Origin of the sequence: Polaromonas sp. (genome assembly GCF_039930745.1) — a bacterium.
Taxonomy (GTDB): Bacteria; Pseudomonadota; Gammaproteobacteria; order Burkholderiales; family Burkholderiaceae_C; genus Polaromonas.
The window spans coordinates 1-56,422 of record NZ_JBDTTH010000021.1; the positions used below are offsets into that span (position 1 = coordinate 1).

Annotated in this window: 46 protein-coding genes and 1 tRNA gene; 11 read left to right on the forward strand and 36 right to left on the reverse strand. The window is 61.5% G+C overall.

The features are described from left to right. On the reverse strand, positions 1 to 1,305 hold a 1,305-nt coding region (gene xylA, locus ABI660_RS09205), incomplete at its 3' end, for a xylose isomerase (RefSeq protein ID WP_348067142.1). Positions 1,306 to 1,807: 502 nt separating this feature from the next. On the opposite strand from xylA, the gene ABI660_RS09210 reads away from it, so the two are divergent. From ABI660_RS09210 to ABI660_RS09245, 8 genes are all read left to right on the forward strand, one after another. Further along, positions 1,808 to 2,518: a FadR/GntR family transcriptional regulator gene (locus tag ABI660_RS09210; RefSeq protein WP_348067144.1), complete on the forward strand. Its 711-nt coding sequence runs from the start codon at positions 1,808 to 1,810 to the stop codon at positions 2,516 to 2,518. 240 nt (positions 2,519 to 2,758) lie between these two features. Continuing rightward, entirely contained in the window at positions 2,759 to 4,309 is a 1,551-nt protein-coding gene (locus ABI660_RS09215) for a sugar ABC transporter ATP-binding protein (RefSeq protein ID WP_348067147.1), read from the forward strand. Positions 4,310 to 4,326: 17 nt separating this feature from the next. Further along, positions 4,327 to 5,310: an ABC transporter permease gene (locus ABI660_RS09220; protein ID WP_348067149.1), complete on the forward strand. Its 984-nt coding sequence runs from the start codon at positions 4,327 to 4,329 to the stop codon at positions 5,308 to 5,310. Between the two features lie 65 nt (positions 5,311 to 5,375). Beyond that, positions 5,376 to 6,326, forward strand: a complete 951-nt coding sequence (locus ABI660_RS09225) for an ABC transporter substrate-binding protein (protein WP_348067152.1) — start codon at positions 5,376 to 5,378, stop codon at positions 6,324 to 6,326. A 56-nt stretch (positions 6,327 to 6,382) separates the two neighbouring features. Then, positions 6,383 to 7,390, forward strand: coding sequence for an aldo/keto reductase (locus ABI660_RS09230; RefSeq protein WP_348067154.1), 1,008 nt, complete (start codon positions 6,383 to 6,385; stop codon positions 7,388 to 7,390). Positions 7,391 to 7,397: 7 nt separating this feature from the next. Continuing rightward, entirely contained in the window at positions 7,398 to 8,234 is an 837-nt protein-coding gene (locus tag ABI660_RS09235; RefSeq protein WP_348067156.1) for an amidohydrolase family protein, read from the forward strand. A 39-nt stretch (positions 8,235 to 8,273) separates the two neighbouring features. Next, complete coding sequence (locus tag ABI660_RS09240) at positions 8,274 to 9,284, forward strand: zinc-binding alcohol dehydrogenase family protein (protein WP_348067158.1); 1,011 nt, start codon at positions 8,274 to 8,276, stop codon at positions 9,282 to 9,284. Positions 9,285 to 9,297: 13 nt separating this feature from the next. Continuing rightward, entirely contained in the window at positions 9,298 to 10,425 is a 1,128-nt protein-coding gene (locus tag ABI660_RS09245; RefSeq protein ID WP_348067232.1) for a mannitol dehydrogenase family protein, read from the forward strand. Positions 10,426 to 10,607: 182 nt separating this feature from the next. On the opposite strand, the gene ABI660_RS09250 is transcribed toward ABI660_RS09245, so the two are convergent. The 8 genes from ABI660_RS09250 to ABI660_RS09285 all read right to left on the reverse strand — a co-directional run bounded on the left by ABI660_RS09250 (position 10,608) and on the right by ABI660_RS09285 (position 19,275). Further along, on the reverse strand, positions 10,608 to 11,558 hold the full coding sequence (locus ABI660_RS09250; protein ID WP_348067160.1) for an SMP-30/gluconolactonase/LRE family protein: 951 nt from the start codon (positions 11,556 to 11,558) through the stop codon (positions 10,608 to 10,610). Positions 11,559 to 11,560: 2 nt separating this feature from the next. Further along, the gene (locus tag ABI660_RS09255) at positions 11,561 to 12,550 is read right to left on the reverse strand and encodes an ABC transporter permease (RefSeq protein WP_348067162.1); all 990 of its coding nucleotides are present in this window, start codon (positions 12,548 to 12,550) and stop codon (positions 11,561 to 11,563) included. After that, entirely contained in the window at positions 12,550 to 13,536 is a 987-nt protein-coding gene (locus ABI660_RS09260) for an ABC transporter permease (RefSeq protein ID WP_348067164.1), read from the reverse strand. The genes ABI660_RS09255 and ABI660_RS09260 overlap by 1 nt, the downstream gene beginning before the upstream one ends. Next, positions 13,533 to 15,131: a sugar ABC transporter ATP-binding protein gene (locus ABI660_RS09265; RefSeq protein WP_348067166.1), complete on the reverse strand. Its 1,599-nt coding sequence runs from the start codon at positions 15,129 to 15,131 to the stop codon at positions 13,533 to 13,535. Before ABI660_RS09265 ends, ABI660_RS09260 begins: the two co-directional genes overlap by 4 nt. Next, a complete protein-coding gene (locus ABI660_RS09270) occupies positions 15,074 to 16,177 on the reverse strand; it encodes a sugar ABC transporter substrate-binding protein (RefSeq protein ID WP_348067168.1) in 1,104 nt (367 codons plus the stop codon). Before ABI660_RS09270 ends, ABI660_RS09265 begins: the two co-directional genes overlap by 58 nt. Before the next feature lie 132 nt (positions 16,178 to 16,309). Next, a complete protein-coding gene (locus ABI660_RS09275; RefSeq protein WP_348067170.1) occupies positions 16,310 to 17,287 on the reverse strand; it encodes an ABC transporter substrate-binding protein in 978 nt (325 codons plus the stop codon). Positions 17,288 to 17,378: 91 nt separating this feature from the next. Beyond that, the gene (locus ABI660_RS09280; RefSeq protein ID WP_348067172.1) at positions 17,379 to 18,380 is read right to left on the reverse strand and encodes an NAD(P)-dependent oxidoreductase; all 1,002 of its coding nucleotides are present in this window, start codon (positions 18,378 to 18,380) and stop codon (positions 17,379 to 17,381) included. A gap of 127 nt (positions 18,381 to 18,507) precedes the next feature. Further along, positions 18,508 to 19,275 (reverse strand): SDR family oxidoreductase, encoded by a 768-nt coding sequence (locus ABI660_RS09285; RefSeq protein ID WP_348067174.1) that lies wholly within the window; start codon positions 19,273 to 19,275, stop codon positions 18,508 to 18,510. Positions 19,276 to 19,530: 255 nt separating this feature from the next. On the opposite strand from ABI660_RS09285, the gene ABI660_RS09290 reads away from it, so the two are divergent. Beyond that, positions 19,531 to 20,772 (forward strand): DNA-binding transcriptional regulator, encoded by a 1,242-nt coding sequence (locus ABI660_RS09290; protein ID WP_348067176.1) that lies wholly within the window; start codon positions 19,531 to 19,533, stop codon positions 20,770 to 20,772. Between the two features lie 263 nt (positions 20,773 to 21,035). Here ABI660_RS09290 and ABI660_RS09295 read toward each other — a convergent pair whose 3' ends face one another. From ABI660_RS09295 to tssB, 21 genes are all read right to left on the reverse strand, one after another. After that, complete coding sequence (locus ABI660_RS09295) at positions 21,036 to 22,631, reverse strand: hypothetical protein (RefSeq protein ID WP_348067178.1); 1,596 nt, start codon at positions 22,629 to 22,631, stop codon at positions 21,036 to 21,038. A 167-nt stretch (positions 22,632 to 22,798) separates the two neighbouring features. Beyond that, complete coding sequence (tssA, locus tag ABI660_RS09300) at positions 22,799 to 23,935, reverse strand: type VI secretion system protein TssA (protein ID WP_348067180.1); 1,137 nt, start codon at positions 23,933 to 23,935, stop codon at positions 22,799 to 22,801. A 5-nt stretch (positions 23,936 to 23,940) separates the two neighbouring features. Beyond that, a complete protein-coding gene (locus tag ABI660_RS09305; protein ID WP_348067182.1) occupies positions 23,941 to 28,005 on the reverse strand; it encodes a type VI secretion system protein in 4,065 nt (1,354 codons plus the stop codon). Positions 28,006 to 28,039: 34 nt separating this feature from the next. Next, on the reverse strand, positions 28,040 to 28,798 hold the full coding sequence (locus tag ABI660_RS09310; RefSeq protein ID WP_348067184.1) for a DotU family type IV/VI secretion system protein: 759 nt from the start codon (positions 28,796 to 28,798) through the stop codon (positions 28,040 to 28,042). Positions 28,799 to 28,822: 24 nt separating this feature from the next. Further along, positions 28,823 to 30,151 (reverse strand): type VI secretion system baseplate subunit TssK, encoded by a 1,329-nt coding sequence (gene tssK, locus ABI660_RS09315; protein ID WP_348067186.1) that lies wholly within the window; start codon positions 30,149 to 30,151, stop codon positions 28,823 to 28,825. Between the two features lie 78 nt (positions 30,152 to 30,229). Further along, positions 30,230 to 30,718, reverse strand: coding sequence for a hypothetical protein (locus ABI660_RS09320; RefSeq protein ID WP_348067188.1), 489 nt, complete (start codon positions 30,716 to 30,718; stop codon positions 30,230 to 30,232). A 7-nt stretch (positions 30,719 to 30,725) separates the two neighbouring features. Continuing rightward, positions 30,726 to 32,210 (reverse strand): cation:dicarboxylase symporter family transporter, encoded by a 1,485-nt coding sequence (locus ABI660_RS09325; RefSeq protein WP_348067190.1) that lies wholly within the window; start codon positions 32,208 to 32,210, stop codon positions 30,726 to 30,728. Next, positions 32,198 to 32,914, reverse strand: a complete 717-nt coding sequence (locus tag ABI660_RS09330; RefSeq protein ID WP_348067192.1) for an amino acid racemase — start codon at positions 32,912 to 32,914, stop codon at positions 32,198 to 32,200. The genes ABI660_RS09325 and ABI660_RS09330 overlap by 13 nt, the downstream gene beginning before the upstream one ends. Before the next feature lie 9 nt (positions 32,915 to 32,923). Beyond that, on the reverse strand, positions 32,924 to 34,198 hold the full coding sequence (locus tag ABI660_RS09335; RefSeq protein WP_348067194.1) for a cation:dicarboxylase symporter family transporter: 1,275 nt from the start codon (positions 34,196 to 34,198) through the stop codon (positions 32,924 to 32,926). 20 nt (positions 34,199 to 34,218) lie between these two features. Further along, entirely contained in the window at positions 34,219 to 35,169 is a 951-nt protein-coding gene (locus ABI660_RS09340; RefSeq protein ID WP_348067196.1) for an ABC transporter substrate-binding protein, read from the reverse strand. Positions 35,170 to 35,183: 14 nt separating this feature from the next. Beyond that, a complete protein-coding gene (locus ABI660_RS09345; protein ID WP_348067198.1) occupies positions 35,184 to 35,399 on the reverse strand; it encodes a hypothetical protein in 216 nt (71 codons plus the stop codon). A gap of 19 nt (positions 35,400 to 35,418) precedes the next feature. Continuing rightward, a complete protein-coding gene (locus ABI660_RS09350; RefSeq protein WP_348067200.1) occupies positions 35,419 to 35,805 on the reverse strand; it encodes a DUF4280 domain-containing protein in 387 nt (128 codons plus the stop codon). Between the two features lie 2 nt (positions 35,806 to 35,807). After that, a complete protein-coding gene (locus ABI660_RS09355) occupies positions 35,808 to 36,548 on the reverse strand; it encodes a toxin-antitoxin system YwqK family antitoxin (protein ID WP_348067202.1) in 741 nt (246 codons plus the stop codon). 1 nt (position 36,549) lies between these two features. After that, on the reverse strand, positions 36,550 to 38,541 hold the full coding sequence (gene tssI / locus ABI660_RS09360) for a type VI secretion system tip protein TssI/VgrG (protein ID WP_348067204.1): 1,992 nt from the start codon (positions 38,539 to 38,541) through the stop codon (positions 36,550 to 36,552). A 6-nt stretch (positions 38,542 to 38,547) separates the two neighbouring features. After that, a complete protein-coding gene (gene tssH / locus ABI660_RS09365) occupies positions 38,548 to 41,268 on the reverse strand; it encodes a type VI secretion system ATPase TssH (RefSeq protein ID WP_348067206.1) in 2,721 nt (906 codons plus the stop codon). A 17-nt stretch (positions 41,269 to 41,285) separates the two neighbouring features. Next, positions 41,286 to 42,341, reverse strand: a complete 1,056-nt coding sequence (gene tssG / locus ABI660_RS09370; RefSeq protein ID WP_348067208.1) for a type VI secretion system baseplate subunit TssG — start codon at positions 42,339 to 42,341, stop codon at positions 41,286 to 41,288. Continuing rightward, entirely contained in the window at positions 42,296 to 44,053 is a 1,758-nt protein-coding gene (tssF, locus tag ABI660_RS09375) for a type VI secretion system baseplate subunit TssF (RefSeq protein ID WP_348067234.1), read from the reverse strand. Before tssF ends, tssG begins: the two co-directional genes overlap by 46 nt. An 11-nt stretch (positions 44,054 to 44,064) precedes the next feature. After that, positions 44,065 to 44,526, reverse strand: a complete 462-nt coding sequence (tssE, locus tag ABI660_RS09380; RefSeq protein WP_348067210.1) for a type VI secretion system baseplate subunit TssE — start codon at positions 44,524 to 44,526, stop codon at positions 44,065 to 44,067. A gap of 54 nt (positions 44,527 to 44,580) precedes the next feature. After that, a complete protein-coding gene (locus ABI660_RS09385) occupies positions 44,581 to 45,072 on the reverse strand; it encodes a type VI secretion system tube protein Hcp (RefSeq protein ID WP_348067212.1) in 492 nt (163 codons plus the stop codon). A gap of 83 nt (positions 45,073 to 45,155) precedes the next feature. Further along, a complete protein-coding gene (gene tssC, locus ABI660_RS09390) occupies positions 45,156 to 46,655 on the reverse strand; it encodes a type VI secretion system contractile sheath large subunit (protein WP_348067214.1) in 1,500 nt (499 codons plus the stop codon). A gap of 58 nt (positions 46,656 to 46,713) precedes the next feature. Continuing rightward, positions 46,714 to 47,253, reverse strand: coding sequence for a type VI secretion system contractile sheath small subunit (gene tssB, locus ABI660_RS09395; protein ID WP_348067216.1), 540 nt, complete (start codon positions 47,251 to 47,253; stop codon positions 46,714 to 46,716). Between the two features lie 472 nt (positions 47,254 to 47,725). Between tssB and ABI660_RS09400 the strand changes: the two genes are divergently transcribed. Together ABI660_RS09400 and ABI660_RS09405 are read left to right on the forward strand one after the other, a co-directional pair. Next, entirely contained in the window at positions 47,726 to 48,028 is a 303-nt protein-coding gene (locus ABI660_RS09400) for a hypothetical protein (protein WP_348067218.1), read from the forward strand. 89 nt (positions 48,029 to 48,117) lie between these two features. Continuing rightward, the gene (locus tag ABI660_RS09405) at positions 48,118 to 49,821 is read left to right on the forward strand and encodes a tetratricopeptide repeat protein (RefSeq protein ID WP_348067220.1); all 1,704 of its coding nucleotides are present in this window, start codon (positions 48,118 to 48,120) and stop codon (positions 49,819 to 49,821) included. Between the two features lie 158 nt (positions 49,822 to 49,979). Here the strand turns inward: ABI660_RS09405 and ABI660_RS09410 are convergent. The 6 genes from ABI660_RS09410 to ABI660_RS09435 form a co-directional block, all read right to left on the reverse strand. After that, positions 49,980 to 50,055 (reverse strand) — tRNA-Phe (locus tag ABI660_RS09410). Between the two features lie 17 nt (positions 50,056 to 50,072). Next, positions 50,073 to 50,750 (reverse strand): response regulator, encoded by a 678-nt coding sequence (locus ABI660_RS09415; protein ID WP_348067222.1) that lies wholly within the window; start codon positions 50,748 to 50,750, stop codon positions 50,073 to 50,075. A gap of 65 nt (positions 50,751 to 50,815) precedes the next feature. Further along, positions 50,816 to 53,089, reverse strand: coding sequence for an ATP-binding protein (locus ABI660_RS09420; protein ID WP_348067224.1), 2,274 nt, complete (start codon positions 53,087 to 53,089; stop codon positions 50,816 to 50,818). Then, positions 53,086 to 53,769, reverse strand: a complete 684-nt coding sequence (locus ABI660_RS09425) for a DUF4390 domain-containing protein (protein ID WP_348067226.1) — start codon at positions 53,767 to 53,769, stop codon at positions 53,086 to 53,088. Before ABI660_RS09425 ends, ABI660_RS09420 begins: the two co-directional genes overlap by 4 nt. Beyond that, the gene (rsmB, locus tag ABI660_RS09430) at positions 53,750 to 55,126 is read right to left on the reverse strand and encodes a 16S rRNA (cytosine(967)-C(5))-methyltransferase RsmB (protein WP_348067229.1); all 1,377 of its coding nucleotides are present in this window, start codon (positions 55,124 to 55,126) and stop codon (positions 53,750 to 53,752) included. Before rsmB ends, ABI660_RS09425 begins: the two co-directional genes overlap by 20 nt. A gap of 259 nt (positions 55,127 to 55,385) precedes the next feature. Beyond that, positions 55,386 to 56,422, reverse strand: a 1,037-nt coding sequence (locus ABI660_RS09435) for an NAD(P)/FAD-dependent oxidoreductase (RefSeq protein ID WP_348067231.1), incomplete at its 5' end; no start/stop codon positions are given.

Consider the following 56,422-nt stretch of genomic DNA (forward strand, 5'->3'; position numbering starts at 1 on the left):
CGCGGCGTTCACGCGGTTTTCCAGCCACTCCTGCCGGCCGCTCACCGGCCGGGGCTGGAGATCCTGCACGAACGCGTATTCCGCCACTTCGCTGAGCTTCATGTCCCCGCCAAGAATGCCACGGCCCAGGTCGCCCTCCCAGTTGGCATAACGCTCGGCGCGGAAGCGCTCGAGCTCCCCGGCCTCGACGAGCCGGGCCGCGCTCTTGAGCGCCAGGGCGAGCACGTCGATGGCGCCCACGTGACCATGCAGGATGTCAACCGGATCCATGCTCTGGCGACGCACTTTGGCATCGAAGTTGAAGCCGCCGCTACCGACGCCGCCCGCGCGCAGGATCTCGTACATCGCCAGTGTGAGGTCTTCCACGCTGTTGGGAAACTGATCAGTGTCCCAACCGTTCTGCGGGTCGCCGCGGTTGGCATCGATGCTGCCGAAAATGCCCAGCGAGGCGGCCGTGGCAATTTCGTGCTGGAAGCTGTGACCGGCCAGCGTGGCGTGGTTGGCCTCGATGTTCAACTTGATCTCGCGCTCCAGGCCGAAGTCCTTGAGGAAACCGTAGACCGTCGCGCTGTCGTAGTCATACTGGTGCTTGGTCGGCTCGAGCGGTTTGGGCTCGATCAGCAATTGCCCCCCGAAGCCGATCTTGTGCTTGTGTTCCACCACCATCTGCATGAACCGACCAAGCTGGCGCCGCTCGCGTCGCAGGTCGGTGTTCAGCAGGGTGTCATAGCCTTCGCGGCCGCCCCACATCACGTAGTTGACCCCGCCCAGGCGGTGGGTCGCATTGAGCGCGCTGAAGACCTGCGTCGCGGCGTAGGCGAAGACTTCCGGGTCGGGGTTGCTCGCGGCCCCGGCGGCGTAGCGCGGATGGCTGAACAGGTTGGCCGTGCCCCAGAGCAGTTCGATGCCCGTTTCCTGCTGTTTCTGCGCCAGCACGTCCACCATGGCCGACAGATTGCTGCGGTAGTCCGCCAGGCTTGCGCCTTCCGGCGCCACATCGGTGTCGTGAAAGGTGTAGAAGGGCACGCCCAGCCGCGAGATCAGGCCGAATGCGGCATCGGCCTTCCTGCGTGCCAGTGTCAACTCGTCGCCGGGCACGTGCCAGGGCCGCGCGAACGTCGGCTGCCCGAACACATCGTTGCCGGACCACACGAAGGTGTGCCAATAACAGACGGCCAGCCGCAGGTGCTGCTCCAGCGTCTTACCCAGCACACGCTCCTTAGCGTCGTAATGGCGGAACGCCAGCGGATTCGTGGACTGCGGGCCCTCGTAGCGGACCTGGGGAAGGGATTCGAAGGAAGTCATGTCTGCATCGGAATAAGCAAAACCGCGATGCTATCCCTGGTGTTGCCGCACAAGCTTGCGAATTTGGCGAGGGTGGGTTGTGATATTTCTTTCTGCATCGCAGCAATCGGCTTAAACCGGGTGCGAACTGGCGACGCACGGGACCGACGCCGAAAACCGCCAGGTAGCACCGCGTCCCACCAGCAACAGCGACAGGCCCGGCGCCGTGACCAGCACCCCGGATCGCCACGGGCAACTCAGCAAAACGCTGGGCCAGGACGATGAGGCTACGCACCCACTTTAACTTTGCCAACCCCGGCAACGTCCTGAGCCGCAAAGTTGCGGGTCCGGCGGGCCATGGTGGAAAGCGGTTAAATGATGGTGCCCGGACAGCAGCAATAGCGCGAACTGGGCGCAATCGGTAAAGCCAACGTGGAAACCATGCAAAATTGGCCTGACACGAGGGCTTTCAACCCGGCGCCCCGCCGGCCCTCACCTAAACGCAGCCCAAGCGGAGGATCCCATGCTGGAGCAACTCAAACAGGTCGGTAACCGCCGGTTGTACCAACAAATTGCCGACCAGATACGCACCTTCATCGACAAGGGCAACTACGCACCCGGCGCCCGCTTGCCCCCGGAACGGGATCTCGCCCAGCAGCTGGGCGTCTCGCGCCCCTCAGTGCGCGAGGCGCTGATCGCGCTGGAGATTGAGGGCAGCGTTGAAGTGCGCATGGGCGCCGGCGTGTATGTGTGCAGTGTGACGCAACGCAAGCCGCAGGCGTTGGCCACCCTGGGTGAAAGCCCGATCGAGCTGATGCAGGCCCGCGCCGCCATCGAAGGCACCGTGGTGCTGCTGGCATGTGCCAAAGTCACATCCGCCGCACTGGCAGCGCTGCGCCAGATCCTGGACAGCATGCTGGTGGCCATAGGGCAGAACCGCTCCCCACTGGCATTTGACCGGCAATTTCACCAGACCATTGCGGCCATGACAGGCAACGCCGTGCTGGAGCGCCTGATCGGCGAGCTGTTTGACGGGCGGCACAGCCCCATTTCAGTGCGGCTGCGTGCGCATTCCGAATCGGGCCAGACGTGGGCCGCCGCGTTGCAAGAACACGAGGCCATCCTGCGCGCACTGGAAAACCGCGATGTGCTGGCGGCGCAAACCGCGGTGCGCATGCACCTGCATGCCTCGGAACAGCGCTGGGTGGAGAACAACCGCAGCGAATGGTCATGAGTTGAACCAGACGCCCAGGCACGCCGCCACGGCGCAACTGCGCGCATGCCTGCACCGGGCTTTTATGGCGGTGATGCCCGGTATTGCATCGGGAATCGGGGGTAATTACCAATACGCAGGCCCGTTTCGGTAAGGCCAAATACCGATTTTGAGTCAAGTGGCCTTACCAATTTGCAAACTGCAAAAACATCCTCCTGCCAGCCCTTGAACGCCCCACAGGAGTTTGCATTGTTGCCTTCCGTGTCCGGTCCCGTCCGCCCTCAAGCCACCCACCCCAAGGCGGCCGCTGACGTGCTGTTGCGTCTGGAGGGCATTACCAAGCGTTTTCCGGGCGTGCTTGCGTTGGACGATGTGAGCCTGGAGATCCGGCGTGGCGAAGTGCACGCGGTGTGCGGCGAGAACGGCGCGGGCAAATCCACCCTGATGAAGGTGATCAGCGGCCAGTACCAACCTGACGCCGGCGACTTGCACTACCGCGGCGAGGCTTGCCAGTTCCAGTCCACCGCCGAGTCCGAGGCCGCAGGCATTGCCATCATCCACCAGGAATTGAACCTGGTGCCCCACCTCTCGGTGGCTGAAAACATCTTTCTGGCGCGCGAGCCGCGAAAGGGCTGGTTGATCGACCGCGCTGCGCTGCGCCGCAATGCCCAGCAATGCCTGACCCGGCTGGGCGTGAATATTTCGCCTGACGCAATGGTCAAGACCCTGTCAGTGGCGCAGCAGCAAATGGTGGAGATTGCCAAGGCACTCTCGCTCAACGCGCAGGTGCTGATCATGGACGAGCCGACTTCGTCGCTGACCGAGTCGGAAACCGAAAAACTGTTTGCCATCATCCACGAGCTCAAACGTGCAGGCGTGGGCATCGTCTACATCTCGCACCGGCTCGATGAACTGGCGCAAATCGTGGATCGGGTGACGGTGCTGCGCGATGGCCGCTATGTCAGCACCGACTGTTTTGCCAACACCAGCGTGGAGCAGATCGTGGCGAAGATGGTGGGGCGTTCGCTGGACGATGTGTTTCCTGCGCGCCAGTCCGTGCCCACCACCGAGGTGTTGCTGCGCGTGCAGGGCCTGACGCGTCAGGGCGTGTTTCACGACGTGAATTTCGAACTGCGTCGTGGCGAGATTCTGGGTTTCGCAGGGCTCATGGGTGCAGGCCGCACTGAAGTGGCGCGTGCCATCTTTGGTGCCGATGCCATCGACGCGGGCCAGGTGTTCCTCGGTGACCAGCTGCTGGCGGTCAAATCGCCGCGCGACGCCGTGCGGCACGGTCTGGCCTACCTGTCGGAAGACCGCAAACACGATGGTTTGGCGCTGAAGATGACGGTGGCACAGAACATCACCTTGGCCCGCATGGAAGCCGTCTCCAACCGCGCCGGCATGATCCAGTTTGACCAGGAGCAGGCGGCGGCAGAACGTTTCATCAAAGCCCTGGACATTCGCACGCCCAGCAGCAACCAGATCGTCCGTCTGCTGTCAGGCGGCAACCAGCAAAAGCTGGTCATCAGCAAGTGGCTGTTCCGCGAATCGCGTGTGCTGTTCTTTGACGAGCCCACGCGCGGCATCGACGTCGGCGCCAAGTACGCCATTTATCAACTGCTGGACCAATTGGCCGGTCAAGGCATTGGCGTGGTGATGATCAGTTCGGAGCTGCCCGAGATCATGGGCATGACCGACCGCGTCGCCGTGTTCCACGAAGGGCGCCTGGTCACCACGCTCACCACCCGCGAAACCAACCAAGAGGAAGTCATGCACTACGCCTCGGGCCGCAGCACTCCTTCGCATTCTTGATATTTCCCCGGATACCCATGACCGAACGACAACAAGATCTGATTCAAAAATTTGCCGCCTTGGCCAGCTTGCTGGCCCTGATCACGGTCTTCTCCTTCACCAGCAATGCCTTCTTCACCTTGGGCAACGGCATGACCGTGGCCTTGCAGGTGACCTCGATTGCCTATTTGGGCATTGCGGCCACCTGCGTGATCATCACGGGCGGCATTGACCTGTCGGTGGGCGCCATTCTGGCTTTGGCTGGAGTGGTGGCTGCGCTGGCGGTGAAGGCGGGTGTGCCGGTGCCCTTAGCCATGCTCGCAGGCTTGCTGACGGGCGCTTTGTGCGGTCTCATCAACGGGCTGTGTGTGACCGTGTTGAAGCTACCGCCCTTTATTGCCACGCTGGGCATGATGTTGGTCGCGCGTGGCGTCGCGCTGCAAATCACCGATGCCCGCGCCATTGGTGGCTTGGGTGACAGCTTTGCCGAACTGGGCAACGGCTCCTTGTTTCGCATCGTCAACATCGGCGAGGACGGTTTTCCCGATGTGGTCTTCGTGGGCGTTCCCTACCCCGTGTTGCTGATGATCGTGCTGGCCATCGGCGTCTCCGTGCTGCTCAACCGCGCCACGCTGGGCCGCCACCTATACGCCGTGGGCTCCAACATGGAAGCCGCGCGCCTCTCGGGCGTGAACGTCAATGCCGTCACCCTGTTCGCTTACGTGTTCTCCGGCCTATTGGCCGGGTTGACCGGCTGCGTATTGATGTCGCGCTTGGTCACCGCCCAGCCCAGCGAAGGCCTGATGTACGAACTCGACGCCATCGCGGCGGCAGTAATCGGTGGCACCTCGCTCACCGGCGGCGTGGGCACGATTTCGGGCACCGTGATCGGCGCGTTTGTCATCGGCATTCTGCGAAACGGTTTGAACATGGGCGGCGTCTCCGCCTTCACCCAACAGATTCTGATTGGCGTGGTCATCCTGCTCACCGTATGGATTGACCAGATGCGCCATCGCAAGTGATCCCTACCGGCAGGGCATACCGGGACATCTCGTCAACACCCCCCAAACCGATAATGAGGAATGACATGAACAAACGTAAATTACTGAGCATCTTGGTCGCATCCACCCTGGTGGCTGCGTCTTCTATGGCGATGGCCGCCGACAAGGAAATCGCCGTGATCGTAAAAACGACCAACTCCGACTTCTGGCAAAACGTGAAAAAAGGCTCTTCTGCCGCCGTGGCAGGGATGAAGGGCTACACCGCGACCTTCCAGGGCGCGGCTTCCGACACCGATCTGGCCGGCCAAGTGGCCCTGGTGGAAAACGCTGTGAACCGCAAGGTGGCCGGCATTGTTCTCGCACCGTCCGATCCAGACGCACTCATCCCCGCTATGAAAAAAGCCTGGGAAGCCAAGATCCCTGTGGTGTTGATTGACTCTGCCGCTTCTAATGCGGGCAAGGCTTACTACCAGTCCTTCCTGGCGACCGACAACAAGGTGGCCGGCGAAATGTCCGCAAAAACCTTGATCGCCAAGATCGGAACCACCGGCAAGATTGCCATCATGTCGTACACCGCCGGTTCGGGTTCGGAAATTGGTCGCGTGGGTGGCTTCACTGACTACATCAAAAAGAACTCCAAGTTGCAAATCCTGGGCCCGTTCTATTCCAACTCGCAAATGGGCACGGCGCTGAACCAGACCACCGACGTACTGGCCGCCAACCCCGACTTGAAGGGTATCTTCGGCGCCAACGAACCCACCGCCATTGGCATGGGCCGCGCGCTGACCCAAGCGGGTAAGTCAGGCAAGGTCGTTGCGATCGGCTTTGATGGTAACTCGGACCTGCAAGGCTTTGTGAAGGACGGCACGATCGAAGCCATCGCCGTGCAAAGCGCATTCGAGATGGGCAGCCTGGGCGTGAAAACTGCGGTCGAGTTGGCATCAGGCAAAAAAGTCCCTGCCTTCCGCGACACCGGCGTGTTGATGGTCAACAAAAAGAACATCGACAGCACCGAAGCCAAGAACGTTCTCTACTAACCCCTCCAACTCGTCTCCCAAGAAACCTCCGGCACAGGCCGCCGGGGGATGAAACTATGCACACCACGGACCTCAAACAACTCCCACGCGTGGACCTTCGGCTGACCGCCTTTGGCCTGGGCTGCTCGCAGATGGGGGGGCTGTACCGCGCCACCAGTGCGCGGGAAGTGGACGACTTGTTTGCTGCGGCGTGGGCCGCCGGGATGCGCTACTTTGATACAGCGCCTTATTACGGCTACACGCGCTCTGAACACCGCCTGGGCACACTCCTGGCCGACTGCCCGCGCAACGACTACGTGGTGAGCACCAAGGTGGGCCGTCTGCTGCGCCCGGATGCCAGCGTGGCACCTGGCGACGGCGGTTGGGCCAACCCCTACCCGTTTCGCCCCGAATACGACTACAGCTACAGCGGCGTGATGCGCTCCTTCGAAGACAGCCTGCAACGCCTGGGCCTGGCCCACATCGACATCCTGTATGTGCACGACATTGGGCGCTACACCCATGGCGAGCAGCATGCGCACCATTGGCAGCAACTGACAACCGGCGGCGGCTTTCGAGCGCTGGACGAATTGCGCAGCAGCGGCGCCACCAAGGCGGTAGGCCTAGGTGTGAACGAATGGCGGGTGGTGATGGACAGCATGCAGGAATTCGATCTGGACTGCACCATGCTGGCCGGTCGGTACACCCTGCTTGAGCAGGACTGCCTGACGCCACTTTTTGACGACTGTCAGCACCGCGGCAACGCCATCGTGGTGGCCGGGCCATTCAATTCCGGCATCCTGGCCGGCAACACGAAATTCAACTACGCCGAAGCCCCGCCCGCGGTGGTGGCGCGCGTGAAGGCGCTGGCGCAAACCTGCCAGGAATTCAGCGTGCCACTGCAGGCGGCCGCGCTGCAGTTTCCGTTGGCGCACCCTGCCGTGGTGTGCTGCGTGACCGGCGCCGAAACCGCCGCGCAGCTGCAGCAGAACGTGGCCTGGCTGGCGCAGGACATTCCTCCCGCCCTGTGGCAGGCCCTGCGCGATCGTGGCTTGCTGAACCCGGCCGCACCGGTGCCCGCCTGAGACCACCATGCGTATCGATGCCCATCAGCATTTCTGGAAGCTGGCTGACCGCGTCGGGCACTGGCCACCAGCCACGCTGGCCGCCATCCATCGCGACTTTGGCCCCGCCGATTTGCAGGCGGCGCTGGCCGCAGCCCAGATCACCGGCACCGTGCTGGTGCAATCGCTGCCCACCGTAGCAGACACGCATTACCTGCTCGATATTGCCGAGCGCACGGACTTTGTGCTGGGCGTGGTGGGCTGGGTGGACCTGCTGGCCGATGACGCCCCCGCACAAATTGCAGAACTCGCATGTCACCGCAAGCTCAAGGGCCTGCGTCCCATGCTGCACGACCTGGCCGACACCGAATGGATCACCAACCCGGCGCTAGACCCGGCCTTGCGCGCCGTGCAAGACCACGCCCTGGTGTTTGATGCGCTGGTGCTGCCCCGGCATCTGGGCGCGCTGCTGGTGCTGGCCCGGCGCCACCCGGCCTTGCCCATCGTGATTGACCACGCGGCCAAGCCCGAAATTGCTCGTGGTCGACTGGAACCCTGGCGCACCAAAATGAACTCGCTTGCCGCCCTGCCCCAGGTCCACTGCAAGCTCTCAGGCCTGCTGACGGAAGCTGGCCCCCAGCCCACTGCCCACGCACTTGGCCCGTATGTCGAGCACCTGCTCGACAGTTTTGGCCCACAGCGACTGATATGGGGCAGCGATTGGCCAGTACTGGAGCTCGCCGCCGACTACGCGGACTGGTGGACCATGGCCAACGCAATGTGCCAGGCCCACGCGGGCATGGATGCCGAAGGCATGGCCGCGATCTTTGGCGGCAATGCTCGTCGCCTATACCAGCTTGACTGACATGAACCTTGACCAACCCTGTGTGACCGAAGGATTTTTATGCTGACTGTTATTTGCGAAACCCCAGGCGTGCTGCGCGCCATCGAAGGGGCCAGACCCGCCTGCGCCGACAACGAGATACTGTTGCGCGTACGGCGCGTAGGCGTTTGCGGCACTGACCTGCACATCTTCACCGGCAACCAGCCCTACTTGGACTACCCGCGCGTTATGGGCCACGAGATTTCCGGCACGGTGGAAGCGGCCCCGCCAGACAGCACGCTGCAGCCCGGGGACCCCGTGTTTGTGATGCCCTACCTGTCGTGCGGCCAGTGTGTGGCTTGCCGCCAGGGTAAAACCAACTGCTGCGTGAACATCCAGGTACTGGGTGTTCACCGTGACGGCGCCTTCACCGAATACCTGGCCGTCCCAGCCCAGTTTGTGCGCAAGGCAGAAGGCGTGACGCTGGACCAGGCCGCCATGGTGGAGTTTTTGGCGATCGGCGCCCACGCGGTGCGCCGCGCAGATGTGCGGCCCAGCCAACGTGTTCTGGTGGTGGGCACCGGTCCCATCGGCATGGCAGCGCTGCTGTTTGCCGGCCTTCGCGGCGGCCAGGTGACGGCGCTGGACACACGGCCCGAGCGCGTCGCGTTTTGCCTGGAACACCTGGGGGCGCACGCTGGCGTGCTGATCGGGCCGAGCGACCAGACAGAACTGAGCGCACTGACGAACGGGGACTTTTATGATGTGGTTTTTGATGCCACCGGCAATGCGCGGGCCATGGAGCGCGGCTTCCAGTTTATTGCACACGGCGGCAAGTATGTGATGGTGTCGGTGGTACGTGACAGCATCACATTCTCCGACCCCGAGTTTCACAAGCGCGAGGCCACCTTGCTGGGCAGCCGAAACGCAACCATGGAGGACTTTGAAACCGTTCTCGACGCGATGCGCGCCGGCAAAGTTCCGACCGCCGCACTCAACACCCACCGCATGCCGCTGGCCGAGGTAACCACAAGCTTTGCCAAGCTGCTCGACCCGACACAGGGCGTTGTCAAGGCGCTGATCGAATGCTGAGCGCGAGGCACATCTGAGCACCCCGATTCTGCAGTTTGGCACCGGGCGCTTTTTGCAGGCGCATGTGGACCTGTTTGTGTCCCAGGCGCTGGCCCAAGGCCAGGCGCTGGGCAGCATCACGGTGGTGCAAAGCACAAGCAGCGAGCAGAGCAGCGCTCGCGCTGCAGCGTTTGCCCGGGGCTACCGCGTGGAGCTGCGCGGCATGCAGCGCGGACAGCCCGTCGAAGAGACGGTACAGGTGAACGCCGTGCGCACCGTCTGGCATGCCGACCGCGACTGGGCGCTGATGCGCGAAGCCATGGCCGGCCCGGTGCAGATCATCGTCTCCAACACCGCAGACGCGGGCTATGCGCGGGTTGAAAGCGACTCGGCGCACTTGCTGCGTACAACCGGCAGCACACCCCGCAGTTACCCGGCCAAGCTGGTGGCGCTCTTGCATCACCGCTGGCAGGCGCAGCCAGAGGCGCCGCTCACACTCTACCCTTGCGAGCTGGTGAGCCGCAACGGCGACACCCTGCGCACGTTGGTCACAACACTGGCTCGGGAATGGGGCGCTACGCCTGCCTTTCTGCGCTATGTGCAGGAGCATTGCGTGTGGGTCAACTCGCTCGTCGACCGCATTGTGTCTTCTCCGCTTGAACCCGCCGGTGCGGTGGCAGAACCCTATGCGCTTTGGGCCATCGAACACACGCCCCGCATGGTCCTGCCCTGCAGCCATCCTGCCATGGTGGTCACCGACGCGCTGGCGGGATTCGAGCAACGCAAGCTCTGGCTGTTGAATCTGGGGCACACGGTGCTTGCCGAACTCTGGCAGACACTGAAGGGGCCGGCTGACATGACGGTGGTGCAAGCCATGCACACCCCGGCGATGCGTACGCCGCTGGAAGCCGTGTGGATCGACGAGGTACTTCCGGTGTTTGAAAAAGAAGGGACGGGCCCCGAGGCCCGGATCTACCTGGAGGAATTGCGGGACCGGCTGCTGAACCCTTTTCTTGAGCATCGCCTGATCGACATCGCCAAAGACCATGCCCAGAAAAAAATTCGCCGCCTGGCGCCGGTTGTCGACCGCGCCCGGCAATCCGGGCTTGCCATCGCCCAGACGCAACTCAAGCGGGCTTTGGGTTCTTCGACGACAGCTTAAGCCACAAGGACGTGGACCTGGTGGACTTGACTGCGTGATTGCCCGGGATGGTGCGTTCGCGTCACTTTGACACGCGTAACGAGCGCCCGCCATTCCTGGTGATGAACGTCGCTACCAGTTCGCCATAAAGCGGATTGAAAGAGAACGCAGCGACGGCATCTCCATCACATGCAGGTCAACATTTAGCAGGACTGGGGCGCGCGCCATCCCGCACCTGAAGTCGCCAGGTAGCAAGAATACAGCGACGTTGTCGCGGTAATGAACAGGTGGTTACCCCGCAGACCGCCGAACTCCAGGTTGGCCACCGGCTCCGGAATGAGTATCTTGCCAAGCAGTTCGCCTTGCGGCGTGAAGCAATGAACACCGTCGCCGGCACTGGTCCACACATTGCCGAGAACGTCCACACGCAGCCCGTCGGGAATACCGGCGTCCACCGTCGCGAACACATCGCCTTCCCGCAGCCTGCCCTCGCTCACCTGGAACGAACGGATGTGGTGTGGACCCTCAGGATCTTGCGAAGCACCCGAGTCTGCGATGTACAGCCATCGGCCGTCCGGCGAAAAGGCCAATCCGTTCGGTTGCACAAAGTCGGTCGCGACGGCCTCCACACGCCCGTCGGCAGGATCGACGCGGAACACGTAGCGGCCGCCGTACTCGGGCTCAGCCGCGTAACCTTCGTAATCAGACAGGATTCCGTAGGTCGGGTCGGAGAACCACACCGCGCCATCGGGTCCGGCCACCAGGTCGTTGGGCGAGTTGAGCTTCTTGCCCTGGAACGAGGAGGCAAGCACCGTGCGGCAGCCGTCGTGCCCGGTGCGGCTGACGCAGCGCGTGCCGTGCTCGCAGCTGAGCAGCCGACCCTCACCGTCGCGTGTGTTGCCGTTGACAAAATTGGAAGGCTTGCGGAACTCCACCACGCATCCGGGCCCGGAGCCGTCGGGCACCCATCGCAGGATGCGGTTGTTGGGAATGTCGCTGAACAGCAGGAAATCGCCCGCGGGGAAATACACCGGCCCTTCCGCCCAACGCGCACCGGTGTAGAGTTTTTCGACAAAGGTGTTGGGCGGCACCACGCCGCGAAAGCGGGCGTCGTGCAGGCGAAAGTCGCCGCGGATGCCGTAGTGTTCACCCATGCTCACCTCACTTTGGCCGATCTTCCGTACAAGAGCAGCATGGCCAGAATGAGCGATCCGTAGATGATCTGGCGGCCCGCTTCCGGCATCTGGAGAACCGCAAGCATGCTTTGCAACAGCACGATGAACACGACACCGGCGACCGTGCCCAGGTAGCTGCCGCGGCCGCCGAGAATATTGGTACCTCCCAGCACCACGGCCGCGATCGCCGGCAGCAGATAGGGGTCGCCCATGGCTTGGTAGGCGTTACCCGAATACCCGGCCAGCAGCACCCCCGCAAGCGAAGCCAACATGCCGCAGGCGACAAAACAGACGATCGTCATCTTGACGGTGCGGACGCCGGAGAGGTAGGCTGCGCGTTCGCTGTTGCCGATCACGTAGACATAACGGCCTGCCGCCGTGCGCGTCAGCAGCAAATACACAAGCAGCGAGACGGCTGCCCAGACCCACACCGCGTTGGGCACACCCACGGTCCTGCCCACGGCCAGGTCCCGCATCAGCGGGGTGGCGGCATCCTGAGGCGCATGGCCGCCCGTGTACAGCACCATCAGCCCTTGCAGCACGGCATTGGCGCCGAGCGTGAAGATCATCGACGGAATCCGGAGGAACGCCACGCCCAAGCCGTTCACCAGCCCGACCATGGCTCCGCAGAACAGGCCAGCCGGAATGGCCCAACCCGCCCCGTAGGCCGCCCCCGCAGCGGCAGCCATCATGGCACCGGTGGTGATGGTCCACGCTACGGACAGGTCAATGTGGCCCAGCAGGACGACGGCCATCAGCCCCGCCGCGGCCAACCCGAGGAAAGCAGCGATCTGCAGTTGCTGCAGCAGGTAGGCAGGCATCAGGAAGTTGGTGTTCACGGCACTGCCGGCCAGCAGCAGCAGCATGCAGCACAGGCCCACCATGGCGGGCGGATTCAGCAGCAAGCGCTGCGCGGGGCTCTTCGTGGCACCGGACGAGGGCTGCACGGCGATCAGTTCACTTCCGCTCATCAGAACAGGTCCAGGCGGTTTCTGACACGCAGTACGCGCAGCGCGCCCATGCACACGGCGGCCAGCAGGATCAAGCCCTCGAACAGGGGCTGCCACAGTGCCGGCGCGTCGAAGACGAACAGCAGGTCGCCGATCGTGCGCAATACAAAGGCGCCGAGGACAGAGCCGACCATCCCGCCGGTGCCGCCGTACAGGGATGTGCCGCCTATCACGACCGCCGCGATCGAGTTGAGGGTATACAGCCCGGCCTGCGGGCCGCTGGCCTCGCCCGACAGCGCGATCAGCGACAGCAGCAGCCCGGCGACACCTGAAAGCAGCCCCGCGATTGTGTAGGCGAGGAACTTGGCGCCCTCGGACGGAACGCCGGAAAGGTAAGCGGCCTGCTCCGACGAGCCAACGGCATAACATGTGCGCCCCATCACCGTCCGCTTGAAAGGCAACCACCCCAGCACGACGAGCGCGGCCAACAGGACCAAGGTGGAGGGGATCACTCCGAACAGCCGGCCGGTCAAAGCGTCCGACAGCCCCTCACTGACCTCGCCACCGGGCGCGGGCCGCAGCAGCAAGGCAAAGCCGAAATACACCGCACCGGTTGCGAGCGTGACGATGATGGGCTGCAGGCGTCCGAAGACCACGATGGCGCCATTGAGTGCGCCCGCCGCCGCGCCGCAGGCAAGCACAAGCACAATCCCCAATGCCACCTGCCACGGCGCCCCGTTCAAGACCGTGGAGGCGAGGCAGCTGGTCAGCACCATCACCATGCCGACGGAAAGATCGAGCCCCCGGGTGATGACGGGCAGGGTCTGCGCCATCGCCACGATGGCCAGCAGCACCGCCTTGTTGGATGCGGTGGTGACGATGGCCACGGAGATCGAACGCGGGTGCTCCATCAGGAACAGTGCGAACATCAAGGCGAACACCATCAGCGCGGCGAGCGGTCCGCCGTTGCGCCGCAGTGTCATGCTCCATTCGCTGCGCTGGTTCATGCAGTAGCGGCCTCCCTGCCGCCGAGCGAGACGTTGAGTGAAGACGCCACGATCGCATGCTCGCTGATCTCGTCGCCGACCAACGTGCGGGCGATCCGGCCCTCGTACATGATGAGCACGCGGTCAGCCAGGCCGATCAGCTCCTCGTAGTCGGTGGAATACAGGAGCACGCCCACGCCCTGGGTCGCGAGCTGGCGCAGCAGTACATACAGCTCCTGCTTGGTAGCCACGTCGATGCCACGGGTCGGGTCGTTGAGCAGCAGCACGCGCGGCTGGGCCATGAGCCATTTGGCGATCACCACCTTTTGCTGGTTCCCGCCCGACAAGGTCTGCACCGGGTCCTGCACGGAGCCGACCTTGATGCGCAACTGCTCCACCATCCGCGCCACCGCGGAACGCTCCGCCGCTGCGCTGAGAACGCCCAAGCGCCCGAGCGCCGGCAGATGGGCCAGGCTCATGTTCTCCCGGATGCTCATGGGCAGGATCAGTCCCTCGGTCTTGCGGTCCTCCGGGATCAGCGCGATGCCCAGCTCCGGGTCCTTGCACACGTGCGGCGCGAGGTCGCGACGCGGCTGCCCGAAGGCTTCCACCTTGCCCTGGACGCCCTTGAGCACGCCGAACAGGGCCAACAGCAGCTCCCGCTGGCCCTGACCATCGAGGCCCCCCAGCCCGACAATCTCGCCGGCCTTTATCTCCAGCGAGATGTCGTGCAGTTCAGGGGCCCAGGTCAGGCCCTGCACGCTGATGACTGGCTGGGCCCAGGGCGCGGGGCCGGTTTTGGGCGGATAGGACTTGGCGACGTCGCGGCCGATCATCAGCTGGACCACCTCCGCATCGGAGCGGGTGCCGCTGGCGAATGTATCCACGCGCCGGCCGCTGCGAAACACCGAGCAGGTATCCGCTAACGCCTTGACTTCGTGCATGCGATGCGAGATAAACAAACTGCCCACGCCGCGCGCCCGCAGCTGGAACAGAAGCTTGTAGAGCCGTTCCACGTCCTCGCTGCTCAAGGCGGAGGTCGCCTCGTCCAGGATCAGCAGCCTCGGCTGCCCGCTCAGCGCCTTGGCGATCTCGATCAACTGACGGCGAGAAAGGGGCAGATCCCGAACCCGCTCCTTGGGGTGAATGTCACCGCATCCCAGCATGGCCAGCAACGCGAGGGCTTGCTCCTGCTGCGCCTTCGAGTCGATCAAACCACGCCGGCGCGGCGGCCGCGACAGGAAGATGTTCTCCGCCACCGAGAGGTCCGGCACCAGGGACAACTCCTGAAACACGCAGGCGATCCCATGGTCACGCGCCACGTTCGGCGAAACCAGACGCACCTCGACGCCGTCCATGAGGATACGGCCGGCGTCGGGCTGCACCACCCCGGCGATGGTCTTGATGAGGGTGGACTTGCCCGCGCCGTTTTCTCCGAGCACAGCGTGGATTTCGCCAGCCTGGCAGACGAAATCCGCGCTGTCCAGCGCGCACACGCCGCCGTAACGCTTGGAGATTCCCTGGAGCTGCAGCAAGGTCGGGGGCACGGCGCGTTCTCTCAGGTGTTTCCTTCGCTTTGCTTCATGATGTCCGGCGCTGTGAGATTGATGTTGCACGGCGGAAACTCATTGGCCACATAGAACGTGTCCGGCAGGTCGGGATAGAAGTTCTTCCCCGGCGCCATCTGCTGGTATTCCACGTAGGGAATAGGCACCGAGATGTACTGGGGCAGCTTTTGTCCCTGCAGCGCGGCGATGGCAGCCTTCAGCGCCACGGCCACCAGGCCGGGGGACTGCGCGGCCGAAGCGCCCTTGAGCCCGTCCTTGTGGTGCGCGTAGACCATCTTGCGGAAACCGTTCTCTCCCTCGGCACCGATCGGCACGAAGGGATGCTTGGCCTCGATGAGCGCGCGGATCGTGCCGTTGGACCCGGCCTGGGTGTAGACGCCGTTGAACCGGCCGTGCACGGCGATGGCATCTGCCGCTACCTTCTGGGAGGTGCCGTCGTCCCAGTTGCCGACCACCTCGACGATCTGCACGCCCTTGTGCTTGTCCATGATCTCGCGGAAACCCAGGTGCCGGTCGCGGTCGACCGAGTTACCCGGCAGGCCGCGGATCTCGAGTACCTTGCCGCTGGTAACTCCGTTCTTCTCCAGCCACCGGCCCATGAGGCGGCCCATCTCGAGCTGGTCCTCGTTAACCTGAATGACCTCGTCGGTGTCCAGCACGTTGTCGAACGGGATCAGGATCACGCCCGCGTCCTTGGCGCGCTTGATCACCGGCTTGAACGACGTGGGTGACACCGCGATGGTGAGGATGGCGTCGAAACCCGCATTGATGAAGTTGTCGACGGCGCCCAGCTGCGCGGCGACGTCGGTACCGGTGGAAACCACCTTCAGCTCCTTGATGTGGGCCTTGATCTCTGGCGTCGCCGCGTAAGCTTTCAGCGACTTGATCATCTGGATGCGCCAGCTGTTCCCCGCGTAGCCGTTGGCCAGGGCGATGCGGTAGGGCCCTTTCTTCGCCGGGTACTGGAGGGTCTTGGTACTGGAGGAAAATGGCTTGAAGCAGCCTGGCTCATAGGTCTGCGCCGCCGCGGGCCCCGCGATACCCGCCAGTGCTGCGCCGGCGCTTGCGGCAAGAATGTCTCGTCTCGTGTGCATTGCTGTCTCCTGGTTATGTGGTGCCGGCCTGGCGGCACCGGCGCGACCGCGAAATCGCGCAGGTTGATCGTAGTAAACGGCGACTCCCAAGCCAATCGCTTTTGCGGTCCTACGAATATCAAATCCGACTCGCTAGTACTTGCGGTTGGGGAACTCTTTGGCCGCCACTTCGGCGGGGAACACACCTTCGATAGACTTGATCCAGCGTGGCAGCGGCTGCCCGGCGGCGGCCTTGGCAGCCGCTTCCATCAGTTGCGGACCGAGCAAAGGGTTGCACTCGACGCTGACGTTCATCTTGCCGGCGATCATCGCCTCGAAGGCACCCTTGACCGCATCCACGCCGATCACGAGGATATCCTTGGCCGGCGTCAGGCCCGCTTCCTCGATGGCCTGAATCGCGCCGATGGCCATGTCGTCGTTGTGCGCGTACAGCACGTTGATCTTGCGGCCCTCGGCTTTCAGGAAAGCCTCCATGACCTCCTTTCCCTTGGCGCGGGTAAAGTCGGCAGTCTGCGAACGGATGATCTTGTAGCGCGGGTTACCTTTGAGTACTTCCTCGAAGCCTTTCTTCCGTTCGATGGCCGGATCGGACCCCACGGTGCCCTGTAGTTCGACGATGTTGACGTCGCCGGTGGTTTTCTTGGTGTGTTCGAGCAACCACTGCGCAGCTCGACGACCCTCCTCGACGAAATCCGAACCCACGAAGGTGGTCCAGGTGGAGGGGTCCTTCACCACCACACTGCGACTTTCCAGAATGACGGGGATCTTGGCGGCCTTGGCCTCCCTGAGCACGGTATCCCAGCCCGTCGTGACCAGTGGCGCGAGGATGATGACGTTCACCTTCTGGGCGATGAAGGAGCGGATCGCCTTGATCTGGTTTTCCTGCTTCTGCTGCGCGTCAGAGAACTTCAGTTCATAACCGGCCGCGATCGCGGCGGCCTTGACGGATTCCGTATTGGCCGTGCGCCACTCGCTCTCGGCCCCGGTTTGCGCGAAGCCGATGACCAGCTTTTTGCCTGCGGCTTGGGCATGGGCGAACGGGCTCCATACCAGCGCGAGGCTGGCGCCGGCCAGAACTGCCGCGAATGTGCGTCGTTGAAGCGGTTTCATGTCGTGTGTCTCCTAAAGTTGATTTCATCGAAGCGCGCCAGCACTGCATTCTTCAGCTTCACCCGGTGCGGCCGCGGGCGAAGCAGATTTCCTACCCGGGATACCAGACGACGCGAGGGTCATCTGCGGAGCGTTGGTAGGCCCACGCGCCCTCCACGAGCCGCACCATGTCATACCGAGGACGCCAGCCCAGAAGGAATTTTGCTTTGCTGTTGTCCAGCCATGTCGAGTGGTAAGGGGTTCGCAGGGGAATCAGCGGCACGCCGCGCGTGCGCGCCAGGTAGTCCCCCAGTGCTCCGTAGTCGATGGGCTCGTCCATGCAGACGTTCATCAGCTGATGCCGGACTTGCGGCGCATCGAGCGCCAGCACAAGCGCCTCCACCAAGTCATCCACGTGCACGAAGTTGCGTTTCACCGGCCTGCCTTCCGGGTCCAGCATGACTGGAACCGCCGCAGATGCCACGTATTCGCGCGCTTTTGGCTCCCCCACCAACTCGTGCCAGCGCGGCCCGCCGAAAACATCATGGCCGAAGGACATGGCGTAGCGAAAGTCGTCTTTCTCCATGATCCAGGGCGCACGCAGGCAGCAGCTGTTGAGTCCGTATTGGATCTGGTACTGCTGCAGCATCACTTCCTCCAAAACCTTGGACAGGGCATAACACCCTGGGTAGGCACTGTGCGGCTGGCTCTCAATGACGGGAACGCTGTGCGGGTAATAAAAGTGGCCCACTGCAGCGTCTCCGCCCACGAGCAGGAACTGGCGAAATGTCTTGCTCACGCGGCATTCCTCGAGCAGCCAGAACATCCCCTTGACCGCCACGTCCATCACGTCGTCCGGCGTTTCCTTGCTGGTCGCCAGGTGGATAACATGCGTCGCGCCTTCCAGCGCATGGTGAACGTCTGCGCGATGCTGGATGGAACCGTGTACGGATTCGATCCGAGGATGCGGGGGCAAGGTCCGGTTATGGCAGAGCGCGCGAACCCGCAACCTGTCGTAGCGTGAATCGCCCAGCAGTCGGTCAATAAGCGCCCGTCCGACTTTGCCGGTTGCGCCCGTCACCAGGATGACATCGGATGCGGCAGCAAGGGTCATAAGGTGCCTGGCGCTGCTCGCTTTAATGAGGAGCGCGGATGACAGGAACGCAGCTCAGACGGTGCCATGCGGATTTGGGCGAGAGCTATACAAAATCCTGCACGATGTGCGAAGACATGGACCGGGGTCATGTCCAGCCACCGTCAACGACCAGGTCCTGCGCCGTGATCATGCTGCTGTCGTCAGAGGCAAGAAAGAGCGCGGCGCGTGCAATGTTCTCGGGCACCAGTTCGCCTGGCAGGCACTGCGCCTTCGCCAGTTCGATCTTGGCTTGCGGCGTCACCCATAGCCGAATCTGTTTTTCGGTCATGACCCATCCCGGCACAATCGTGTTGACGCGAATGCGATAGGGGCCGAAGTCGCGCGCAAGGCTTCTGGTGAGTCCTTGCATCGCGGACTTGCAGGTTGTATACACAGGCATCCCGCCTGTCTTGACCATCCAGCTCACAGAGCCCAAATTGATGATCGACCCCCCACCCAGAGCTTTCATGTCCTTGAAAATCTCCTGCGCGGCGAAAAAATGGTGCTTGAGGTTCACTGCCACGCCGCTGTCCCAGGACTCGGGCGTTGTCTCTTCAATAAGATGGCGCTGGTCATTCGCTGCGTTGTTCACCAGCACCTGAATCGGACCCATCCGTTCGCGAATCGTGCCAATTGCCTTCTTCAACCATGGGGTGTCCGTGACATCGCAGGCCTCGAAATGGACGCCGCGCATTCCCGTATGCTCGAGCCTGGCTTGCAAAGCCAAGGCTCCCTCCTTGTCGATATCAAGAAACCCCACCTTGGCCCCTTGCGAAGCGAAATGCTCCACGAAAGCCGCGCCGATCCCGGTCGCGCCACCAGAGATGAGTACACTCCTGCCCTTGAGACTCGGATAGCGGGTTTGCTCGGTCATCGAGTTCCTCGTTATTTGCCCGGAAACTGTTGCGCGCACGTTGAAAACGGTGTCTTCGTGCGCTAGCACTCGCCTATTTACTCATTTGGCGATGCCATGCGATGGGGACCCCGGGAAGATGTCTGCATCGCGATAATCAGAGCTGCGATGCTAGCGGGTGTGTCTCCGCAGCAACTTGCGAAATTGGCGAGCGCGGGTTATGAAATTTCTTTCTGCATCGCAGCAATTGGCGCGATGTGCCAAGATCGGCCTTCCATGACCAAAAGCTCGACCATGCGCCCGCGCGACCGGACAAACAGCCCCGCCGTCCTGCGCGTGGCCTTGCTGTTCCACGCCAGCAAGGTCTACGACCGCGAGATTCTCACCGGCATCGGGGACTACGTGAAACAGACGCGCGTGGCCTGGGATCTGTTCCTGGAGGAGGACTTCCGCTTCCGCCTGGACGGCATCCATGAATGGGAGGGCGACGGCATCATCGCGGACTACGACGACCCCGCCGTCGCGCAGGCGCTCACAGGCGCTCATGTCCCGGTCATCGCCATCGGCGGCTCCTACGAGGATCCCGACTGCTACCCGCGTCAGGTTCCCTACGTGGCCACCGACAACCGGCTGCTGGTCGCACGCGCGCTCGAGCATTTGGTGGAAGCGGGCGTGACGCGGTTCGCGTGCTACAGCCTCCCGGAATCCCCGCTCAACCGCTGGGCGCAGGAACGCGAGAGGGCATTTTCGGCATGGCTACTCAGCAATGGCGCTGCGGGCGAGATCCACCGCGGCCTGGCAACCAGCGCACCCACCTGGGGGAGCGCCACCAAGAAACTGATCGCCTGGCTGGACAGCCTGCCCAAGCCGATCGGCATTGTCGCCGTCACCGACGCACGCGCACGCCAGGTGCTGCAGGCCTGCATTGTCGCCAATATCGCCGTGCCCGACGAGGTGGCGATCATCGGCATTGACAACGATACGCTCGGGCAGCACCTCACCCGCATCGACCTCAGCTCCGTGAGCCATGGTACGGCCGAGATGGGGCACCGGGCAGCGCAGTTGCTGCACCAGGCGCTGAGCGGCTCACCGGTGCGCGGCGCCCGCGTGGTGATTCCACCGGCTGACGTGCACCGCCGGGCATCGACCGCGCGCGATGTCCAGCACAGCCCGGCGGTGATGCGGGCGCTGTACTACATACGCCAGTACGCCTGCCAGGGCATCAGGACCGAGCAGGTGGCCGAGACGGTGGGCATGTCCCGTTCGTCGCTGGAGATGTACTTCCGCCGGGAGCTCAAGCGCTCCGTGCACGACCAGATTCTGCAGCACAAGCTGGAGCACTGTTTCGCGCTTTTAACCCACACGGACACCTGCATTGCGGAGGTTGCACGCGCCTCGGGGTTCCGTTCGGTGCAGTACCTGAACACCGTGTTCCGGCGCGAGGTAGGTTCGACACCGGCGGTGTGGCGTGAAACCAAACGGACCGTTGAAGCGTCCCGCCCACCCCCTCCTTGTTGATGACGACAACCAGGGTCGTGCAGATGCGGCATCGGCAGTCCGCGCCCGCACGCGGGTGTCGCGCCCCCCGACGCAGCGATATGAACAGCGCAAGTCGGGCAAGCGAAGCCTGCTGACCCGCCGGCCTGAGCCAGCGCTGCGGTGCACGGCGCGCCACAACCGCTACTACTTTGATAGCTACTCGCGACCGCCGGCAAAGGGCTAGCGCCCATTTTCTTACTAAATTCGGGCTCCGCGGCAAGCGGGCGTGAGGCGCGCTGGCATCACTCGATGCGCCGCGGGAGCGCTGCCCTGCTCGCTGCCGAGAATTCCGGCAAGGCCACGCCCATCCTCTGCGCCGAGGCGAGAGCCGCCGGTCGCACAGGGCGAGGTGGCAAGGGAGGGGCTGCGCGGGCCGGCAAAGGCGCGGCAGGACGGGGCGGCAGGGGCGGCGGCACTACACGCCCGCCCGAGCGCAGCAGGGTAGGTGGCGGCGGATTGTCGTTGCCAAAACCCACAATGCGCGAGCGGTCCACCTGCGGCAACGATGTCTTCGAAGTGTCCGAGGTGATCATGTCGATCATGCCGTCCGTCACATGCTGCTTGAGGTTGCTGGCTTTTTCGCTGGTGCTCATTTTTTCCCAGGCAGCCAGCTTGATGCCCTTGTGGTTTTCCATGCCCGCAATTTCAAACCGGGAGCTCCGGACAAACTGGCCGGCTTTGGCGATCACGGGTTTCACAGCGACGACCAACCGATCTGCATCAACCACGAAATTGGGCGTGCCGAAGTCAGCGACGGCCATATTGATGAGTGTGCTGTGATCCTGCACCGCCACGTAGTAGCAACCCAGCAACGGGCAGCTGCGGAACAGGCTCAGGTCCAGCGTACCCTGGGCGAGCAGCCGGTTGGCCCTCTGGACCTCGTCATAATCCTGCACGAACTCGACGATGTGCTGGATCGCCTTGGCAATGGTTTCGGCGAGTCCAATCGCCGGGCCGCTGGCCGCGCCCAGGTCCAGCGCGCTGCAGAGGGTCTTGGCGGTGAAGGCCGCACCCGCAATCGCGGTCGTTGCAATGGTGGAGTTGATTTCGCGATCAATCAGCACTTCGAGCGCCTGGAACGCAGCCACCGGATCACCAGCCGCAATGGCATAGGTACCAATCTCATGCATTTGCGCGGCCTTCCATTTGCCGTACACAATCTTGCCCACACCCGCCGCCGTGTCGCTTGCCGATGCAATGACTCCCAGCGCAGGAGCCATGCTCTTGGCAAAGTCCGCGACGCTTCCCAGACCCAGCTCGCGCATGATCATGGCGGGGTCCAGGGCGCCGCAGACCGCCTTGACCATCTCGTCGAATTTTTGCGTGATGGCCGTTCCGGCCACGGCGTTGACCCCCTGCGCAGTCCGGGTGCCGGACCGGGTCACGTTGATGTCGCGGATATTGGCAGCTGCACCCTGGACTTTGGAGAGAAGGGTCTTGATTTCGCTCGCGTGTTTTTTCTTGTTGAAACTTTTCAGGCTCAGCTCTTTGCCGGCGAACATCTCTTTCAGGGCATGCTGCTGCAGCGTCACCATCTCGCGCATCGCCAGCAGGTCGGCCTCGGTGAGCCGCCGCTGGTCCACGTTGTTGACGGCCCGGTGCAGGTTGGTGAGCGCGCCTTTCTTGTTGCGCACGCTTTGGGTCCAGTCCTTGCCGCGGCGGCTGTGGTTGAACCGGTAGTCATCCAGCGTCTGCTTGATCCTCAACCGCGATTCCTCCGACTTGTCGCTGTCGTAGATGAATATCGCGAGGTCAACCGCCCTGAGTTTGTCGCTGCGCGCGTCTGACCACGAGTAAGTGTCCCGCATCCATGTTTCATGCCAAGGAATTGTTGCCATATGACCGGTTTCCCCTTCTTGCCGCTCCGGATCAGGCATCCCGCCACGGGATGATTCACCGAACGACTGAAATTTATCCAGGCAGAGCGCGGCGCGGCTCGACCAAGGACGTTTTATAAAAATCGCCGCCCAACTTGCCAGCGCAGACTCTCTGCACCCGATTCACCTTATTCGCGCGACTCCTTGATACCCAGCAGCGAGAAGTACCGTGCAATATCGCCCTCTTCGCGCACCACTTCCTGCATCAGGTCGGCCAGCGACATTCGCCCCCAGGAGACGGCACGCTTGACCAGATAAGGGGTCGGGCTGTGGGGTTCGGTTTTTTCCAGAAAGGCTGCGACGGCCTCCAGCATGCGGTAAGCATCCTCACGGCTTGAAATGGAGCCGGAACGCAGCAGCGCCTCGTGTGCAGCGGGTACTGCGTCGGTGTTCGGAGTTGCAGCAGCCATGATGTCGTCCTGGTTGATGGGGGGAGGTGTTCCTTCTTCCTGAGCCGGCGGCACGGCGGCTTGCGGCCGCGGGTCGCGCCCGTCGATCAGGCTGTCTGCGGCCCGCCCAAGGCGCCGCAACATTTCACCAACACGCGCCACACTGGGTGGGTTGGCACTCATTTTCTCGTCGAGCAATCCGGTCAGGGCATCCCATTTCCCGGTCGCGGCCTGAATCTGGTCCCGGATGGCTATCAGGGACAGCAGGTTGCCTCCGCTGGCGGCGGCACTCAGCTCGTCGCGTGTCAACACATTGGCGCCTGACGGTTTTTTCGCATCGCCCTTTTGGTGATCGGTAATCAGGGCCTGGTCCCAATCTGCCAGGCTGACCGTTGAAGGCATGCGGTCAGGCAGCTGGAGCAGGGTGATATGCAGCTTCAGGACCAGCGGCATGTTTTCATTGATCCAGACAAACGGCGCAGCGCGGGCGTCGTCGTCACCATCCTCAATCAGGGGATGAGCCGTGTCCCAGAAACGTTCGACCAGCCCCGTCAGCAGGTCCACCGAGGCGTTGAAGCCCTGGAACTGGTGCTGGCGTGTCCAGGACTCGCACAGCCAGGCGGCCACCTGGAAATCCTTGGAGCGGCTGCCCAGAAGTTCGGTACATCTGGCCGAAACGCCCTTCCAGTCGGCTTTTTTGAGGGGCCGCTCCCACTCGCCCATGGGCAAGCTGGCATCGTCTTCTTCGCGCGCCTGACGGATGCCGAGGTAAAGCGGGTCATACCGCATGGACGGTCCGGCTGGTTCAGCCCCGGGAACAGGTGCCAGCAGGGTCTCGATGTCAGGCTGAAAGCCAGCAGATGAATGGTCGGTCATGTGTCTTACTGCCCGCCAAATTCCGGTGCCCGGGTCGGGAACACGCCCGGCCAGAACACGGGGGTGCGCTTGCCAACCGGAGACAGGGCCAGTCGCAGGTAGACCCTGGCGCGAACCTCCTGGGGAGTCGCCTTCGGGTTGTCCGGCGTGAAGCTGAGCGGGAACTCCATGCGCAGCAGTTGCGTACGGCCGTCGGCCCGGCCCGCCGCATCGGGTTCGCGCTGGCGCTGGATCATGCGCACCAGGGACCATGCATCCGTGAACCGGTAGGAAACCGTTTTGCCGTCGGCAGACATATGGAGCTGCTGGAGGTCATTGACGGCGTTCACCGGGGAGTCTTTGGCAAGCCGCAAGGTCAGGGTGATCGGCGTACCCGGCTCCCAGCGCAGTGGACGCGGCGCATCACGCAGTTTGAGGGTTTGCGAGCCGACCTCCAGGGTCCAGTCGATCACCTTGTTGCCTTCAATTTCGGCCGCCTGGTTGGTCCTGAACTCCACCGCCATGTCATAACCCGCGACCGCGCCTTCTTCCACCGGATACAGCGGAGCCATGAACGCCCTGACACGGTCGAACTGATCGGCAAAGCGCCGGGCTGGCTGCCCGGGGGCACTGCGGCTTCCGGCAGATGCTTCCTTCAGGGCGCGGGACATCCGCTCGGAGTTTTTGAGGATCTGGCCCACGTCATCGAAGTCAGCATCCGGCGCGTCCTTGGCGCCAGGCACCGCAAAGGGCTGGCGGCCCGCCAGCAGGCGGTTGAAATTGCCCGAGAAAGCCGCCCACTGCTCCTGCTGCTCGCCGACACGCAATTCGTTGCAGCGCTTGAGCAGGGCACTGTAGACCTGCAGGTGTTTTTCGGCGAAATAATCGGACGGCCGCCCACCCGGTGCCTTGCCGGCCAGTTTTTCCGAGCAGTTCGTCCTGTCGATATCGGTTCCGGTAGTGACAAGAAATTGCTCGTAGACAACCAGGCTGCTGTTCGGGTTTTTCAGGCGGTAGCGTTCCAGTTCGCGATTGATGGCTTGCCAGCGCCGCGCCAGCTGCGACTCGGCCGCAGCACTGTCGAGCGAGGCAAGATAAATTTCAGACTGCCGTCCCAATGTTTCCGCGCGGCTGAACTGCAGCGCCAGGGTCTGCAACAGGCTGGGACCATCCGGCACACCGAATGCCTGCAGCAGCGGACCGCGATCACCCAGCCAATAGCTGAAGTTCTGGCCCCGGATGGCATACAGGTCGGACTGGGTCAAACTGTCGTCGACCTGCCGTAGCCGTGCCACGGCATCCTGCGAAATCAGACTTCGGAGATTGTCGGCCTTCCCTTTGGCGCCAAGTTCCGTGAGCAATCCCTGGACTTTGATCAGGCGGCTTCGCGATGCGTCAAACGCCATCGCATCGGCTACCGCGCCGGGATCGGTCCTGCTGCTGATCGACAAAGCTTCAACCGCGTGGTCGCCGACAAGGCGTGCAAACTGAAAGTTGACGAAGGCCGCGACGCTAGGCCGGGTTGCGGGCGGGAATTTGACCAGACCTTCGCCCATGAAGCGCTTGTGCGCTTCACTGAGCGCCAGGGCATGGTCCAGCCTGGTGCTGTCCCAGACCAGAATGCTCTGCGCCACGATCTCGGGAATCTCGCGGTCGCTGGGCGGTGTCATGAAAGGTTGCGCCAGCAACCCTGTGAGCGCATCGCGCACGGCAAGCCTGTCGGCGGACAACGCAAAACGCGCCTCTTTTTCCTGCCAGACAACACCCGCCTGTCCTTCGGCACCGAGGAGTGCTTCAAACTCAGCTCTGAATTTCTGGAATTCGGTGACAGCATGCTGGCGCACCTGCTCCGACGCTTCAGGCCCGAGCAGGCGCCTGGACTGCGTGATACGCATCAGGGCAGCGTCGTAGGCCGAACCCAGGTTCATGCCGGGCAGTCTCATCCAGCCGCCTTTGCCGGCAGCCAGCAAACCCTCTTGCTCCTTGATCGCCCTCAGGACTTCCTTGTAGCCGCCCACGGTCTGGGTGTAGCCGCCAATACGCGCATCGGCGGCGAACAGCCGCACACCTTGGGCCACCAGTTGCCGCTCGGAGACCAGCAGGTCGTTGTTCACGAACAGGCGCCTGTCCAGGGCATTCATTCCCCTGTCCAGCGAACAGCGCACCGCCTGCTGGATGTGCATGACGCTGATGGCAGCCGGCGAGATGCTCCCGGGAATATCACTGCCCCTGAAGAAGCGGATGCTCTGCGACATGTTGCCCGGCAATTCGGCGCCCAGGGTGTACTTGACCAGCAACCGGAGGTCGTTAGCTTCGTTCTGATTGGGCTTTTGCAGGCGGACCATGGCCACAATCGCCTGATCCAGCCGCTCGACGGCCGTCAGGTATTGCAAGACGGCCGAGAATTCCGGCAAGTCCTCGACTGCCAGGCTGAACTTGTGCGGCGTGCCTGCAATCGCCGCAAACCCTGCAGGCGCGGCGCACTCGCCGCCAATGATGAGTTCCGAGGTGCTGGCATCCTGGGATACGCCGGTCAGGTCTGCCGCGCGTGCATACAGTTCGCGCCGAAGGGTGTTGATGGCAATCTCGCCGAACTCGCGCTCTATGCGCGCGGCCACACGTTCATCCAGGTTGTCGAAAACCTCCCAGGAGCCGGGCATGAAAAACGTCCAGGCCTTGTCGGTCCCGAGTTTCTCGATGGCAGCCAGCAGGGAAAGGGTTTTCGCCCGGTACCAGTCCGAGGAAATAGGTTCGCCCCGTTCGCTGGCCCGGGCCCGATAGTTGGCGTCGGCTTCGATTTGCGACAACGTCCTGGCCAGTTCGGGGTTGCGTTTTCCCAGTTGCACCGTGGCGACCAGCAGGCCCACACTCCAGCCCCCCAACACCACCAGTGCGGCCCAGCGCGCGGCGCGGCTCAGCACCGGCCTCGTCAGCTGCTGACGGGATGGCCTGGCCACGCCATACTCCATGAAGATTTTTTTCTCGAAAAGGTCTCGCAGGAAAGCCGGCTCGCGCATCAGCTGCGACACCAGGTCGCCCTGCTCTTCCCGGGTTTCACCATTCAGCGCTGCCGCGACATCAAGGGCGCCGGCTTTCTGCGCCGACTCACTGCTGTCGCCGGTCAGGTAAATGCCGCGAAAGAAAAACGGCTCATGGTAAGCACTGGGCCGCATGAGTTCGTCTACATAAATTTGCAGTTGCGCCCGAACTGCATCGATCCTGGACGGGAGCAGGAAAAATTTGCCTGTTTCAGCGCTGACCGAATCGAGCGCAAAGAGTTCGGCCGATGTGTCGGACACTGTTTTCACGACGCTGTCGAGTGCCTCGCCAACCCAGCCGTCCTGGTAGGTGGTGGACAAATCGTATGGCGATGACCAGCCAAGGATGCCGGCGCGCATGGGTTCGGGCAGAGCCCTGGCAAAAGGCGAAAACCCTTCGATCTGATCGCACCCGGAGACCACGACGTAAACCGCAAACCGCATGGCAAAGCGGTTTTGCGCCAGCCAGAGCCGGCGATGCGCGAGGCGGGCGAGTTTGCCGAGCTCCAGCAACGCATCCGGGTTGTTGTCCAGCAGTAAGGCAGCCGGCACGGTGATGACCACGGAGTCGAAGGGCCGTTGGGGCCGGTATTTGCGGCACAGGCCGAGAAACTCGTCCCAAGGCTTTTCCGTGGCATCTTCATCGTCGGGCGAGCCCAGGTAGGCGCCCTGCATGTCAATGACAATGCCCTTGTCAAAGAAGTGCCAGGCGATGCCCTGGGTTGCGGCAGCGGAAGCGGCCTCAGAGCTGAGCGCGCTGGCCACGCCCGACTGTTCAATGGGCAGTTGCCGGTTATCCAGGCCTTCATTGAGCACCAGCACCCAGGGAATGCTGTAGCGCTCGCTGCGGGAAGCAATATTGCCTTCAATCAGTTCAACAGCCTGCCTGAAGGAGTTGCGAAGAGAGTCAAACCGGAGTTTGACGATCTTGGGATCGCTGCCAGGTTTGGCAGCCGAGCGACGAACGGCGAAATACAGTACCAGGCCCAGAACAATCAGCACCAGGACGATCAGGACACCCAGTGACGCCAGGAACAAGTTGTCTTTCAGCATCGCCGGCCTCCCGGATGCATTGGGAAAGGCACTTTCATTGGTTGCCCCCCGTTCCGGCTGTGCTGCCGGTCTGCAGGACCTGGCGCACCGGCCAGGACTGCCACAGCCAGAGCATTTCAGAGATGGCCAGCAATCCGACCACACCGAGGAGGAACACCACCGTCCAGCGGCTCAATGTCTGCATCTTCTTCGGCGCAATGTGCGACAGCGTGCTGGCATAAGCGCGTTCGGACAGAACACGGTCCCGGCCGGAGAGATCGGGCCGCCGCTGGTAGACAAACTGGAACAACTCCTCCCGGTAACCTGCAAAACGATCCGTGTCGGCTGTTCCGCGGTATTTACCCTGAAAGCCCAGCGCCAGCGCCGAGAGATACAAGCTCGCGATCGGACGCAAGGACGGCTCGCGGCTGGACAGCAGTTCTTCTATGCGTTCGAAAATCCGCTCGCCGGCAATACTGGTTCTGAAGAGGGAGGCCTCCAGCAAATGGGTGGTCCAGCAGTCGCGACCTATCCAAACCGTGTTGAGCAGGATTTCGTCAGCCAGCGCGGCCTTGAGGTAACGCGCATCGGCAATGCTCTCGAGTTCAAACCGGTTGCCCTCACGCTTGGACTCCAGCGTCTGCAGTTCGATGAGGTTTTCCAGGTGTTTGCTGACATGCTGGGCAGCCAGGTCCGGGTCGGTTTCGCGCATCTCGATCGCGCGGGTCTGGGCTTTCGAAACCTCGTCGAAAAAAGAGCGAAACTGGGTGATCAGGTGGTTGTCATCCTGTTTGTCTCGGGTTTGGCGTGCCATTGTTCGCTGCTTTCTGTTGGAGCGTCAGCCCTTGACGAAAAGAACCATTTCCTGCGGGCGCTGCGCAGACGCACTTTCCGTGGAGTTGCTGACGATCAGGGGCTCATTGGCCAGCGTCAGGGCGGCGCTGGCCTGAATGGAAAACAGCGTGTACCCAGAGCTGGCCCGCACGCCGAGTTCTTGCGCTACTTCAATGTGCGACCGCAGGGCACCGAGCACGCGCCTTTCCCTGAGCGATGCATAAGCCGACTGGGACCCGACGATGGCGCCGTTCATCCAGGCGACCAGGTCTTTTTCCGGCTGGCCGCGCAGGCCCACCACCAGTTGCTTGTCGACCCACTCGGGCAACAGATTGATTTCAAAGGCCCCATGGCGGTACTCGAACTTGTGCTCCCTGTACTCCTGGCTGATTTCCAGCAGGGAGTCTTGCAAGGCCTCGAGCACCGGGTTGAGCACGGCCAGCGGATCGGCGTGGTCGTATGCGGGCGGTACGGGCGGCAGGGCGCCGGGCTTGAGCATGCTCAGGGGCCCGAGCAGGGCGCACAGCGCCAGATACAGGGGATAAGGGTGCAAACTCGGGGTACGCAGGACGGCTTCGATTTGTGGCAAGCCGGTCATCAGGTTGCGCAGCCGCTCCCTTTGCTCGAGGTAGGCCAGCCTGTCCTCGGTTTTGGAGGATGGCACAGCCGTCTGCTTCGCCACAAAAGCGGCCTTGCCGCGCAATTGGCCGACGAAGGCAGAGACCCGCTCCCACAAGGCGCCGTCTTTCGGCATCTCGATCAGCGCTGGCAGGGTCTCGCCCATTTTGATGAGTTCGTTGTCCTTAAATACCGTGCCCAGGCGCAGCCATGTATAGACCCCTGAAGGCACATCGCCTGCAACCAGCGAGAGATTGGGCAGCAGCCGCGGAAGGTCTGCAGGCAATGCCTCTGACACTTCGTCTTCCACCTGGCCCAATGCAACCGAACGGAATCGCGAGGGTGAGCCCTTGTCGCGCATGCTTCTGGTCAGCGGCAGGACCAGGTAAAAGTCGAGAGGGGCGTTGCCCAGCGCTTCGGCAAACGGCGCGAGTTTGAGTTCGAGCATGCCATGCAGGGGGTTGTCTGCCGAAAAGCTGACCGAGGTACCGTCCGGCATGATCGCTTCCAGCTGCTGGACTCTGATAATGCCGGCCGGCAAGAGCCCCATGTCGATTTTCAAGCTGCGCACACCCCATGAAAAAGGTGCAGCCAGCAACGTCTGCCACGCCACCAGGGAGTCGAGCCGGGCCGATGCCTGCTGGAAATGCTGTGGCGACAACAGCATGCCCTCATGCCACTGGATGCGCTCCTCAACCGGGAAGGACTTAACCATGGAGAGACCCCTCATGTGTCGTGAGCCCTTCCGGGATACGGAGCGTCTTGGCGTTTTTCTTCATAGGGCCTCCTCGGCTTATTCGGTCTTCAGGGCTGACACGGAAAACGAACGCGCACCCAGCTGCACCAGTATTTCCCCCTGCATCTGGTCGACCCGCACGCGGTGCTCCCCGGGCGTCAGATAGTCTGCAAAAAGCAGGACGCCAACGACGCGAGTCGCCCCGAAGGCGTCAGCGGGAAGTTTGAGGGTTTGTCCGGGCGTGATCTCCATGCTACGGTAGCTCAACCCCTCTGGAAAGGTCTTGACCAGATCGGCACGGGATGCGAACCATTTGGCCGCCGGCAATGTCGACACCATGCCCAGTGTTGCGTCGTCCCGAAGCAGCACCACATCCAGCGCAACCGGGGTATTCAGGTTGGCGCCCTCGCCCGCGATGACGGTCATCCCATTCCAGTCCAGCCGGCTTCCCTTTGCCGTGAAGAACCCGGCGACACTGCTGATGGTGCCGCAGGCCGACATGCTCCCCAGGACAAGACTGATCAGGCAAATTTTTAGAAATTTCATTATTTTCTTAAACAAGACCGGTCCCGGCTACGGCCGTGGGCCCCGCTGCATACGGCTGGGGCAGGCCCGCGCCGGTCTTTCGCATCCCGACGCCGATACCCGCAATCGTAATCAATAACACCGCCAGCAGGACACAAGCCAGCGCCATTGCAACACTTGTCCGGGAAAAAACAAAGCGGACCGGCTCCAGCGCGCGCAGGTTCGCTGATGCAGCGGTTTCAATACGCTCCGAAGGCAATCCGCGGGAAACCAGCACGATCAGGACACAGGCAAACAGCAGCGTGAGCAGGTTGCGCGGGCCTTCACAGACAAGATCGATCGCCAGAAAGAGTGCCAGCGCCGCTTCAATGGGCAAATTCAGCAGGGACAGCACCACACCGGCGAACCCTACCGCTGCCAAGCTGTTGTTGCCCGCGGATGCAAACGCCGCCAGGGAAGCACCGACGCAGATCAGCATGAACTCCTGCGGCGCAATGGAGCGCCCATAGATATTGGCCACAAACACTGCCAGCAGTGAGAAATAAAGTGCCGCGCCGGAACGCATGAACACCGACGCAACCGGAATCACAAGCTCGACAATGCCCCGGCTGAACCCCAATCGGGAACTCATGGCCTCTATGGTGTCGGGAATGCTTGCCGTGGTGCTGGCGGAGGTCAGGCTGATGAGGACGGGCGCCTTCAACGCCGAAATTACGCTGGCCGGAGAAAGCCCTGACCTTCTCCAGATCAGCAGGACGGCCGCTCCGGAGAGGAAAGAAGCAAACAGGTAGAAGGAACTCAGAAAGCTGCCCATCGCATGAAGCGTCCTGGCATCGGTCCTGGCGACAAAATAGGCAGCCATGCCAAAAGCCAGCACGGGAATGAAAACGTTGACGCGGGAAATGATCAACTCCAAAGTGCGGTAAATCGCCTCGAAAATACCCATCAGCGCATTGGTTTGCGGCCTGAGCAGCGCCGCAAAAGCGAGCCCGAACAGGATGGCACACAGCAATATGGCCAGCGACTGGCCTTCCGCAAGCACCCGAAAAAAATTGTCCGGCACCGCAGCCATCCACAAATCGGGCGTTGCTCTCGCTTCGGAAGCCTCGGCACCATGCAGGGAAATTTCGGCGTTTGCCGCATCTCCGCCGGCGACTTGCACCAGGGCACCGAGGTATTCACGGTTGGCAGAACTCAAATCCTGACCGGTGCCGGTGAGCACGCCGAACATCGCTCCCAGCACGGCACACAACACCACCAGACCTACTGCCAAACCCACAATCATCAAGGCGCGTTTTCCAGGTTGCGGCAGCGCCAATGTCTGGCGCAGGCCAAAAAAAGTGGCCACAACCAACAACGGAAGCGCGGCCATATTGACCAGGGCCAGATAGATCTGCCCCAGAATAAAAGCTTGGCCACCCACGCCAGGCGCAAACCAGCCCAGCATTGCACCCCCCATCACGCAAAGCAGGAGCGCCAGCGGACTGTTCGACAGGCGCTTCAGGAGTCCCATCCCGGCCTGTTCCAGCCTCGTGCGAGGGCAAAAGCAACACTGGCGCGCGCCAGCTCCAGCGAGCTGTCGATCAAGCTCAGGCCCGACACATCGGCGTACCTGGAGGCAATGGGAATTTCGGTGCAGCCCATGATGAGGGTGGTCGCCCCTTGTCGCGCGGCCTCCCGGCAGGCCTCGGTCAGATGTTGTCCGCCCGCATCCAGGTTGCCAGCCTTGATTTCGCGTATGCAGCTGTCCACATTTTTCTGGCCACCCTCAGGATCCAGGAGCATGAAGTCGATACCGCGCAAGCGCAGCTCCCGCTGGTAAAACCCCGAAACCAAAGCACCCCGCGTGGCAAAAATGGCCACCCGGGTAGCACCCGCGGGGGAAATCGCCTCGACACAGGCCTTGGCGATATGCAGCAACGGCACCTTGCTGCTCGAACTCATTTCATCAAACCAGTGATGCGATGAATTGCAGGGAATGGCAATGACGCCAACGGCAGCCTGGTTAAGCATTTCGATGCCGGCCAGCAACTGTGGCAGGGGATCCCGCCCATGCCCCAGAATGGCGCTGGAACGGTCATGGGTATGCGGCAAGCTCGCCACGATGACCGGCAGATGGTCCTGGTCGCGCATCGCAGGGGTGAGCTTGACCAGCTTGTCGAGAAAGTCGACCGTTGCTGATGGCCCCATTCCTCCAAATACGCCGATTCGGGACATCCTGGCTTCCTATATCTTCAAGGGCCGGGGGCAGATCAGCGAGACTGCGGCATTGTTGCCAATCACCAGCACCAGGGTCCTGAGCATGTCGCAAATCGGATCCACCGCCAGGAACAGGATGAAAGCCGCCTCAAAAGGAAGGCCGAGGTAGCTGCAAGTCAGGCCGACCAGCGACACCGTCAGCAAGCCCGTCATGCCCGCCGACGCAAAGCCGGCGAGTATCGATGCCGACAGGATGACGGTCAACTCTGTCGGACCAATCGGTTTGCCATATAGCTGGGCAATAAACACCGTGGCAGCCACGTAATAGATCACCGGCCCTATACGCAGCAGCGATACGCTCAGGGGCACCATCAGCTCGACTCTTGAGCGCGCAAACCCCAAGCGGTCCGCCAGGCTTTCAATCATGATGGGCATGCATGTCGCACTGCTGCGCGTGGCCAGCGCAAGTGCAAAGGGGCCTCGCATGGCATTGAGAGTCTGGCCCAGCGTCGAATTGGAGCGCTTCCAGATAATGATTGTTGCGATGACCAGGGCCAGCAAGGAAGCAACAAAAAACGCCAGGACAAACTGGGCCATGGCCTGTAGGGGGCCGATGCCGGTTTTAGCCATCTGCGCAGCACTCATGCAGAAAAGGATGATGGGCAGCGGATAGTTCAACCAGCGCATCAGCGTCTGGCAGGAGTGGTAAATGGTTTCCAGGGACTGGGTCAATCCGTCAGAAACCCGGGATGGCACCTGACCCACCGCAAACCCGAAAAGCAGCGCAAAGACGAGTGCCTTGAGCGTGTCGCCACTGGCCAGCGCAGCAAAAATATTCGAAGGCACGAGGCTGACCAGCACCTCGGTGAAGCTCACTGACTTGACCGGCGCATCGACACCGCCCAGGCTCATGACCGTGTCGCTGGAATTGAGATCGTTGCCGACGATCTTGCCGAACGTCTGCATGGTTTCGCTTGACAGGTTGGAGCCCGGCTTCATCACCAGCAGCGTTGTCGCCCCCAGCAGCGCAACCACAACGGAAAACACGATGAACACCACCGCTACGCGCGCCATCAACCCGCCGGCCCCACCCTCCCGGAACAGGCGCTGCAAACTGAAGATCACGGCCGACACCATGAACGGCAAAGCAATCATCTTGAGGAGGTCGACATAAACATCGCCCACAAAACCGAGCTTCAACCCGACGGCCGGCATGTACATGCCCAGCGCGAATCCAGCCGATAGACTGGCTACCACCACCCAGGGGTTGAGCGCAAATGCATAGAGTTTTTTCAGATTCATCACACGCCTTAGTTAATCGATTACCGGTCCAGGGCCTTCAGCACCTTGTCAATCGTCAGCTTTTCAGCGCTCTCGGCCAAAAACTGATTCACAAAGGCCAGGAGCGTAGGATCCTGAATACCCACCGCAATGCCGAGGGTGTCCTCCAGGTCCTTGAATGTGACAGTGCGCAATGTCAATGACGCCGTCGGATCGCTTTTCAGAATCCGCTTGATCTCGAACTCATCGCGATACGCTGCCATGATCTGGCCTTTTTCAAGTGCCTTGAGAACAGCGTCCCAGGTCGGAAATTCGCGAAGCTCTGAAAGCGGGAAGTTTTTGGTGGCGTAGTCGGAGAACGACGATTTCGCGATGACCCCGATGGAGCCCTTGAAATCACGAACCACAACAGGCAAGGGCCGCTCACGCGCCAGTTCGGCAAACTTCACCCGGTTCAGGATGAACGCGTGGTTCAGGCGGATATAAGGCTCGGTGAAGCTGATCATCTGGGCCCGCGCCAGTGTCCGCGACAACTTGCTGATGCCGAGGTCAGCCTCCTGACGCGCGACCACATCAACCACCTCATTGAAGGTGCGGGCGCTGCGGTCAAATCTGACGGTGACCTTGAGCTCCTTCGCAATCGCTTTGGCCAGGTCTACTTCCAGGCCAACCAGTTCTCCTTTCTTCACGTAGAAGAACGGCGGCGTGTCCACGCCGAGCATGGCCACGATGAGTTCGCCGCGATTGACGATCCGGGCGATGCTGGGCGCCAGCAGGCGGCCATCGGCCACCTTGACCAGGCCGGGAGCGGGCAAGGGTGTGGGTACCGGCGCCACCTCCGTCACTGGAGCGGCAGGGGCCGGCACGCTGGCAGCAGGCAGCGCTGCGAAAGCCGCACTGCCTCCCCCCCAGAGTCCGAGAACAAACAAGCCGGCTTTCCACCACGGCGTTGTCCGGCTGTGCAATGGGTGTCCTGGCTGGGTTTTTGACATCATCAAATCCTGATTCATGGTTTGGCAACGGGGGGCGAAGGCGCTTCCCCAACCGGCGCTGACGACGGCGGGGTTGCGGTGAACGCAGCTGCGGGCGCGGCGCCCTCCGCGGGTGAAGAAATCTTTTTGCCGATTTCCACCCCAAGCAAAAACAGGAGCGCGCAAAGCAGCAGCAGGCAAAGCCCGGCAATGGTCATCATCCGGGTCGTCAGCGACAAAGTGTATTGCATTTGTTACCTATTTTCACGTTTAAGGAACCATCACGGTGAACTGCCCCGGTACAAGAATCTGGATGACGCCGCCCCACTGGCACATCAGCTTGGAAGAGTTCTGCAAAGCAGGCATCCCGCCCAGCATTACAGTCGCCGAACCGGGCATCCAGGGTGCCGCAGTCATGGGGATGCAGGGCATGGGCGTCAACAAGCCGAGGGCGGCGGCCGTCGCGGCAGCCACCATCGGGTTGGAAGGGCAATTGCACATGCCAAAGGGCAGCACATTGACAAACGGAGCATGGTCCATGATGTTCGCGGCCGGCCCGCCCGTGAGCACGCGGTTCGCGGGAAGTACCGTCAGCACGCTGGGGGCCACGCCAAAGCTGCACTGAAGGGTTGCGCCCACGGCGACCTGAATGCCCATGCTCAGCCTTTCACCAGTTTTTCGAGGCGTTTCATGAGGCTGGTCTTGGCGTCGTCACGCAGCTCCACCCCCTTGCTGTCGAAACGCCTGGGTTTACCTACCGGTTTGCCCACGCGGTACAACAACACTTCCATCACCTGTCCGTCCGGCCAATACCGCGTCAGCGGTCCTTCAAGCAGGTTATTTCTGTAGCTGGCTTTCTGCACCACCGCGCCGTCGCGGTCGTAGTCCAGCGCCTCCCCCTCCAACAGACCCTTGCGGTACTGTGACCGTCGGACCACCTCACCCTCGTTCATGAAAAGGGCCTCGCCTTCCACCTCGCCTCTGAAAAAATTCTGCTTCATGGCGACCTCTCCAGCTTCCGAGTAAGAGACCGACTCGCCATGAAGACTCCCGTTCGAGAATCGCTGCTCGGACAACAGGCGCCCCTTCACGAAAACGCGGGTCACGCCATGCTGCATACCCCGGCTGTAGGTCGCCTCCTGCACCGGATTTCCCTGTTCATCAAAAAGCCGGAGAACACCATGAAGCACGCCGGCATCGTATGGGGCGCTGGCAAGCAGTTTTCCGTCCGGACCAAAAGAGCGCATTTCGCCATGAAGCACACCATCCATCAAACCGGCGCGGTTTGACAACCCCCCGACGTCATTGAATTGCTCGCGCTCGACAAACCCCCGCTGCATCCCACCCACGGACGTGTCCGCGGGCACCACAGCGGTGACAGGACTTTTTTGCGCTGCCATGTCAGTTGATCTTCACCAAGCCACCCTTGAGGGTCAGCATTCCACCCCCGTCCACCGTCTGCATGGCCGACGCCTTGTTGGTCACCATCGCACCCTCGTTATCCAGCGTGGTCCCGGCCTTGTTCTTCAACCCGGTACCTGCCTGGTTCGTCAGGTCCAACCCGGCCTTGTTGGTCAGGGAGGTGCCGGCCTCGTTGGTCAGCGCTGTTCCCGCTTTGCTGGTCAGGGAGGTGCCGGCCTCGGCGCCGAAAGTGGTTCCGGATTTGATCGTGATGGAGCCTGTCACATCAATCACCAGGTTGCCCGTTACCTTCAGTTCGTAATTCCCGGTGACGGCCTGACTGAAATCAGCCTTGTTGATATGGGTTTCGTTGCCGGTGACCGTGAGTTCACGGGTGCCCTTGACCTTGTGGACCTCCTTGCCGGTCTGGACATCGACGGTACGGTCGCCCTTTTCCAGGGTGTGTGTCTCGGAACCCTTGACCAGCTTGGTACTCAGATCGTTCTCGATTTCGACCTTCATGTCTTTCTGCGCGTGGAAATAGAACTCTTCTGAATCCTTTTTGTCTTCCATCCGCATCTCGTTGCCGGCGGCGCCTTGCTTGGATGAGCGTGATTTGATGGTGCTCTGGGTTTGCATGCCCGGCAGCGTCACCGGTGTGGTGTTCTCGGCGTTGTAGACGCAGCCGGTGACAATGGGCCGGTCGGGATCGCCATCGACATAACTGACCACCACCTCCTGCCCAATCCGCGGCAGGAACAGGCTTCCCCAGCCCAGCCCAGCCCAGGACTGGGAAACACGCACCCAGCAGGAGCTGTTTTCGTCCTTGACACCAACCCGGTCCCAGTGAAACTGCACCTTGATCCGCCCATGCGTGTCAGTCCATATTTCCTCGCCACTGGGGCCTACCACCAGCGCCGTCTGGCTGCCCGAAACCCGCGGCAACGGCGACAAGCGCGGCGGACGAAAGGGCACGGCGGCCGCAAACGCCTCAAAGCTGTTGCTGTACTGCTCGTTGCTGGCGGTGTGGGTGACTGCCCGCAACACCAGCGCCGTATTTAGTGCTGTTCTCGAGTGGCCTGAGAGCGTGAATTTCCTGCCTGCGGAAAGCGGATAGCAATAACTCGTGCCACGGCATACGGCGCCATCGACCTGGCTGGCTTCGGAGCGGACCTTGGCGCGCTGTGTGCCATCGGCTAGCACTGCATGTTTACCTGGAAACTCAAACTGCTTTCCTTTGCCCGTCGCTCCAGCGGATTCAGTCAGCAAGGCAGTGCTGGGCGTGAGGTAGTTGTAGTCGCTGTATTCGAATTTCTGCGCCACCAGGCGGCTCTCGTACTCCAGCTGGTTAACCGTGTCCATCATGCGGCGCCCCCCAGGGTCCGGAAAGTAGCGCAGGGCGGCCCCGCCTACACAATCAATATGGGCTGCCGAACTATCGCCCAGCACCATGGTGTGTCCGCCGTCGGCGAAGGTAAAGAAATAGAAGATGCCTTCTTCCTCCATCAGCCGGGAGATGAACTCCAGAGCAGTCTCGTCGTATTGGACACAATATTCGCGGCTTCCATAGGTACCCGTCAGCTGCGCGTCAAAAATCACGCCAAACTCCCCCAGGACGGCCTTGATGATGTCTGCCGCCGTCTTGTTTTGGTAGATAGCCCGGTCCCTGCTGAGCGTCAGAAGCCAGAGGCTGGGTACCAGCTCCGCCGAATAGGACGAGAAGGAGCGGTCACCGCCCGCATGCATGAAGCGCGACACGATCCCGTTGAAAAACCGGGCAGGTCCGCCCGGCAAAGCCAGCTTGACCGTGACCGAAGCGCCCACAATCAGGGTCGGATCCAGGCCCGTGTCGGACGAGCGCATCGCCAGCGAAAACCTGAAAGGCTGGGAGAGAGCCTCCACCCCCTGGAAAGAGTCGAGCAACAACACATCCGCACCAAACGGTGTGGTCACCGTCAACGCTGAGTTCGTCTGTTTGAAGCCGGTCCGCATGCGCCTCTAGGCCTGTTTCGGCGGGCCGAAGGTAAAAGAAAAATCATCACGTGCGTCTACGCCCATATGCACCTCGCCAAAGGCGTCGGACATTGAAATCCGCTCCAGCACCTGGCGCGAAAGTTCAGGCAGAACGGCATGCGACAGGATGTGGTCGACGTTGCGCGCACCGCTGTCGACTTCTGTGCATCGGGCCGTGATGGTTTGCGCTACAGCGTCGTCCCACGTGAACTCGGCTTTGTGGTTGCGGGAGAAACGCTGGGCCAGTTTTCCCAGCTTGAGACTCACAATGGACCGGATCTGCTCGTCGCCAAGCGGGTAATAGGGAACAATCGCCAGCCGCCCGAGAAAGGCCGGGGAAAACTGTTGCATCAATACCGGCCGCAGGCGTTCGATCAGGACTTCCGGATCCGGCCGCCGCCCGCCTTCGCAGGCATCGGTGATGACATCCTGGGCAGCATTCGATGTCAGCAGGATCAGCGTGTTCTTGAAGTCGATCTGGACGCCTTCGCCATCCTCCATGACGCCCTTGTCGAAAACCTGGAAAAACAGCTCCAGCACATCGGGATGCGCCTTTTCCATTTCGTCAAGCAAGACCACGCTATAAGGCCGACGCCGGACTGCCTCCGTGAGGACACCGCCACGGCCATACCCAACATAGCCCGGTGGCGCACCTTTGAGGCCGGATACTGTGTGAGCCTCCTGGAATTCAGACATGTTGACGGTCACCATATTGCGGTCTCCGCCATAAATCATGTCTGCCAGTGCGAACGCCGTCTCGGTCTTGCCGACGCCGCTTGGGCCGACCAGCAGGAAGACTCCAACCGGTTTTCCCGGGTCATCCAGGTCGGCGCGGGAAGTCCGGACGCGTCGTGCGATGGCGTCCAGCGCCTGGTTCTGCCCAACTACGCGCTCGGCCAGCTTTTCCTTGAGATTGAGCACGGTATGCAACTCATCGGCCAGCATTTTTCCAACCGGAATACCGGTCCAACCGGAAATTACCGACGCGACGACGCCTGAATCAACGCACACCGGAATCATGGGCTCGTCGCTCTGGATCGCGTCCAGCCCTTTTTCGAGGCGGTTCAGAGACGCAGACATGTCTTCGCTATCGTCGCCTTCCAACTGGCTGCCATCTTCCCCCAAGCCTTCGGCGATGCGCTTGCGCAATGCCACAATTTCGGCGACTGCACTTTTTTCCTCTTCAAGCTTTTCCGTCAGGCGGCGCTGGTGCTGCCTGAGGCCTTCGAGCTCCAGAGACAGCGCGGCCATCGCGTGCGCATGATCGCGGCCGGTCGCAGACTCATGGCGAAAAATTCGCAACTGGTTTTCGGCATTGGAAATTTCGCGCACCAGCGACTCGATTTCTGGCGGCAGGCCGTTCTGCCCAATGGCCACGCGTGCGCACGCCGTATCCAACACGCTGATGGCCTTGTCGGGGAGCTGGCGTCCTGAGATATAGCGGTGTGACAGCTTGACGGCGTCACGGACCGCATCGTCGATGATCTCGACACCGTGGTGCTTTTCCAGCGTCTGGACCATGCCGCGCAGCATGTCGATGGCGACCTCCTCGGTAGGCTCGTCAACCTTGACCACCTGGAAGCGTCGGGCAAGGGCCGGGTCGCGCTCAACGTATTTTTTGTACTCAGCCCAGGTGGTAGCCGCAATGGTACGCAGCTCACCGCGCGCCAGCGCGGGCTTGAGCAGATTGGCGGCATCGCCCTGGCCTTCTGCCCCGCCGGCGCCTATCAGCTGGTGCGCCTCGTCGATGAACAGAACAATGGGCACCAGGGAGGCCTTGACTTCGGCGATAACGGATTTCAAGCGGTTCTCAAACTCACCCTTGACGCCTGCCCCGGCCTGCAGCAAGGCCAGGTCCAGCGAACGCACCGACACTTTTTGCAGGGCAGGAGGAACATCGCCCTGCACGATGCGCTGCGCAAAACCTTCTACCACCGCGGTTTTGCCGACACCGGCCTCGCCGGTCAGGATGGGGTTATTTTGCCGTCGGCGCAGGAGTACATCAATGATCTGGCGAATCTCGGCATCGCGCCCACGGATGGGGTCAATCAGGCCCTGCCTGGCCTGCTCCGTGATATCGACGGTGTATTGGTCCAGCGACGGGTTGGACGACGCGCCACGGCGCATGGTAGGCATTTGGGGGGACGACGCATCAGCCACACCCGGTCCTGCTGCTCCCTGTGCCTGCGACACGGCTGTCGGTTTTGCCGAGCGCACGGCGCCACCGGCATCTTCGGCTGAGTTGGTCAGCAAATCGGCTAGATTCTTGCGTAGGCTCTCGCGCGGAATCTGCAGCAAACCCGGCGCCGATTCCAGCAAAGCGCCGCGCAGGCTGTCGACTTCCAGCAACGCCAGTATCAATGTTCCGGAGCGAACCTGCTGTTCACCAAGCAACATGGAGCTGAGCAACCATGCCTCCTGGAGCAGCGGCGCCAAATGCGGCGACAGGGCCGGCGTACGGCCGTTCCCCCGCTTGAACCTGTCCATCGCTTCCTGCAGTTGGGCCAGGATGACATCCATCTTGATGTCGTACTCCGGGAGTATCAGGCAGACATCCGGCGCTTCGGTCTCCAGCAGCTTGAACAGCAGATGTTCGACATCCACGTTGTAGTGGGTTTGCTGGACACACAATTCCGCTGCCTTTTCGAGCGCGCGTTTGCACTCGGGATTGAGCTTGCCCAACAGGGTGCGAATGTCAATTTCCATTTTGAGTGCCGTTTCGTTCAGGCCATGCCGGGGACAGCATCATCATGAAGTTTGAACCTCGCGGGCGCGAAGGTGCCGGTATAAGGCGTGCCGCTTACCAGCCAGGAGGTCCACCCAAGCTGTAGCGGTTCTTTCTGCCCCAGAATGCTTGGCCTGAGTTCACGGCCATCGATGTGAAGAACCATCTCCACGCCAACGTCCTGCTGCAAATACCTGCCCACCATCCACCCCAACAGCGCATGCTCTTCGCCGCCCCTCAGCAGGCGTCTCAGGCGCCGCAATGTCAGCCCGGAAAGTTCAAGCCGGATACCCGCACCCTGATCCCACACGCGTTTGCCCAGAACGGCCGACCGCCCCAGCCGGGGTGCGCGGCCGGGCGCCCGGCCGGACAGCCTGGTGATATCGCGTGGCTCGAGATTGCGCCATCCACCACAAAACTGCCGCCCTCTGGCCACTACACCCAAGCGGTCCGACAGCATGGCCAGCAGCCCCGTCATCGAGCGGGGTGCTCCTCCCAACAGTCCGGCATGCCGGAGCCAGGACGATTCACCCTGCGGCGTTCCCAGGCCCGCCTTCAGCCCCAAAGCGCTGAGGGCGTCGAGGCAACCCGCCAGCGACGAGGACTGCGGCGACTGCCAATTCAGGCCCATGTGATGCTTTTTCCGGCTTCTGTATAAAAAGGCGAGGAAGCGGTGGTTGAAAATATCCAGGAAGTCAGCAGTAGCGTGGTCGCGCGCAGCTGTACGCTCCAGCACCATTTCCGTGAACGGCAGAGGCAGCGGTCCCTGCGCACCCGCGAGCGACAGGACCGGCGTGGCCAGAATCCAGGCTTCCGCATCTTCTGCGCCTGCGCTCACCCTGCTGACATCGCTGGGTTGAAAACCTAGAGAAACCACCGATTTGAGGCGGACAGCTTCTGTCTGGCCGTCTCCCTTGCCGACGGGTGCCAGTTGCGGCGAAGCCCGCTCCAGCAGGCTGATTGCCTGAAAGAGATTGAAGCCCTGCGGCCGGTCGCCTAGTCGTTCGACTAGAGCACCAGCTGGCGGCCGCTCATCGGTTCCCATTGTTTCCATACTTCATCGCCGCGGCGTACTCCCAATTGAACAAATGAGTTGACAGAGGTGTACATCGCAAAAAACCGCGCCAGCACAGCAGACATCAACAGCTGGGAACCACCTACGAAAGCCTCTTCGTCAAACTCCAGCAGGACCTCGGTACCCCGACAGTAGCCGCGCCAGGCGTCATGCCCGATCCTGCCGGTCACGCTACGCGCCTGCAAGCCTTTGATGCCGCGAATCTGCTCATGGTCACGCGTGCTGTCGGAAGCGAACAGGGTCAGCATTTCACGCAGCTGGTCTTTGCCGGTAGAGCCATCCACCAGTGACTGATGATTGAGCGTCAACAATGAAACCAGCCGCCAGAGGGTTTCACTTCCAAGCGGCGGGTTGCGCTGCGACGTAGGCTCGTACAGGCAGCGTACCGTGGCTGTTTTTGAGACACCCTCGGCCATCATTCGCGCGCCAATAGGCACCTGCTCGGCCAGCCGTCGGTTGGTACACAGCAAATTTGCAAAAACCACCGGATCGGCCGGAGTCTTCAATGTATTGGCCTGATCGACAAATGACAGGAAAACGTCCGTTCCAGAAATGTCTTTGCGCAGACTATGCTCGCGACGGGACGACCAGAAGCTTGTGGACGCATTCGAGCGGATATGCCCCAAAGCAGAAAAACTCGGCACGATAACAGGACGCTCTGCATTCGGGTCCGAAGCCGTCACCGACACAATCGAGTGCACTTCGGTTGTTGATTCACGCTGGCGGTCGGCCACCAGAAGGTACTCATAATGCCGGTGATCAACCAGAATTGGCTCGCTGGTTTTCGGGAACAGGTTCACGACAGGCGTACAGCCAAGCCGGAAGTTGTCGGCCGTGATATTGCCCAGGCCTCGCGCCGGCTGATCGAAGGTGACGGCAAGATCAAACCGGGTGCATTTACCGGCATGGGCACGAATGCCGTGCAGGTCAAAAAAGTGAAATTTCCGGGGAAAGGCAAAGTACTCCTGCATCAACCCGTATGCAGGCTGCGCATTGGCTGGCAAGGGAAGCACATTTTCGCCTTCTGCGTAGCCCACCTCACGCCAGGAAGCAGCGGGCAACATTCGAGGAACGCCGCCTTCCGGCGTGATGCTCGCCTCGACCACATCAGCCACCAGGAATTCGTACAGGGGCATGGTGGTCATCCAATCCCCTTGCAGGTGGATGCGCAGGCTGTCCATTTCCAGTTCTGCGAAATCGGTCTCGGCACTGCATTCGAAAGTCATCCGGAGCGTAGAGCCGCCCCCCTCCAGCACCGCCTTGACAATTTTTACCGGCCACAACACGGTGTTCCAGGCTGTCCGAAACCGGCACTGCTGCCCATTGGACGCGCTGGCATACAGGGCCGTATGTTGCGGAATCCTGAAGCCCGCCGTGACCTTGCCTTGACTGGGGTCCAGGCCAAACTCCGCAACCGTCATGGACGGTACTGGCTGGATCAGCGAGGGGCACAAATTGTCGAGCAGGGCCGCGGCCACCTGCGGGAATTCCCGGTCAAGGTCCTGGTGAACCCTGGCCGCCAGGAAAGCGACGGACTCAATCAATCGTTCCGTATGCGGATCCAGCGACTCCGTGCCATGCAGCGCGAGCATGGACGCCACCTTGGGATAACGCTTGGCAAAGTTCGAACCCTGGTCACGCAGGTAAACAAGCTCACGCTTGTAGTACTGCAGCAAGTCGTTATGCAGGATCTCGGCCACGCTCAGGCCACCTTGGTGCGGCTGCCCTGCCGCGGGTCAAGTTGAAGCTCAAAGTTCAACTGGCGCAATTTCAAGCCTATCGTCACAGTTCCACCAATCACCAACGTCGCCGCACCACCACCGCTAGAGGCTGGAAAAGCCTTGACGGTGACATCCTTCAAGCGGGGTTCGTAGTGATTGACAGCTTGCTTGATGGTTGATTGCAACAGATCAAGGTCCGGATGGGACTTGGGGGAAAGCGCTGAAATATCCGGAATTCCGTAGTCGATGGTGGTGCCCGTGCTATCGGAAAATTCCGACGGATTGAGCGGCGAACGGGTATTCATGAGGCGCGACAATTCGCGCCCGATGGACACCTCAAGCTGCTCTGGCGTCAAGAGCTGATGCCGGCTACCGTCCGACCCCTGCACAGACGACAACCGATCGAAAAGAGGGACTGGCGAGCCTCGGACGAGTTCCGACATGGTGGCGTGCCGCTCTTAACGAACCGGCTGACATCGGCAAAAAAACACAGATCGTCAGGCTGCCGGCGCGAGGGCTTTGCCCTCTTTGAGATCCCAGCCAAACGGAGCAACACCCTTCTTGGTGGAATCGGCGTTTTGCTGAGTCATTTGCGACGTGATCGTTGTGAAATTGATGCTGAAACTTTCCTGGGGCAAATCTCCACCACCAGAGCCCGAGGTGCTGATGTTCGAGATCATCGCATCGCCAAGCACATACTGGATGGTGGACATCACTTTGGCGCCTTCGATGCGCGTCACGGAGACAGTGGCGGTGCCCAGCTTCAGGTTGCCGGCGCAAGCCTGATAAAGCCCCGGAGAAGACGAGTCCATGGTCTTGGAAAAGGTCATTTCCGAGAACTGGGGGCCATCAGAAGTCCGCTCGGTATTGCCAGGCCGCGAGGTCAGGAATTGACTCAAGCTATGGCTGAATGAGTCAACGATGATCTGTTCTTTGTAGGGATCTTCCGTGCAATTGCCTTTGATGGAATCAATTTTGAGATAAATCATGAGTCACTCCGTAAATAACCAACCAAGAGATGGAGGCCGGTCCGACCGGCCCCCTATTCAAATGCTTTCGACGCTCAGCAGCGTCAGGCGGCGGCGGCCGGTAGCTCTGCTACCAGGCGAATCGACGCCGTCAGCTCTTCCATCTGGAAGTGCGGTTTCAGGAAACAGGTTGCCTGATAAGCACCGGGCTTGCCCGCCACTTCAGTCACGTCAATGCGCGCGGCACCCAACGGAAAACGGGCTTTCATTTCCTGTGGGGCAGACTCATTGAGCAGGACGTAATCGGCAATCCAGTTGTTCAGGAAGGTCTCCACCTGTCCGCGCGACTGGAAGCTGCCGATCTTGTCGCGCATGATCACCTTGATGTAGTGCGCAAAACGCGAAGCTGCCAGCACATAAGGTAGACGAGCCGACAATTGCGCATTGGCATTCGCCGCATCCTTGTTGTAGAGCTTGGGTTTGTTGACTGTCTGGCCACCAAAGAAGGACGCGAAGTCCGATCCCTTGGAATTCACGATCGCGATAAAGCCAAGGTCATTGAGCTCCTTCTCGCGACGATCGGTAATCAGCACCTCCGTCGGGCATTTGAGGACAACATCGCCTTCATCGGTTTTGAATGCATGCGCGGTCATGCCGCTGACTTTACCGCCGCCTTCCACGCCGCGGATGGCTGTTGACCAGCCGTATTTGGCATAGGCGTCGGTGATGCGCAAGCCCAGCTGGTAGGCAGAATTGGCCCACAGGTATTTCGAATGATCCTTGCCGTCAACGTCTTCCTCGAAGTTGAAGTTCTCAACCGGGATCGTCTTGGCGCCGTAAGGCAGGCGTGCGGCATAGCTGGGCAATACCAGCGACACATAACGAGAATCTTCGGACTCACGGAAGCCGCGCCAGGTGGCCAATTCCGCGCTTTCAAAGATTTTGGACATGTCGCGCGGAACACCCAGCTCCGTGAATGACTTCATGTCAAACAAGGCGGGGGACGCTGCGGCAATGAAGGGCGCATGCGCCGCTGCAGCCACCTTGGACATGCGTTCGAGCAAGGCCATGTCCTGCGGATGGCGGCCAAACGTGTAGTCGCCGATCAGCACGGAATAAGGGTGACCACCGAAGGTGCCGTATTCTTCCTCGTAAATCTTCTTGAACAGCACGCTCATGTCATGGTCTACAGCAGACTCCAGGTCCTTGAGCAGCTCCTTCTTCGTGACGTTGAGCAGCCGCAGCTTCAGCCGGGTGCTGGTTTCCGTGCCGAACACCATGTCATGCAAGCCTCTCCAGGACGCTTCGAGCGCCTGGAAGGACGGGTCATGCATGATTTCATTGAGCTGGTCGGTCAGGAGCTTGTCAATTTCCGCGACCCGTTCGTTGATCATCGCCACGACACCCTTGTCAGGGCTGGCCTTCATGCCTTCGTCGAGGATCTGCGAAGCAAACTGACCAATCAGCTTCTTCGCATACGTCCCCTGCGACGGCTCAACAGCCATATTTCCTTCGACAATGATCCGGTCAAGGAGACCCAATTCACTGCCGGCTTCCGTGGAGGCACTTACCGCGCCGCCTGCTTCTGATTTCTTAGTAGCCATATCAATCACCGTTCCAAAAAATAAGGGGTGTGCCGGGGCACAGACCGGGATGTTTGCTTTACGCTGCCGGAGTTTCGGCGGCCGGAGCATCTGCAGGGGCTTCAGCGCCCGCATTGGCTTCGGTTTGCAGGGTTTTCAGCTCTTCAGTGCTTTGGACAATGTTCTCGAGCAGGCTGTCGAGTTCGTCGTTGCCGTCCAGCTTGGCCAGCAGGTCACGCAGCTGCTGGCGTGCTTCGAGCAGCTTGGCCAGACGGGGAATCTGCTTGACAATGGCCTCAGGATGGAAGTCGTCGAACTCCTTGAAGTTCAGCTCGACCTTGATATTGCCTTCACCCTTCATGGCGTCAGGCACGGAGATATCCAGCCGTGGGGAAATTTTCCCCATGATCTCGTTGAAGTTGTCGCGGTCAATCTCGACCAGCCGGCGGTCTTTCAGTTTCGGCAGCGGCGTTGCCGGCTGACCTGAAAGGTCGGCAAGCAGGCCCACCACCATGGGGAGCTCCTTCTTTTCGACCGCGTCTCCAATTTCCACATCGTATGTAATTTGAACGCGTGGCGGCCGGTTGCGGCCTACCCACTTTTGCAAGCTGTCAGACATAAATTCCCCTTGAAAAAGGTTGATAACAATGCAGCAAGGAGCCGCGGCTCATGAAGCGACCAGTGAATCAATCACAACTCTTACATTTACAGGTTTTTACAATACAAAACCACGCGGAGCAATAAGTAATTACTACCGCCGTCGCCGATTCTGCACACGACCATGACCTGCTGATGACACGGAATTGCCATTGATGGGCCGCCTATTTTCCGCACGAAATGTACGGAAAGGTTACTTTTGTCTGCGGTCTGTGATTAAGTTACAAAAATAGGCCAGGCCTGGCGAAAAAAAGATTGAAGTCTTCAAACGGAAGTCCCCGCAACATGACGCAAAGCCGCCCAAGACTGCTTGCCAGTCACTGCGCGCGCCCAACACGGGGACCTCATAGCAGACCCAAGCCTGTGTACGAGCTACGATAGAAAACGAATCAACTGCGCCAGCAGACAGCGCACTAATCTGAAAGAAATGGCCCATGGACAAGCTAGATACCTTGCATTCAGAAATTTCCAGTCTTCGCATGGTCGTGGCTATCGACTCGGCCATGCTGCTGTCGGTAATGCGGCGCATGAATGCCGACCAGCTCGCCATGGCGTCCAAAGACTTTCTTGAAGTATGCGAAGGACTGAGCATCAAGACACTGTTTTCCGAAATGGACGACCATTCCATCCAGTCAGCGCAAAAACGCCGCGACTGGTGGATTGGCCTGCTTGCGGAAATCGTCGCCAACGAGGCCGTGGCGCCGCCGCGTGCCACGAACGACAACCAGCCGGAATAGCCGGGGCCTGCTGCGTACAGGTTAAGCGCGCAGGATACCCGGCATAATCCGCGACCAGTGCGAGACCCGTGTCCCTGAAAGAACCCAGCATGAACCAGATCGAGGCAGAAGCTGCCTTCAAGCAGGCCATCGAACACCAGCAGCACGGTCGCCTGGCGGAGGCCCAGATCCTGTATGAGCAAATCCTGGCTGTACACCGCAACCACCATCACGCGCTTCACCTGCTGGGTGTCATCGTCAGCCAGAAAGGCAACCAGTTTTACGCCCGCAGGTTGATCGAGACCTCGCTAACCCTGGCCCCGGATGATCCCGATGCACTGGCCAACCTGGGCCAGGTGTTTTTCTATCTTGGCCTGTATGAAAAAGCGCTTGAGCACTGCGACGAATCGATCACATTGCAGCCGGCCAATGCGCGCTGCCATCTCTCGCGCGGCAAGGCCCTGCGATTCATGGCGCGCTACGAAGAGGCCACCGCCAGCCTGGGCGAGGCACTGCGGTTGCAGCCCGACCTGGCGGAAGCCTTTATTCACCGGGGGTTTTGCCTGCACAACCTCAACCGTCTCGAAGAGGCGCTGGACGACTACACCCAGGCGCTGCAGCTGCGACCCGACAACCCTGAAGTTCTGAACAATCGAGGCCATGCCCTGTTCGCCATGGAACGCCATCAGGAAGCCGTCCAGAGCATTGAACGTGCGCTTGAGCTTGCGCCCGACTTTGCCGAGGCGCACTACCACCGCGGCCTCACGCACCAGCACGAAAAACAGTATGTGCTGGCATTGGCATGCTATGGCCGTGCAGTACAACTCAAGCCTGACCATGAACAGGCGCTGGTGCGGCAGGCCTTCGTCATGCATAAACTGAAAAGGCCACCGCAAGAATGCATTTCCATCCTCGACCGGGCATTGCGAGTCAAGCCCGACGCAGCATCCACACTGGCCACACGGGCCGGCCTGCTGGCAGGCCTGAAGATTCTGGACCAGGCCCTGCAGGACTACGATCACGCGATCGAGCTGGCCCCGGACGATGCAAAAAACCATTCGGACCGTGCCGAAACCCTGATCATGCTCAAGCGCCCGGAAGAAGCCGCCCGCAGTTTTCGCAGGGCTCTCGAGTTGGGTGGGGACCTGGCCGAGCTGACTTACGCCCTGGCCTCGCTGGGTGCGGACATTGCCCCCGAAACCGCACCGGCGCGTTATGTGGTCAACCTGTTCGACTGGTATGCGGAGCACTTCGACGACCACCTGCAAGGGCGCCTGAAGTACCAGACACCGGCCTTGATTTGCGAGCAGATATTCAAACTGCGCCCAACCAGCGGGATGGACGTGCTGGACTTGGGTTGCGGCACCGGCCTGTGCGGGCCGCTGCTCAAACCGCTGGCGCGCAGCCTGACGGGGGTCGACCTCTCGCCCAACATGCTGGAGATGGCGCGCAAGCGTGGCATCTACGACCAACTCGTGTGCAGCGACCTGACCACCTTCCTCGAACCGCAGACCGCCTGTTTTGACCTGGTGGTCGCTACCGATGTGTTCATTTATGTCGGTGCGCTCGAGGCCGTCTTTGAAGCCACGCGAACTGCCGTGAGACCAGGAAGCCTGTTTGCTTTCTCGTTCGAGTCCAGCGAAAACGAAGATCTGGTGCTGCGGCCGACCCGTCGTTATGCCCACTCGGTGGCGTATATCGAACGCCTGGCCGGTGACCATGGCTTTGAAATCCTCGGCCTGGAACCGAGCGTAATCCGTGAAGAAGGCGGCAAGGACCAGAATGGCTACCTGGCGATTCTGCGATCTGCCTAGCTCCTTTTTTGATAGCTATTAGTGCTGATATCCATTGGAAGAAATGGGTGTTTGACTCTTAAAATGTCGCGGCAATCCCGATTTCGCTCTGAGACTGTGCGTGGCGCGGAATGCAAAACGCCCCAGAACCCGAAAAGGGCGCTGGGGCGCATGAATGCTGGTGGCCTGGGGCGGAATCGAACCACCGACACAAGGATTTTCAATCCTCTGCTCTACCGACTGAGCTACCGGGCCAAGCCTAAGATTATATATCAGGCGGCGCGCTTGCCTCGCGTCAGGTCCACGCCCAACTGCTTGAGCTTGCGGTACAAGTGGGTTCGTTCCAGGCCCGTCTTTTCTGCCACGCGCGTCATGGAGCCACCCTCCTTGGCGAGATGAAACTCGAAATAAGCTTTTTCGAACTCGTCACGCGCGTCGCGCAATGGCTTTTCCAGCAGAAAGCTTTGCGTGGCCTGGGGGCCCAGGTCCACCGCAACGGGCAAAGCCTGGCCAGTCATCGCAGCCTCCACCGTCATGTCCACGGCATGCAAAAGCGCAGCAGGAGTAGCCAGGGGTTTGCGCCCTGCTGATTTGACCAAACCCTGTTCGACAGCCTTCAGCAATTTTTGCAGCGTGATGGGTTTTTCAAGAAAGGCCATCGCGCCGATTTTGGTGGCCTCGACCGCGGTGTCTATGGTCGCGTGGCCGCTCATCATGATCACCGGCATGGTGAGGAGCCCGCCCGACGACCACTCCTTGAGCAGCGTAACGCCATCTGTATCGGGCATCCAGATGTCGAGCAAGACCAGATCGGGTCGCGACCGGACACGTGCGGCACGGGCCTGCGCCGCGTTTTCTGCGAGTTCGACCTGATGCCCTTCGTCGTTGAGAATTTCCGAGAGCAGGTCACGTATGCCCAGCTCATCATCGACTACCAGAATATTTGCCATGTTGAATCACTACCCCCGCCAGCAGTTGTCAGTTCTGCGGCTCTTGGCCCGAGCCTGCAGTGTTGTTAAGTCACAACCGCGAATGATAACGATACTTGAGCCCCCTGCACGGCGCCATCGACCACGCGATTGGAAATATCGACGCGTGCGCCGTGTTCATCGGCAATTTTCTTGACCACGGCAAGCCCCAAACCGGTGCCTTTGACCTTGGTCGTGACGTAAGGCTCAAACGCCCGTTTCAGCACGTGTTCCGGGAAGCCCGTGCCGCTGTCGCGCACGCTCAGACGCACCCGTTTCGAGGTTTCGGAGTACTCGGTTTTGAGGAGAACGCGCGCATCGGGGGTGCCCTCCTGCGCATCCTGGGCGTTTTGCAACAAGTTGTGAATAACCTGCCGAATCTGTTGCGCATCGCCCTTGATCTCGGGAGCCGCCGGGTCCAGCTCGCTGTAGACAGGCACCACGGCATTCTCGCTGGCGTAGAGCTGCATCACGTCAGCGACCAGCGCATTCAGGTCCAGCGGCTTGAGCTCGGCCGCCGGCAGGCGTGCGTAGTCTCGAAACTCGTTGACCAGACGCTTCATCGCATCGACCTGGTCAACAATGGTCTTGACGGATTTGGTCAGCAGAATCTGCTCGGGTTCGGCGACCTTGCCGGTGAGCTTCATCTCGAGCCGCTCGGCCGACAGCTGGATAGGCGTCAGCGGGTTCTTGATTTCATGGGCCAGCCGTCTCGCCACTTCGCCCCAGGCCTGGGCGCGCTGCGCAGACACCATCTCGGACACATCGTCGAACACCAGCAGGCATTCGTTGCCCGGCATCTTGGCGCCGCGCGCGATCAATGTGATGGCATTGTCGGGGGCACCGGGTTGCGCCGCATTGAGTTCGAAGGACTGCTGCCAGTGCTCGATGTCATGCTGCGCGTTTTCGCCGAAGTAGGTATCAAACTGCGCCTGCACCCCTTGCGCAAACACCTCCAGGCCTGGAATATCGGCGAGCGTGCGCCCATGGTAGGCCGCCAACGGAACGCGCAGGATGCGGGTGGCCCCGGGGTTGCTGGTCTGGATTCGGCCCTTGAGGTCCAGCACCATGACGCCGGCCGTGAGGTTGTCCAGGATGGTCTGCAGGTTGGCGCGCGCCGCGTCCACCTGGTCCATGCTTTTTTGCACCGCCCCGCGTGCGTCGGCCAGCTGCTGGGTCATGTCGGCAAAGGACCGGGTCAGGCCGCCCAACTCGTCCTTGCCTTGCAGGGCCGCCTTGGGCGTGAGATCGCCCTGGGCCACCTGCTTGACCCCTTCTGCCAACAGCAGCAGGGGCCGCGCCAGTTGGTTGCCGAGCACCACCGCCAGCAACACCGCACCAAACACCGCCAGGAACAGACTGAGCGTGAGTGTGCCTATGTACATCTTGCGCAGGCCGCCGCGGGCCAGGGCACGCTCCTGGTATTCGCGGTTGGCCTCCTGCACGGCAACGGCGTTGGCAACCAGGCTGGCCGGAAGCACCTCCGTCACCTGCAAAAAACGGCTTTCCCCTAGCAGCCCGACATTCGGGTTGTTGACCAGCGCCAGGGCCTTGATGCGCGGCGGCGTGGCGCCTGCGGTCAGGCTTGCCGCGCTGCCAGGCCCGGCACTGGAGAGCGCTACCTCGTCCAGACCTTCGATCTGTGTGGCCACGCGCTGGGTTCGAGCGCTGCGCAACAGCTGCGCGGGGGGCCGCTCGGGTTTGAGTGAGTATCGCGAATCCCCCGCGCTGGCAATCAGCTGACCGGAGGCCGTCCACAACACCACGTCGCTGACGGCCAGTTGCTCGCGCAAGCGCTCCAGCGCCAAGCCGGCCGAAGCATCGGGCGTCTGCGTCAGTTGCCCCGCGGCAACACGGGTCTTGTTGCCCAGCTCGACGGCCAGCGTGTCGAGCGTGACGCGGCCCAGGTTCAGGCCGGCATCCAGCGCGCCCTCGACCTTCACGTCAAACCAGCTTTCTATCGAGCGCGAAACAAACTGGTAAGACACGACGTAGATCATCAAGCCGGGCAACAAGCCCACCAGCGCAAAGATGGCGGCCAGCTTGACCAGCAGGCGGCTGCCGAACTTGCCCTTACGCAGGCGAAGAATCAGGCGCGCCACGATCCAGCCGATGACCAGCAGCAACAGGACAGCCACCGCCACATTCAGGCCCAGCAACAGGACGTAGTTGCGTTCGTAGAGCTCCCGGTTGCCGGTGGCCTGGGTCAGCAAGAACAGCAGCACCAGCCCCAGCGCCACCATGGCGCCGACACCAACACCAACCGTCCAGCGAAAAGCCGGACTGCTTTTCAGCGAGGACGGATTTCCCCTGATGTTCACCTCACAGCCTCTTTGGCTGCTTCTTTGGGCATTTCCGCGGGAACGTCCGTGACGTGGTCTTTAGGCATGTCACGGACAGGTTCCGCTCGCAACTCCCGGTTGGTCTCCACAGAGACGGTCCAGTCTTTCTGCCCCGCCACGCCAATCTGGAAGGGGCGCGGCAACTGCGACAAGTCGAGCCTAAAGCGGAAGTCCACGTTATGCCGGGTATCGGGCTCCACTTCAGCCGCGTCGGCAATGCGCCAGCGCGAGAAACGCTGGATGGAGGCAATGGCTTCGTCCAGGGTGTCGTAGTTCTGGCTGAAGGAAGCACGCAGGCCGCTGACGCTGATGGCGCCGGAAAGCACATTCAGGCGCCAGCGCCGCGTCAGCGGCTGAAAGGCCAGGCGCATGGTGCGGGTCGCTGTGGTGATGCGCTTGTCATACCAATACCAGCGGCCGCGGTAAATGTCGGCCTCAGCCACAAAAAACATGGGAATGCCCTTGAGCAGAGCGTCTTCGACGACTGGCGACAGGTCAAATGCGACTGTTGCAGACAGATACACACCTTCGTCGGAGCGCTCCATCTTGAGCTGCGTCACCTCGGTCGCCAATGCCCCCAGGTTTGCGAGCGCCATCCAGGCGCAGACAGCGAACGCCAACAGGCGCCGCAGCACCAGGTCAGGCTTTGCGTTTTTCAAAAACTGCGTAATAGAAACCGTCGTGCTCACCCTGCAAATTGTCCGGGAAGACGGTCGCACCAGCGACACTTTGAGGTAGCAAATGACCGGGCGACGGCGCGAAATGAGCGTCTTTGTGGTGCACAACAAACGTTTGCGCCTGCTGCTCACCTTCGGCCCTGAAAACCGAGCAGGTGCAGTACAGCAAACGGCCTCCCGGTTTGAGCAGTGGCCAAAGCGTTTCAAGCAGACGCGCCTGCAGCGCAGCCAGTTGCGCGATATCGGTCGGCCGGCGCAACCAGCGCACGTCCGGATGGCGCCGCACGATGCCTGACGCTGTGCACGGTGCATCCAGCAGAATGGCGTCATAAGGCCGCCCGTCCCACCAGTCATCGGGGCGGGCAGCATCACCCACCCGCAGGTCCGCCTTCAGCCCCAGGCGCTGCAGGTTATGGCTGATGCGTTCGCAACGGTGTGCATCGATATCCAGCGCTGTGAGCTCGCAGTCGGCCAGCTCCAGGAGGTGTGCTGTTTTGCCGCCCGGCGCGGCACAGGCATCAAGGATGCGCAGGCGCGGGCTTCCCTCCGGCGCGGCAAGGCCCTCGAGCAGCAGTGGCGCTGCCATCTGCGCTGCGGCGTCCTGCACCGAAAAATGCCCTTCCGCATAACCGGGCAATGCCGTCACCGGGCTGGGCGTAGCCAACACCACGCCGTGCGGCTCTACCCGATGCGCTATGATATTAATAGCTGCTAGCGCTTGCAGGTATTGGGCTGGAGTCGTTTTTCTTGCATTAATCCGGAGAATCAACGGCGCTCTGGCATTGTTCGCGTGCAGGATGGCCTGCCAGTTCGCAGGGTGGTCCTTGCGCACCCGGTCTATCCACCACTGGGGGTGGTTCCAGATGGCCTGCGGATGCTTTTCCGTGGCAGCCATCAGCGCGCCGCGCTCGCGCAGAAAGCGGCGCAGGCAACCGTTGATGAAGCTCGCCTGATGCACCGTGGCCTCGTCACGCTTGGCCGCTTCCACCGCCTGGTCCACCAGCGTATAGGCGGTGTAGTGGGGGCCGTCCCCGTCCGGCAAGCGGCCAAGATCGACGCTTGCGGCGCCCTCCTCCGTGCAGGCCAGCGCAAGCGCAACACACAACAAGGCATCGGCCTCGGGTGGCGGCGGCCGCTGGGCCAGTTGCTGGCGCAGAGCCTCGGCCCGGCCCAGCCAGCGCAAGGTATGAAAACCCAGGGCTTGCACGCCAGGCCTGACAGCGGCCTCGACATCCTCGAGGGCAGCAGTCATGGAGCGGCCGCCGCGAACAGCCATCAGTAAAAATGCCGCTCCTTGCAGCTGGCGCCATAGGGGGACTTGAGTGGGGTTGTCTTGCATGGAACTCGTGGACCCGTCCGAGGCGGACGGCTACCCGTATTAGACCAGCGTGAGCCACCAGCCAGCAGACGCCGCCCGAATTGCAGGCAGGGGCCGCGGATCTGGCTCTGCCAGTCCGCGGGCGCAGCGGCCCCCAAGGGGCTGGGGCCTGCGGCTCCAAACCTGCTTGAGCAGGTTTGGACGACGACAGAGGCGAAGCGTCTCGCGAGCCGCGGCCTGCAAGGCCTCGGGAGCTACACGCAGTGAGCGACCGTGGGGGCTAAGTTAAGGTATCAGCCCAGATATTGCTTGCCCAGCTCAGGGCGTAGGCGCCTTCCTGCTCGGTGGGGCCGGGGCTCACGCCGCCGGAGCCGGCCACGGGTTTGAAGGTTTTCTCGGCGGCCACGTATTCGTGCACGCTGGCAACGTGAATGACATTTTTGTTGTCCACGAAGCTGTAGCACGTGTTGGTCAGCATGGGCGCGGGGTTGATCTCCCAGCCCGACAACTGCGCCACGATGGCTGCGGCCGCCACTTTGCCGTGGTTGTTGGCCATGTGACCGCTCTTGGGCATCGCCGGCGCTACCTGGATGGAGTCGCCAAGCACAAACACGTCTTTCGCCGCAGAGGACTCAAAGGTCTGGTAATTGACCCCGCACCAACGGTTGTTGGCCATATTGTTCAGGCCGGTCTGGACAGCTATCGCGCCAGCACGCATGGAAGGCAGGACATTGAGCACATCGGCTTTCACGTCGTCCTGCACGTCAAACTTGACCACGCCATTCCTGGCGTCCACAGCCGTGGCCTTGTGCTGCGCGCGGTATTCGACAATGCCCTTGTATTGCTCGGCCCAGACCTTTTTGAACAACGCCTCTTTGGATGTCACATTCGGGTTGGCATCAAGAATCAGCACCTTGCTGCGCGGCTTGGCGGCCTTGAAGTAGCCGGCAACCACCGAAGCGCGCTCATAAGGGCCGGGCGGGCAGCGATAAGGCGCTTCGGGAATGGTGATCGCGTAGACGCCGCCGTCGGGCATGGCTTCGAGCTGCTTGCGCAGCGCCACGGTCTCGGGACCGGCTTTCCAGGCCTGCAGGACCTGGCCCGAGGCGTTGGCCTCCCCCAGGCCTTCAATGCTGCCGAACATCAGCTCAACGCCGGGCGAGACCACCAGCTTGTCATAAGCGATGGTGACGCCGCCGGCCAGCGTGACGGATTTTTTCGCGGTGTCGATGGCGCTGGCGTAGTCCTTCACCACGGTGACACCGTGGTTGCGGGACAGGCCCGCATAGGAGATGGTGATGTCGCCGATCTGCTTGC

What these genes read in the sequence shown, in the direction of transcription:
- ABI660_RS09235 (WP_348067156.1), top strand. Translation starts at nt 7,398, where the DNA reads ATGCGTATCGATGCCCATCAGCATTTCTGGAAGCTGGCTGACCGCGTC.
- tssI (WP_348067204.1), bottom strand. Translation starts at nt 38,541, where the DNA reads ATGCGGACCGGCTTCAAACAGACGAACTCAGCGTTGACGGTGACCACA.
- ABI660_RS09285 (WP_348067174.1), bottom strand. Translation starts at nt 19,275, where the DNA reads ATGACCGAGCAAACCCGCTATCCGAGTCTCAAGGGCAGGAGTGTACTC.
- ABI660_RS09415 (WP_348067222.1), bottom strand. Translation starts at nt 50,750, where the DNA reads ATGGCAAATATTCTGGTAGTCGATGATGAGCTGGGCATACGTGACCTG.
- tssB (WP_348067216.1), bottom strand. Translation starts at nt 47,253, where the DNA reads ATGTCTGACAGCTTGCAAAAGTGGGTAGGCCGCAACCGGCCGCCACGC.
- ABI660_RS09330 (WP_348067192.1), bottom strand. Translation starts at nt 32,914, where the DNA reads ATGTCCCGAATCGGCGTATTTGGAGGAATGGGGCCATCAGCAACGGTC.
- tssA (WP_348067180.1), bottom strand. Translation starts at nt 23,935, where the DNA reads ATGACCGACCATTCATCTGCTGGCTTTCAGCCTGACATCGAGACCCTG.
- tssG (WP_348067208.1), bottom strand. Translation starts at nt 42,341, where the DNA reads ATGGAAACAATGGGAACCGATGAGCGGCCGCCAGCTGGTGCTCTAGTC.
- ABI660_RS09320 (WP_348067188.1), bottom strand. Translation starts at nt 30,718, where the DNA reads ATGAAATTTCTAAAAATTTGCCTGATCAGTCTTGTCCTGGGGAGCATG.
- ABI660_RS09240 (WP_348067158.1), top strand. Translation starts at nt 8,274, where the DNA reads ATGCTGACTGTTATTTGCGAAACCCCAGGCGTGCTGCGCGCCATCGAA.
- ABI660_RS09280 (WP_348067172.1), bottom strand. Translation starts at nt 18,380, where the DNA reads ATGACCCTTGCTGCCGCATCCGATGTCATCCTGGTGACGGGCGCAACC.
- tssK (WP_348067186.1), bottom strand. Translation starts at nt 30,151, where the DNA reads ATGGTTAAGTCCTTCCCGGTTGAGGAGCGCATCCAGTGGCATGAGGGC.
- tssH (WP_348067206.1), bottom strand. Translation starts at nt 41,268, where the DNA reads ATGGAAATTGACATTCGCACCCTGTTGGGCAAGCTCAATCCCGAGTGC.
- ABI660_RS09220 (WP_348067149.1), top strand. Translation starts at nt 4,327, where the DNA reads ATGACCGAACGACAACAAGATCTGATTCAAAAATTTGCCGCCTTGGCC.
- ABI660_RS09405 (WP_348067220.1), top strand. Translation starts at nt 48,118, where the DNA reads ATGAACCAGATCGAGGCAGAAGCTGCCTTCAAGCAGGCCATCGAACAC.
- ABI660_RS09230 (WP_348067154.1), top strand. Translation starts at nt 6,383, where the DNA reads ATGCACACCACGGACCTCAAACAACTCCCACGCGTGGACCTTCGGCTG.
- tssE (WP_348067210.1), bottom strand. Translation starts at nt 44,526, where the DNA reads ATGTCGGAACTCGTCCGAGGCTCGCCAGTCCCTCTTTTCGATCGGTTG.
- ABI660_RS09255 (WP_348067162.1), bottom strand. Translation starts at nt 12,550, where the DNA reads ATGAGCGGAAGTGAACTGATCGCCGTGCAGCCCTCGTCCGGTGCCACG.
- ABI660_RS09305 (WP_348067182.1), bottom strand. Translation starts at nt 28,005, where the DNA reads ATGCTGAAAGACAACTTGTTCCTGGCGTCACTGGGTGTCCTGATCGTC.
- ABI660_RS09310 (WP_348067184.1), bottom strand. Translation starts at nt 28,798, where the DNA reads ATGGCACGCCAAACCCGAGACAAACAGGATGACAACCACCTGATCACC.
- ABI660_RS09355 (WP_348067202.1), bottom strand. Translation starts at nt 36,548, where the DNA reads ATGGCAGCGCAAAAAAGTCCTGTCACCGCTGTGGTGCCCGCGGACACG.
- ABI660_RS09210 (WP_348067144.1), top strand. Translation starts at nt 1,808, where the DNA reads ATGCTGGAGCAACTCAAACAGGTCGGTAACCGCCGGTTGTACCAACAA.
- ABI660_RS09340 (WP_348067196.1), bottom strand. Translation starts at nt 35,169, where the DNA reads ATGTCAAAAACCCAGCCAGGACACCCATTGCACAGCCGGACAACGCCG.
- tssC (WP_348067214.1), bottom strand. Translation starts at nt 46,655, where the DNA reads ATGGCTACTAAGAAATCAGAAGCAGGCGGCGCGGTAAGTGCCTCCACG.
- ABI660_RS09250 (WP_348067160.1), bottom strand. Translation starts at nt 11,558, where the DNA reads ATGGGTGAACACTACGGCATCCGCGGCGACTTTCGCCTGCACGACGCC.
- ABI660_RS09225 (WP_348067152.1), top strand. Translation starts at nt 5,376, where the DNA reads ATGAACAAACGTAAATTACTGAGCATCTTGGTCGCATCCACCCTGGTG.
- ABI660_RS09260 (WP_348067164.1), bottom strand. Translation starts at nt 13,536, where the DNA reads ATGAACCAGCGCAGCGAATGGAGCATGACACTGCGGCGCAACGGCGGA.
- ABI660_RS09385 (WP_348067212.1), bottom strand. Translation starts at nt 45,072, where the DNA reads ATGATTTATCTCAAAATTGATTCCATCAAAGGCAATTGCACGGAAGAT.
- ABI660_RS09290 (WP_348067176.1), top strand. Translation starts at nt 19,531, where the DNA reads ATGACCAAAAGCTCGACCATGCGCCCGCGCGACCGGACAAACAGCCCC.
- ABI660_RS09335 (WP_348067194.1), bottom strand. Translation starts at nt 34,198, where the DNA reads ATGAATCTGAAAAAACTCTATGCATTTGCGCTCAACCCCTGGGTGGTG.
- ABI660_RS09325 (WP_348067190.1), bottom strand. Translation starts at nt 32,210, where the DNA reads ATGGGACTCCTGAAGCGCCTGTCGAACAGTCCGCTGGCGCTCCTGCTT.
- ABI660_RS09270 (WP_348067168.1), bottom strand. Translation starts at nt 16,177, where the DNA reads ATGCACACGAGACGAGACATTCTTGCCGCAAGCGCCGGCGCAGCACTG.
- ABI660_RS09295 (WP_348067178.1), bottom strand. Translation starts at nt 22,631, where the DNA reads ATGGCAACAATTCCTTGGCATGAAACATGGATGCGGGACACTTACTCG.
- ABI660_RS09345 (WP_348067198.1), bottom strand. Translation starts at nt 35,399, where the DNA reads ATGCAATACACTTTGTCGCTGACGACCCGGATGATGACCATTGCCGGG.
- ABI660_RS09275 (WP_348067170.1), bottom strand. Translation starts at nt 17,287, where the DNA reads ATGAAACCGCTTCAACGACGCACATTCGCGGCAGTTCTGGCCGGCGCC.
- ABI660_RS09350 (WP_348067200.1), bottom strand. Translation starts at nt 35,805, where the DNA reads ATGGGCATTCAGGTCGCCGTGGGCGCAACCCTTCAGTGCAGCTTTGGC.
- rsmB (WP_348067229.1), bottom strand. Translation starts at nt 55,126, where the DNA reads ATGCAAGACAACCCCACTCAAGTCCCCCTATGGCGCCAGCTGCAAGGA.
- ABI660_RS09400 (WP_348067218.1), top strand. Translation starts at nt 47,726, where the DNA reads ATGGACAAGCTAGATACCTTGCATTCAGAAATTTCCAGTCTTCGCATG.